This is a genomic window from Amycolatopsis sp. NPDC114484 (assembly GCF_055633755.1).
In genome coordinates this window covers 278,650-334,959 of record NZ_JBVKDQ010000006.1, presented here as the reverse complement: position 1 = coordinate 334,959, position 56,310 = coordinate 278,650, and the positions used below count along the sequence as shown (strand labels likewise).

Below are 56,310 nucleotides of genomic sequence, written 5' to 3'. Positions count from 1 at the left end.
CCCTCGCGATCATCGACCGGCTCACCCCGCCCGGGAAACCGGGCAACGACCTCGCGGGCGGCAGGCACATCGCGGGCACCGGCGAGATCAGCGAGACCGGACAGGTCGGGCCGATCGGCGGGATCTCGTTCAAGGTCGTCGGCGCGAAGGAAGCGGGCGCGACCGACTTCCTCGTCCCCGAGCACAACTGCGCCGAGGCCAAATCGGCCGCGCCGGAAGGGCTCAACCTCATCAAGGTGGCCACGCTGGACGACGCGCTCAAGCAGCTGGACAACCTGAAGGCCGGTCGTCCGACGGCGCACTGCTGACCGGAGCACAGACACAGTGAAGGCCCCCTCGAACTTCGAGGGGGCCTTCACCGTTCAGGGCAAGATCAGGGCTGCAGGGTCGTCTTCAGCGCGTCCACCAGATTCGGCGCGAGATCCGGGCTCTCCACCAGTTCGTCGACCGCGTTCTCGTCCTCGTCGCCCGGCTGGACGCCGCGCAGCCGCATCACGCAAGCCGCGTCGCCTTCGCGCAGGACGGCGGCCACGAGACGCGCCTCGGTGCGGCGCGGGTGGTCCGCGGCGGCGCGGCGGAGGCTTTCGGCGTCCGCCTCGGCGATTCCTTCGAGTTCCGCCTCCACGTCCGGGGGCAGCACGATGATCTCCTGCGCCAGCGCGCATCCGACCACGATGTCCGGCCACGCGATCCGGCCGAGCGATTCGGCGAGATCGCCGTCCGGCAGCGCCTCCTGGGCCACCGGGGTCAGCGGGTTCGCGCGGTCGAGCTGACCGGCCAGTTCGGGCTGTTCGTCCAGCAGCGCGGCGGTCGGCACCAGCGCGAACAACTGCGGCGGCTGGTTCCAGCCCGCGGCGGCGACGAACTCTTCGACTTCCCGGGCCAGCCCGGCGACAGGGTGGGCGGCAGACGGCTCACTCGGTGGCATGGCGACCATCGTGTCAGGCGTCCCCGCGACGCGCCGCGCGTGCCCGGTTTGGGCGGTCCCGGGAACTCGCGGCACCATCCGTAGAGTTAGAGGTCACGGGGACACAGCTGTCCCCGGCGAACGTGTTCACGAAGACAGGAGCATTGCCGTGGCGACTCGGCCCCCGGTGAGCCTGAAGCTGTCCCGGCGCAGCCGGATCCTTCTCATCATCGCCGCGGTGATCGTGCTGGCCCTGCTGGCCGGCGTCCGGTTGCTCGACACCTACGTGGACTGGCTGTGGTTCGGCGAACTGCAGGCGCGTTCGGTGTTCACCACGCAGCTGGTCACCCGCGTCGTGCTCTTCCTCGCGGTAGGGCTGCTGGTCGGCGGGACGCTGGCGGTCAGCCTGGTGATCGCCTACCGGACGCGCCCGGTGTTCGTGCCGGTGTCCGGCCGCGACGATCCGCTCTCGCGCTACCGCTCGGTGATCGTCAGCCGGATCCGGCTGTTCGGCATCGGCATCCCGGTGCTCACCGGCGTCATCTCCGGCGCGTCGGCGACCGGGGACTGGCAGACGATCCAGCTCTTCCTCAACGGCACCTCGTTCGGCCAGAAGGATCCCGAGTTCGGCATCGACCTCGGTTTCTACGCCTTCTCCCTGCCGTTCGTGAACTGGCTGCTCGGCTGGCTGTTCGTCACCATCGTCATCTCGTTCTTCGGCGCGCTGATCGCGCACTACATCTTCGGCGGCATCCGGCTCGCCGGCCGCGGCGGCCAGCTGGCGGGCCCGACGCGCGCGCAGCTCGCCATCACGGTCGGGCTTTTCGTGCTGCTGAAGGCGGTCGAGTACTTCTTCGACCGGTACAACCTGCTGCTGTCCGACCGGAATATGCCGCTGTTCAACGGAGCCACTTACACCGACCTCAACGCGGTGCTCCCGGCGAAGCTGATCCTGCTGTGCATTTCGGTGATCTGCGCGATCGCGTTCTTCGCGGGCGCGTTCCTGCGGAATCTGCAGCTGCCGGCGATTTCGCTGGTCCTGCTGATCCTCTCCAGCGTGCTGGTCGGCGTCGCCTGGCCGGCGATTCTCGACCAGTTCTCGGTCAAGCCGAACGCCAACGAGAAGGAAGCGCCGTCGATCCAGCGCAACATGGACGCGACACGCGCCGCGTACGGCCTCACCAACGTGAAGTACGAGCAGTACCCGGGCAAGACCGAAACCACCGCGGACGCGGTGAAGGGCGACACCGGAACGGTGTCCAACATCCGGCTGCTCGACCCGAACATCCTCAGCGACACCTTCACCCAGCGCGTCGGCCGCGAGAACTTCTACGGCTTCCCGTCCAAGCTGGACATCGACCGCTACAGCATCGGCGGCACCACGCAGGACTACATCGTGGCCGCCAAGGAAATGAAGACCGACGGGCTGAGCGGCAACCAGACCAACTGGATCAACAAGCACATGGTCTACACGCACGGCAACGGATTCGTCGCCGCGCCCGCGAACACGATCGACCGTGCGGTGAAGGATTCGAACTCCGACGGCGGTTACCCGATCGCCACCACGAGCGACACCACGAACCCCGTCGGCGCGGGCTCGGTGAACGGCCAGCCGGGGATCAGGGTCGACCAGCCGCGGATCTACTACGGCGAGCTCACCAACCAGTCCGACTACGCGATCGTCGGCGGCACCCCGGGCAAGGCACCCGGCGAGTACGACACCGACGCCCAGCGCGGCTACCTCTACCAGGGCAAGGGCGGCGTCTCGCTCGACAACTGGTTCAACCGGCTGATGTTCGCCGCCGAATACCGCGAACCGAAGATCCTCTTCTCCGACGCCATCGGCGACGGCTCGAAGATCATGTACAACCGTGAACCGCGCGACCGCGTCGCCAAGGTCGCCCCGTGGCTCACCCTCGACGGCGACCCGTACCCCGCGGTGGTCAACGGCCGCATCCAGTGGATCGTCGACGGCTACACCACGCTCGACAACTACCCGTACGCCCAGCAGACACAGCTCGGCGAAGCGACCAACGACTCGCTCAACGGCGTCACCAAACAGGCGAACAACTCGATCAACTACATCCGCAACTCGGTGAAGGCGACCGTCGACGCGTTCGACGGCACCGTCAACCTGTACTCGATCGACGACAACGAACCCGTCCTCAAGGCTTGGGAGAACGTCTTCCCGGGCGTCGTGAAGCCCAGTTCGGAGATTTCGCCGGAACTGCGTTCGCACTTCCGCTACCCCGAGGACCTGTTCAAGATCCAGCGGGAACTGCTCGCCCGCTACCACGTGGACAGTCCGCAGGAGTTCTACGCGCAGCAGGCGTTCTGGAGCGTCCCGCAGGACCCGACCGAGGACGGCAGCTCCACCACAGCCGGCTCGAATGTCGCCAACCAGCCCGGCTATTACGTCCTCGCCAACGCGGCGGGCGAAGGCAGGCCGACCTTCCAGCTGACCAGTGCGCTCACCGGTCTGCAACGGCAATACCTCTCCGCCTGGATGTCCATCTCGTCCGATCCTCAGGACTACGGCACCATCCGCGTCCTGCGACTACCCCCGGCCAGCGGAGCCAACCAGGTCGACGGACCCGTCCAGGTGCAAAACCGGTTCCAGAGCGACCTCCGGGTCGCCCAAGACCGGACATTGCTGAACAACCCCAACATCATTCCCATTTACGGCAACCTGATCACACTGCCGGTGGCGGATGGATTCCTGTACGTCGAACCGGTCTACATCCGCCAGCGCAACCAGCTCAGCTATCCGCAGCTGGCGCGCGTGCTCGTTTCCTACGGGTCCAAGATCGGCTTCGCGTCCACCCTCAACGAGGCACTGGACCAAGTGTTCGGCAAGGGAGCCGGCACGGCGGCCACCACGCCGAAGGAAGCCGGCCCCGGCGCCACGACGACCCCGCCGACGTCCAGCACCGCCACGCCGCCGCCCAGCACCGGCGGCAGCAACCCGGCCATGGACAAGGCCGTCGCCGACATCCAAGCCGCGCTGGCCAAACTCAAGGCGGCACAGCAATCCGGCAACTTCACCGACCAAGGCGCGGCACTCGCGGCGCTCGACGCGGCCACCAAGGAGTACAACTCCGCCAAACCGACCACCCCACCCGCCTCCAGCGGGCCGCCGTCCCAGCCCGGCGGGTGACCTCGGTTACGTAATAGGCACCTGCTTTGCACCCCCGGGAAACCAGGGCGTAAGGTAGGTCCTACGACGCGGGGTGGAGCAGCTCGGTAGCTCGCTGGGCTCATAACCCAGAGGTCGCAGGTTCAAATCCTGTCCCCGCTACAGAGGTAGGAGGCCCGTCCTCGCGTAAAGCGCGAGGCGGGCCTCTTTCGTTGTTTCCCTGGGGGTCGAACCCCCAGACCCCCGCCAGGGGGCGAGCCCCCTGGACCCCCGGGTGGGGTGCGTTGGGGGCGGGGGGCTCGTCTTTTGGTTTGCTCCGGTTCGGGCTAGGGCGCGCTCGATGTGTGCGGGGTTGTTGTCGGCATCCTCTGCGGAAGTATCGGGGATGTGCGCGGTTGGGGGCTTGGGGTTGGTTGTTGGTTTTTTGCGGTGTGAAGTCGCCTAGAGAGCAAGAATTTGTGGGGCGCCGAGTGGCGTTGGGGTTGCTGCTTGGGGGGTTTGACAGGTTTAGACCTCTTCTTTTGTCTCTTGTAGAGGGTCGGGAATCGTTGTGGGTGTTGGAATATTCCTGCGTTGAGGTGGTGTGGGTGCGGAAGTCGTGGTGTTTGTTTCTTGGGGCGGCGGGTTTCGTGGGGATCTTTGTGGGCCGGTCTGGCGGGTGGGGGGTGGCGTCCGGGGGGTAGTGGGAGTGTTTTTGCTGGTCAGGGGGTGTTTGTGGGGGTGGTGTGTTGGGGGGTTTTCGGGGGTGTATTGTTGTTTTCACAACGACGCGGGGTGGAGCAGCTCGGTAGCTCGCTGGGCTCATAACCCAGAGGTCGCAGGTTCAAATCCTGTCCCCGCTACTTGGAACGAAAGCCGGGGCTCGTGCGGATGCACGGGCCCCGGCTTTTTTGTGCGCCATTTGGCCGTCGCTCGGGTGGTGGTTGCGGCGCGGTGATCGTTTCGGCGGTGGTTGCTGAGAGTGGCAGAGTCTATTGTGGACATACCTGCGGACTGGGCTGTTAGAGGGGTTGCCGCTGGCCACAATGGACTGAGTGGTGACCACTGTGGACACAGCGACCGATAAGTGGGACCGTAGAGGGGTGTCCGAATTGAATGCAACCGCCGCCGCTCTGCTCGGTCTGCTCCATGACGGCCCCGCCACGGGCGGCCAGCTCGTCTCGGGCGCCGACGAGCGCTTCGGCGCCTTCTTCAGTGTCACCCGCAGCCAGGTCTACCGCGAGCTCCCGGCGCTCTCGAAAGAGGGTCTCGTCCGGCTCGGCAAGCAGGGACCCCGTTCGAGCCAGCAGTACGTGCTCACCGCGGCAGGCAAGAAGGCCTTCAAGACGTGGCTCACGTCCGAGGCCGGACCCGACCACCTGCGCAGCCCGCTCATCCTGCGGCTCGTGCACGCCGGCTCCTTGACGGCCAAACAGCGCGGCGCCCTGCTCGACAGCGCCCGCACCACCTACCAGGCGCAGCTCGAAGAGGCCAAGAACGCCACCAAGACCGCCGACGGCCCCTACGCCAAGGCGGTCGCCGAGTTCGCCCAGGCGCAGGCCAAGGCCGCGCTGAAGCTGCTCGACTCGATCCCGGCGGCCTGAGCTTCGCCACGGCCCCACGACCGGTTCGCGACCGGTCGTGGGTTTTGCCGTAACGTTGTCCGACGTGAGTGATGAGTTCGATGCGGCGCTGAAGGACCTGACCGGCAAGCTGACGCAGATCGAGTCGGTGATGGACCTCGACGCGCTGCGGGCACAGGTCGCCGAGCTCGAGGAACAGGCGTCCAGCCCCACCCTCTGGGACAACGTCGAGGAAGCCCAGAAGGTCACCAGCCAGCTGTCCCACCGGCAGGCCGAGCTGCGCCGCGTCTCCGAACTGCGCCAGCGCCTCGACGACCTCGGCGTCCTCTACGAGCTCGCCGCCGACGAGGGCGACAGCGGCAGCATGACCGAGGCCGAGGGCGACCTCGCCGACCTCGGCAAAGACATCGACGCGCTCGAGGTCCGCACCCTGCTGTCCGGCGAATACGACGACCGCAACGCCGTCGTCAACATCCGCTCCGAGGCGGGCGGCGTCGACGCGGCCGACTTCGCCGAAATGCTGCTGCGCATGTACCTGCGCTGGGCCGAGCGGCACGGCTACCCGACGGACGTCTTCGACATCTCCTACGCCGAAGAAGCGGGCATCAAGTCCGCCACCTTCAAGGTGACCGCCCCGTACGTCTACGGCACGCTCTCGGTCGAACAGGGCACCCACCGCCTCGTGCGGATCTCGCCGTTCGACAACCAGAGCCGCCGGCAGACGTCCTTCGCGCACGTCGAGGTCCTGCCCGAGGTCGAGGAAGTCGACCACGTCGACATCCCGGAAAAGGACATCCGCGTCGACGTGTACCGCTCGTCCGGCCCCGGCGGGCAGAGCGTCAACACCACCGACTCCGCGGTCCGCCTCACCCACCTCCCGACCGGCATCGTCGTCTCCTGCCAGAACGAGAAATCGCAGCTGCAGAACAAGGCGGCCGCGATGAAGGTCCTCCAGGCGCGCCTGCTGCAGCGCAAAAAGGAGGAGGAACGGGCGGAAATGGACGCGCTCAAGGACGGCGGCTCCAGCTGGGGCAACCAGATGCGCTCCTACGTGCTGCACCCGTACCAGATGGTCAAGGACCTGCGCACCGAATTCGAGGTGGGCAACCCCACCGCGGTCCTCGACGGCGACATCGACGGCTTCCTGGAAGCCGGGATCCGCTGGCGCAAGCAGACGAACGCGGTCTGATCCGCGACGCGGTGCGCACCCGCGCCGGGACGAGGCGCGGGCCGCCCAAGGCACCGGCAACCCGGGCTTAACGGGGTCCATGGGTAGGATGCCGAACCGTGATCCGGCTCGAAGAGGTTTCCAAGGTCTACAAGACCTCGACCCGTCCCGCCCTCGAACGGGTGTCGGTCGAGATCGACAAGGGTGAGTTCGTCTTCCTCATCGGTCCGTCCGGTTCCGGGAAGTCGACGTTCCTGCGGCTGCTGCTGCGGGAAGAGGTGCCCTCCAAGGGGCGGGTCATGGTGTCGAACTTCGACGTCGCCAAGCTCGCCCGGCGCCGGGTCCCCCGCCTGCGCCAGACCATCGGCTGCGTGTTCCAGGACTTCCGGCTGCTGGCCAACAAAACCGTCGCGGAAAACGTCGCGTTCGCCCTCGAGGTCATCGGGAAACCGCGGCCCACGATCCGCAAGGTCGTGCCCGAGGTGCTCGAACTCGTCGGCCTCGACGGCAAAGCCGACCGGCTGCCCAACGAGCTCTCCGGCGGCGAGCAGCAGCGCGTCGCGATCGCCCGCGCCTTCGTGAACCGCCCGCTCGTGCTTCTCGCCGACGAGCCCACCGGGAACCTCGACCCGGACACCAGTCAGGACATCATGCTGCTGCTGGAGCGGATCAACCGCACCGGCACCACCGTGCTGATGGCCACGCACGACCATTCCATCGTGGACTCGATGCGGCGGCGGGTCGTCGAGCTGCAGCTCGGTCGCGTGATCCGCGACGACGCCCGCGGCGTCTACGGCATCGGCCGCTGACGCACCCCGCCCTTTTCCGCCCCGACCCAAGGAATTACTAGAGCGATGCGAGCCAGTTTCGTCTTCAGCGAGGTCGTCACCGGGTTGCGCCGGAACGTCACGATGACCATCGCGATGATCCTCACCACCGCGGTCTCGCTCGCCATGCTCGGCGGCGGCCTGCTGGCCGTGCGCACGATCGACAAGATGAAGGCGAACTTCCTCGCCGAAGTCGAGGTTTCGGTCGCGCTGGTCGACGACGTGAGCGCGAACGACAAGAACTGCACGCAGGCGCTCTGCAACGGGCTCCGCCAGTCGCTGCAGAACAACCCCGGTGTCGAGTCGGTCGTCTACGAGAACCGCGACCAGGCCTACGACCGGTTCAAGAAGATCTTCTCGAGCCAGCCCGAACTGCTCGAGCTGACCGGCCCCGAGGCGCTGCCCGCGTCGCTGCAGGTGAAGCTGAAGGACCCGGACCGGTCCGACGCGATCATCAAGCAGTACACCGGCCAGCCCGGCGTCAAGAAGGTCGACGACCAGAAGAAGTTCCTCGACCGCGTGTTCAACGTCTTCAACGGCGTCCGGAACATCGCGTTCGTGATGGCGCTCATCATGGCCGTCGCCGCCCTGCTGCTGATCGCGAACACCATTCAGGTCTCGGCGTTCACGAGGCGGACGGAAGTCGGCATCATGCGCCTGGTGGGCGCGACGCGGTGGTATACCCAGCTGCCGTTCCTCCTGGAGGCGGTGGTCGCCGGCACGGTCGGCGCCGTGCTCGGGGTGGTGTTCCTGCTTCTGACGAAGCTGTCGTTCCTCGACACGGTCTTCACCGGTGAAGTGTTCCCGCAGATCACCACGCTCGAGGTGCTGTTCCCGGTCGCGCCGATCCTGCTGGCGGTGTCGATCGTGATCTCGGCGATCACCGGATACGTCACGCTGCGGCTGTACGTGCGGCACTAGCGGCGGAGAAATCCGCTGCTCGCCGTCGGACACATCACGTAAAGTGGTCGGTATGCCCAAGGAACGTGGACAGAAGGTCATCGCGTCGAACCGCAAGGCTCGGCACGACTACTCCATCCTGGACACCTATGAGGCCGGGATGGTGCTGGTGGGCACAGAGGTGAAAAGCCTGCGGGCCGGCAAAGCGTCGCTTGTGGACGCGTTCGCGACGGTGGACGACGGCGAGGTGTGGCTGCGCAACGTCCACATCCCCGAGTACACCCAGGGCACCTGGACCAACCACATGCCGCGGCGCACGCGGAAGCTGCTGCTGCACCGGCGCGAGATCGAACGGCTCATCGGCAAGACCAAGGAAAGCGGTCTGTCGCTGGTGCCGCTGTCGATGTACTTCAAGGACGGCAAGGTCAAGGTCGAGATCGCGCTGGCCAAGGGCAAGAAGGCCTACGACAAGCGGCAGTCGCTCGCCAAGCGCGACGCGCAGAAGGACATCAGCCGCGCGATGGGGCGGGCGTTGAAGGGCCGGTTCACGGAGTGAGCGCGGGCCCGGCGACCGACGCCGACGTCCCGGGCTGGATCGCCGGGCTCGGCCTCGACGGGATCGTCGACCTGCACGTCCACTTCCTGCCGAAGCCCGTGCTGGACAAGGTGTGGGCCTATTTCGACCGCGCCGAGAAGCATTACGGCACGCCGTGGCCGATCCACTACCGCACGCCCGAGGCGGAGCGGATCGAGACGCTGCGCGCGCTCGGCGTGAAAGCCTTCGCGCCGCTGGTGTACCCGCACAAGCCGGGCATGGCGGAGTGGCTCACGTCGTGGGTGCTGGAGTTCGCCGAGCAGGTGCCGGAAGCGGCGCCGACCGGCACGTTCTACCCGGAGCCGGGCGCGGCATCCTATGTGGACAGTGCGTTGCGCGCGGGAGCCCGGTGCTTCAAGGCGCACGTGCAGGTCGGGGCGTACGACCCGCGGGACGAGCTGCTTGACGCGGTGTGGGGCTCGCTGTCCGAGGCGGGCGTGCCGGTGGTGATCCATTGTGGACACGGGCCGTTGCGCGGCGATTTCACCGGGCTCGAGGTGTTCGAGGAAGTCCTGCGACGGCATCCGCGGCTCACCGCCGTCCTCGCGCACGCGGCGATGCCCCAGTTCACCACCGCGTTCGAGCTGATGGCCCGCTACCCGCGGGTGCACCTCGACACCACCATGGTCGGCGTGCCGTTCGCGGAGGCGATGTCGCCGTTGCCGCCGGACTGGACGGTCCGGTTGGCGGAGGTGGCCGACCGCGTGGTGCTCGGCACCGATTTCCCGAACATCCCGTACTCCTACGCCACACAGCTGCGGGCGATCGCCGGCTGGGCAGCCGACGATCGCCTTGGCGAGCCGTTCCTGCGAGCGGTGCTGCACGACACCCCCGCGAAGCTGCTCAGCGTTTGACCGCCACGAGGGCCCGGCCGCGCGGCAGCGAAACCTGACGTCCGGCGAGCGCGAACCCGGCCGCGACCAGCGCCACCCACGGCAGCGGACCGTTCCGCAGGCTGCCGTCGCCCAGCGGGGCGAACCCCTGCGCGGCCAGGCCGAGGAGACCGCCGGAAGCGAGCAGGCCCGCCAGGACCAGCTGAGGTGTCCGCGCGGTGACGACCAGGCCGTCCGGCTGCATCTCGAAGCGTTCGAACAGGCGCAGCAGGCCCAGCAGCACCGCGCCGCACACCGCGAACCAGGCGGGCGCCATCAGGAACCACATCGACGAACCCGGGGTCGGCGTCGAGTAGCCGAGGCCGAACACGGTCACGCCGGAAACCACGACCAGCGCCGGCATGTGCCAGAGGTAGACCGACATGAACCGCGGGCTGAGCCAGCTGAGCGCGGCGGTGACGCGGGGGAGCGAGACGAGCTTCTCGCGGAAAGCCAGCAGGAACCCGATCTGGCCGAGCGCCAGGAACAGCAGCAGCACGGTGGGCGGGCTCATGTTGGACACCGGCGCGCCCGGCATGCCGATCATGCTCGCCGGGTACGGACCGAACGCGACCAGCAGCGCCGTCACCCCGAAACCGGCCGCGGACACGGCGAGCGCGGCGCGGCGGGTGAGCGAGCCGAGACGGCCTTCGACGTAGTGGAAACCGAGCTGGTGCACGGCGACCCAGACGATGACGGCGTTGGCGTACCCGATCAGGCCGAGGTCGGAAAATCGTGCCACGTCAACGAGAACGCCCAGTCCGGCCAGTACCGCGGGCACCGCGAGACCCCAGCGGCGGTGTGCGGCGACCATCAGCGGCGTGAGCAGCACGGTGAGCAGATACACCGAAAGGAACCACAGCAGCTGCGCGGCGATCGCGCTGGCCACCTGCACTGGCTGCGGCGGAACTCCCATGCCCTGCAACAGATCCGGCACGACTAGCCACACCGCCATGAGCGGCAGCACCGGAACGAGCAGTCGGCGCACGCGTCCCGCGAACCAACCGCGGGTGGATTCCGCCCGGCGCAAGGAGATCAGGTTCGCCGCGCCGCCGGCGAAAAAGACCAGGGGCATGACCTGCGACGCCCAGGTGATGATCCACCAGCCCGGCGTCGCGAGGGCGTTGCCGGTCGAAAGAGTGTTGCCGGAGAAGGAAAGCACCGGCATCGTCCAGTGCTGCGCGACCACCGCGAGGATCGCTCCGGCGCGCACCACGTCGAGGAACTTGTCCCGGGTCGCCCTTGGGCCGCGGGTCGGCAGCTGGCTCGTCGTCATGCTGAAGAGCCTGTCGGTTCCCGGTCGCGGAAACAGCGGTGCAGACCACCGAAAAGGGGTTCAGGCCAGCAGGGGGTGCGGGGTGGGGTTTGCCCTACCTCCCTACGGGAGGGTGTCCGGCTCCGGTTCGGATTCGTGCGCTTGTACCCGGTACGCCCAGCCGTTTTCGGTGAGGCCGAGCTCGTACCGCGTCTCGATTTTCGGCCCGCCGTGCAGGTGGATGTGGCGCACGACGGTGCCCGGAACCGGTTCCTCGTCGGCGAGTTCCTGCACCCGGCCGTCGAGCGGGCCGCCGAAGAAGCGGACGCTGCGGTCGGACATCGGGTTCTCCTCGCTCGTTTCGGGCGGCATCAGTCCATGGTAGGCGAGGGACGCCCGCCCGGGCTGCCGTCAGTTCGAGTGAGGGGTTTCAGCGGCCGAGGTAGGTCAGCACCGCGCGAACCCGGCGGTGTTCTTCGGAACTGGCCTCGAGACCGAGCTTCGAGAAGATGTTGCCGATGTGCTTTTCGACCGCTCCGTGCGACACGACCAGCGAGTTCGCGATGGCGTTGTTGGACAGGCCCTGCGCCATCAGTCCGAGTACCTCGGATTCACGCGCAGTGAGCGAATCGAGCGGGTTGCGGCGGCCGCGGGCCATCAGCTGGGCGATGACGTCGGGGTCGATGGCGGTGCCGCCGTCCGCGACGCGACGGACCGCGTCCAGGAACTCGTCCACGTCGGCGACGCGCTCTTTCAGCAGGTAGCCGACGCCGCCAGCACCTCCGGACAGCAGTTCGACCGCGTAGCTTTCCTCGACGTACTGGGACAGCACGAGCACCGGCAGGCCAGCGATCTTCTTGCGGGCGGCCAGTGCCGCGCGCAAGCCCTCGTCGGTGAACGTCGGCGGCATCCGGACATCGACAATCGCCAGGTCGGGACGGTGTTCGGTGATCGCGCCGAGCAGGTCGTCGCCGTTGTCGACCGCGGCGACCGTCTCGATGCCCTCGTCGGCGAGCAAACGAGTGACCCCCGCCCGAAGCAACACGGCGTCTTCGGCGATCACTACTCGCATCAAAGCCCCCAGGTCCGTGAGTGAAAAGCTCCCGGGGGCTATTCACTCACGGACGGGTCACCATTGACACGGCAGGTCCGCTCGGATGACCGTCGGCCCGCCGACCGGGCTCACGACGGTGATCACGCCGTCGATGGTGGCCGCTCGGTCGGCCAGCCCGGCGAGCCCGCCGCCAGGACGGACCTCGGCGCCGCCGTGGCCGTCGTCGGTGATCTCGGTGATGACGTGCGTATCCGAGCGCCACACCTTCACCATCGCCTCGGTCGCGCCGGAGTGCTTGGCGATGTTGGTGAGGGTCTCGCCGACGATGAAGTACGCCGTGGTCTCGACCGCGGCCGGCGGCCGGGGCTCGACGTCGACGTGCACGTCCACCGGGATCGGCGACTTCGCGGCCTGCGCGGACAGGGCCGCGTCGAGTCCGCGGTCGCCGAGCACGGCGGGGTAGATGCCGCGGGCCAGGTCGCGCAGCTCGGAGACGGCGAGCTTGGCGTCCGAATGCGCCTCGTCGATCAGGTCGCGCACCGCGTTCGGGTCGTTGTCGAACTTCGACTTCGCCCGGCCGAGGCTCATCGCGACGGCCACGAGCCGCTGCTGGGCGCCGTCGTGCAGGTCGCGCTCGATCCGGCGGCGCTCGGCCTCCGCGGCGTCCACGCCACGAGCCCGCGACGCCTGCAGGTGCTCAGCCTTCTTTTCGAGCTTCTTCGTGCGGTTCGGGCCCAGCATCGACAGCGCCAGGTTCCCGTGCAGCCAGCCCAGCCACGGCGTCACCCAGATCGCCATCGGCAGCAGCACGATCGACGCGAGCGCGATCGGCAGTTCGACGATCGACAGCGGGAACGCGACCATCAGGTAAGCCAGGTCGCGCCAGGTCGTCGGGTCGGACAGGCGGGTCAGCCAGCGGCGGGTCATCGGCTGCCCGTCCAGCGGCAGCCGTTCGACCGGGCCGAGCGGGGTGCCGAGCATCCGGCGGGCCCAGCGCCGTTCCAGGTCGCCTGACCAGCGAATGAACCCGGTGACGGCCAGCAGGATCGGGAAGCCGATCCAGATGATGAGCGTCGCCGTGCCGACGGTCCCGCCGACCACGATGAGGACGAACTGCAGCAGCCGCAGCACGAACGACGGGATCATGTACGCGATCGTGCGAGCGGGATGCGGACGGGGGTGCTCCGGAGGCGGGTCTTGCGAAGTCATCCGGCCACCGTGATCCCGTCGATCTCGTTCCACGAGCGCTCCATGCGACGCCGCTGGGCGACCGTGGGCCGCAGCAGCCCGGTCGCGAACGCCGCGTGCAGCGCAGCCAGCCCCTTCGTCAGGGCCACGGCGATCGCGGCGAACAGCACCCCCAGCGCCGCCCAGGGCAGCGCGGTCACCGTCGAGTCGACGACGAACCACGGCACATCGTAGCTCGGGAAGGCGTAGACGCCGTCCGGAAGGAAGCGGTAGTAGATCGGGAGCGCGACCAGGCCCAAGCTGACTGCCCACACCGTCACGACCAGCACGAACTCCATCAGGCCGAGCGGGAAGAGCAGGAACAGGTAGGACAGGTCCCGCCAGGTCGCCGGGTCCTTCAGCCGGGTCAGCCAGCGCTGCTTCAGCCCCGACGGCGGCAACGGCAGATAGGGGTCGTCGACATACACGTCCAGCAGGGCGAACACCCGCCCCCGCTCGACCCGGCCCGCGGTCCGCGCGAACAGGACGAGCAGCGCGAGCAGCGGAACGCCCAGCCACACGATGAGCGTCCCGAACCCGGCCGCCGCGAGGGTCACGATCAGCGTGAACGAGAGGATGCCGATGGGCAGGTTGAGCAGCAGATACGCCAGCGCCCCGCCCAACGGCGGAGTGCGGCGCGCAAAACTGCGACCGGCGGGCACGGTGACCATGGCGGGGCTCCCTCACTGCGGAAACTGACCTGCTCAGCATGGCCGTGCGGGCACCGGGCAACCAGGGGGCGAGCGGGCATCTTCGAGGTGGGGACAGCCCTACCCCGCCCGCTGGCACATGCCGGAATTATCGGGTTGCCGGGGGAGTTATGATGGGGAGGTTACAAGCACCTACAAGGGGGTGAACGGTTTCGACTCTGGACGTTGAATCAAGGGAAGCGTGCCGGTGCAGGCGAGAGACCACCGTAAGCGTCATCGCAACCTAATAAGCGCCAAGGCCAATAGCCAGCGCGACTTCGCTCTCGCTGCCTGATCGCAGCAGAGCAAGTCTGTCGGCCCGGGGTCGCCTCCGACCCGGTCGCCGGCATCAGCTAGGAGGCTCACCGCCGGTCCCGGCCACGGGGCCCGGTAGGGAAGCAAACAGTGGCTGGGCTCGTCACTTCAGCTTGTTCGCGTGACTGAAGGGGCCAAGCAGAGACACAGCGGACTGCGCACGGAGAAGCCTTGAGGAGGCGCTAGAGGACCCGGGTTCAATTCCCGGCACCTCCACTCGATCGCGGAAGAGCCCTGCCCATGCTGACGCTTGGGCCAGGGCTCTTCTTCGTATCCTCCTTTGGGGGTCGGACCCCCAAACCCCCGCCAGGGGGCTGCGCCCCCTGGACCCCCATCGTGGTGGTTGCGTGGGGTGGGTGGGGTGGGTTGTGTGGGGTGGGTCGGGTGGGTTGCGTGGGTGGGGTGGGGGCGTTTGCTGTGTGTGTGTCGCGGGCCTGGTGCGGGGCTTGGCTGGAGGGGTGGGGTGCGGTGAGGGGCGGAGTGTGTTCAAAATATGGGTATGTTCAGTTCAAGTGAACATGCGGACTTACTGAACGCTTTGGGCTGGCCTGCTGAGGTGCGATCCAGGCTTGAGGAATTCGGCTTGCGGGTCGAGGTGCTTGATCGTGCTGATCCGCTTGGGCGTCAGGTGGACGCCGTTGTGCGGCTCACCACGGGGTCCGGTGCCGTCCGGACGTACGGTGTTGAGATCAAGCGGCGGATGACCGCAGAGCTTGCCACGGCGGTTCATTTCCCGTTGGGGCTTCCACCGTTGCTTTTCACCGCGCACCTCGGTGATCCGGTCGCCGAACGGCTGCGTGCCAGGGGGATCGATTACGTGGACACTGCGGGCAATGCCCATCTTGCCTGGGGTGACGTTCTGATCGACGTTCGAGGCCGTCGTAAGCCCGCCGTGCCTGCCGGGAGAGTCTCGATGCGAGGCGCGGGAGCCTTTGGTCGTGCTGGCCTTCAAGTTCTGTTCGTTCTGCTCAGCTGGCCTGAGGCGGCCGACTTCCCCTATCGCCGCCTGGCTGAACTGAGCGGCGTGTCACTCGGCACGGCCAAGAAGGTCGTCGATGAGCTCGCTGGTGCCGGTTATTTGTACAAGGCAGGGGACGAACGAAGGCTTGCCCGCGGCGCCGAACTGCTTGACCGGTGGTCGGAGGCTTACTCGATCACTTTGGATACTGCGCTGGCCCTCGGCGAGTTCGAGGCGGCCGACCTTTCGTGGTGGCGGGATTCGCAGGAAGACCTCTTTTCCCTGGGGGTTCAAGTAGGTGGGGAAGCAGGGGCCAGCCTTCTCGATTCGCACCTGCGGCCCACCTCGCTCACGCTTTACGCCGATCACTTGCCGAGCCGGCTCATCGGCCAGCATCGTATGGCCCGCGCGGAAAAAGACGGCAACGTGCACATCCGGACCCGGTTCTGGAAAGAGCCGTTGCCCCAGCCGCGGCCGGAGTCCTGGATCGTGCCGTCCCCCCTGATTTACGCCGACATGCTGGCCTCTGGAGATCCGCGCCAGCGCGAGCACGCAGACCGTATTCGGAGCAGTGATGATCGGCTTAAGCGCATCGACCGAACCTGATCTCCATCTCGCTGCGAAAGTGCTGGTTCGAGTCGACGCCATCGCCCGTGCGGCGGAAGTCGACTACTTCGGGGTCGGGGCAACAGCACGCACGATCTTGTCGGTCGGGCTGGTCGGCAGCCCGCCTGAACGAGCTACCCGAGACATTGATATCGCCGCCGCGATGGGCACCTGGGACGATTTCGAACGGTTTGCGGCGCAGTTGAAGCGACGTGGCCAGAGCGTCCATTCGTTCCTCGTGGAAGGCGTCGAGGTCGATGTGGTGCCTTATGGCGGCATCGAGGAAGAAGGCCGGACCATTCTCTGGCCCGACGGCCATCGGATGAACGTCCGAGGGCTGAGCGAAGCCGTGGCGTCGGCCGAGCAGGTGCTGCTGCCCGGTGGCCTCGTCGTCAAGGTGCCCGCAGCGCCCGCGCAGGCTCTGCTCAAGCTCCTGACGCGGTGGGAGCGGCGCGCCGTCACCACCCGCGACGCCCTCGATCTCGGGACGATGATCGGCTGGTACTCAGCGGGGCCATACTGGGATCGGCTTTATGCGGAGGAAATCGAAGTGCTCGAACGGCACGACTACGACCCCGCGCTCGCGGGAGCCTGGCTCCTGGGCTCGCACTTGCCCGGTCTGCTCGATGCTGAAGGCGTCACGGTACTGCTCGGCATCGTCGAGGACGACGATGTACTGGCCCGGCTGGCCAACGACGCTCGTCTCGTTCGAGGGCCGGAACTTGTTTCCGCGCTGGCTGACGGAATTAGGGAGACGTGCCTCTAGCTGGAACGTCTCCGGCGCATACCGCCTGAGGCCAGAGCCCAGAGAAACCGGGTCGCTGGGCATCTGGCCAAAGGCATGTTCTTCTCAGACCTCCAAGTTGGCGGGTTTGTGCGTCTAGGGCTTCGTGGCGGTCAGGGTTAGGCTTGTTGGGTTTTTTGCGCAGCGGGTGGCTCGGGGGCGGTCGGCGGGGGCGATCGTGGCGGAGGGTTTTACTGGGGTCCAGGTGATGTTTGTGAAGCCTGCGGTTTCCAGGACGTTCACGATGGTCGCGGTGGGCCAGTGGTGTACTTCGATCTCGGTGGGCGGGGTGGTGAGGACGGCTACCTTGAACTTGTCGCCTTCCTTTGGGTTGGCGGGGCGGTGGGTGCGGAACCCTGCTGCGGTTTCGGATTCTTCGCTTGAGTCTGCGTTGGCGCTCAGGACGACCAGGCGGCCGCCGGGTTTTAGGTTGGCTTGCATGGTGTTTGCCATGGTTTGCATGGTTTCGCGGGTGTCGGCGTAGTGCAGGACGTGGATGGCCGTTACTACGTCGAACTCGCCTTGGGGTGGCATTGTCGCCAGGTCTTGGACTTGGTAGGTAATGCCTTGCGGGTCCCGCGCTTCCGCTTGCTGGGCCAGGGCGATCATGCCGGGGGAGAGATCGGTGCCTACTACTTGCGCGGCGCCTAGTTGTTTGATTCGGCGGGTGAAGCTGCCTTCGCCGCAGCCTACGTCCAGTACTCGCAAGCCTCGAAGGTCTCCTAGGAGTTCTTTGAACGAGGGCCATTCCAGGTTTTCCCGGACGAAGCTGATTACTGCTTCCACCTCGGCGAAAGTAGTGGCTACTTGGTCGTACTGATCGGGCATCAAGTGTCTCCGTGTTCAGGCGGGGCGGATTGTGGCGTAGCCCTGGCCAGGGTCTGGTTTCAGGGCGGAGGTGTCGGAGAAGATTACGTTCGCCAGGGGGAGGGGCTGGTGGTAGAAATTGAGGGAGGCGTCTACGTCGAAGATTCTGCACGACGAGACGAAGAATGGCAGCTCGGCGATCAGGTAGTTTTTTGCTTCGGCGATTTGGCCGGGAGTGGGGTCGCCGGTTAGGCCTTTGGCGGCCAGGACTTCCTTGGTCATTTCGGTGCTGGCGGCGGACAGGGTGGGGTCGGTGGCCGTCAGGTGGGCGCAGTGCGCCAAAGCCTCGGTGTAGGTGAGGTTTGGCGAGAGTTCGGACATGCGGTGCAGGCCGTCGGCTGGTCTTGGGCCGCCTAGGTCGGTCCAGGCTCGGAGGACTCGGTTTCGCAGGACGTTGGTTTCCGCTCTGGCCTTCTTCGCCGCTTTGGATTCGTCGTAGCCCAGTGCGGTGAAGGTGTGTTTCAGGGCGCTGTCGGGGACGATGACGTCGATTTGCTTGAATTCCGTTTGCAGCCATTCCAAAGTGGCGCGCAGGCGGTCCACGTTGAAGTAGCTGTTTCCCGGGCTGACGCCGAAAACCGCGTGGCGGCGGGATTCCCAGACTTCGTGGCAGGGCGTGGTCAGAGGTTCCACGGTGAAGCCGTTGCTGATCATGTCCAGCGTCCGGTGCCGGGGGTGGCCGCGGTGTCCAAGTAGGTGCGGCGGAGTTCTTCCCGGACTATTTTTCCGGTTGCGGTTCTTGGCATGTCCGTTGTTGTGATGACGACCGGGTCGGCCAAGGACGGGAGTCCGGTGCGGGCATGGGACCAGTCGCTTTCGTCGAGGCGGCCGTCTCGGGTCGCGACGACGGGGAGGGGCAGGTCGTTCCCGCGCGGGAGGATGGCTACGTCGGAGCCTTCCGGCAGGCGGTCCACCAAAGTGTCTTCGAATTCCAGGTAGCCGATGCCGGACGAGACGTTGACCTCTCGGTCCACGATCTTCAACGCTCCGGTCGAGGTGAGGATGCCGATGTCGCCGGTGTTCCACCAGTCGCCCACCAGCTTTTCCTTCCAGCGCTCGGGTTCGCCGTAGTAGCCGGCGCAGCGGGCCTTTGTTTTGGCGAGAACCAGGCCGGGGCGACCGCGCTCGACCGGTTCGAAAGTCGACGGGTCGACGATCTTGAGGGTGACGAAACCGGGCATGGGGCGGCCTACGACGCGCGGTCCGGGTTTGTGGTCGCGCGGGCGGTTCGCGGAGCGGCGCGAGAGCACGGTCATGCCCATGCCGCCGGTTTCCGACTGGCCGTAACCGTCGCGCCAGAGCGGGAACGGATGCCGGGACGCGTTCAGGAAACGGCGGATGACCGGCCAGCGGATCGCGTCGAAGTTCCCGGCGAACAGGCGGATCTTCGAGAACGGGTTGTCCGCGCCGGTGCGGATCAGCGGTGCCATGGCCGAGTAGTCGATGGGCAGCGCTTCCATGAAAGTCGGCTGGTACCGGCGGAAAACCCGGTCGACTACCTCCGGGGAGCTGTCGTCCATGACCAGTACGGTCGCAGGCGAGAGGGTCAGCACCGAATAGATCCACGTGAAGGCCCGGGCGTGCACGTACGGCGTGAACATGGCCACCACGTCATTGCGGCGGAACGTCAAGGGAGGGAAGTGGCGGCATTCCAGTCTGGCCATTTGTTTTTGGATGGTGGCGGGAGGGAAGATGATCAGCTTGGGGATGCCGGTGGTGCCTGAGGTGTGGGTGAGCATCAGAAGTTCGTCATCGCGGCGGGGGACGGCGTGCTCGTGCGGCTCCGCCTTGAGGTCGGCGTAGGTCTGTGCGTGCGGGGAGTCGCCGTTGACGCTGAAGATCTTTCCGGCGAGATCGGGGAACACCGCCGGCGAGATTTCCGCGCGTTCGATGCGTACCGCGTCGGTGACGACTGCCGCCGGTTCTACGCGCCGGATCAGGGCTTGGACGGCTTCCTTTCCCAGCATGCCGGACAGCATCACGGCGACCGCGCCGATCCGGGCGATCGCGGCGGCAAGCAGAATGCAGTCGAAATGATTGGCTTTGTAGACGACCACCCGCTCGCCGGGTTTCACGCCTGCTTTACTCAGCACGCCCGCGGAATCCTTGACCAGTGCCGCCAGTGCGGGGAGGTCCAGCGTCGAGCGGTTTTCCCGGTCGATGTCCAGCGGCCGGGACAGGTGGAACGTCATGGGCTTGCCGGAACTGCTTCGGTGATCGAACAGTTCGCCCAGGTTGAAGGCCCAGTTCGGTTTCATCGGTCAGTGCTCCTATGCGGTGGAATGCGGCAGCACGAGGCCGCTCGCCGCCCTTGTCCGAATGCGGGCAGGGGGAATCGCAGCGAGTCGAATGGCGCTCGAATCGCTGGCGGGAATGTTCGGGTGGCAGAGCAAGGCTGATCCGGGCCTCGCCCCCGCGATGCCCGGATCAGGGAAGATAGCCTACCGGTAGCCGGTAAGCGAACAAGCAGAAACGTAGTGAAGCGAATCCACTCAAGCCCCCTGATGTTTTGAGTTTCGCTTTAAGCCTATTAGAGCTATACCTGAGCGGATAGTGTCTGTCAATCGTCCGTTGGGGCTGGTCAACGCGGGTATTGCGACAAGTGGGGGACCCGGCGCGGTGCCGTTGTGTCGGGTTTGTCGTGGCTGGAAAATAAGTGGTTGCGCAGTTGAACGCTTCGGTTGAGGTATGCTGGTTCGTGCGGACGTTCTGGGGTTCGTGTTTTATTTCTGGGGAATTGCCGGGGGGTGGGCTTCAAACAAGGAAGGCGCGAGCAGTCCGGTCGCGCGGGCTTGTTCAACTGCTTCAGCCCGGCGGTGTGCGCCGAGTTTCCGGACGTGGATCTTGATCGTGTTCCGCGAGACGGTCAGCGCGTCGGCGACCTCCGGGATCTCCGGGATCTCCGGGATCTCCGGGATCGACAGGTACCGCAGCACGCGGATTTCGGCTTCGCTCAACGGATCCAGCAGTGGTGTCGACACCGAGGCAGCCCATCCGGCCAGGAGACTGCGGATGTCGGCGATGAGTCCGGCGTGCTGGGTACGGCGTGGCGGTCCAGCAGGTACGCGGCGGAGGCATTCCGCGTCGCGGGCGACCGTGCGGCTGGGGCGATCAAGGTGGTCCTAGAACCCTAATCTCATTCCGGGCGGTTGCCGCCGATGTGCGTGGTGAGCGTTGCGGCTGTCGCGGCGACGGCCTCGGCTAGGTCGGGGAAGGTCTCTTCGCAGGGACGGTCATCCGGACAAAGGTGGCGCAGCGTCACGCTGATCGCGGCCATCGGGCGGGAGCCGTGGTCGAACACTGGTGCGGCGACAGACGCGAAGCCAGCCGTCACGTGACCGTCTTCCACTGACCAGCCCAGGCGGCGTTCGGTCGCTAAGGTGCGGCGAAGCGCGGCTAGCGAATTCGGCCCGCGCGGAGTGCGCAGGACGAACGACGCGGCGGCCGGGAACAGCGCGCGGACGTGTGCGGCGGGCAGGTGCTGCAGCATCGCGCGGCCGGAGGCGGTCAGGTGTGCGGGCAGGCGTACGCCGACGTCGGTGACCAGCGTTTCCGGGCGGGCTGGGCGTTCCTTGATCAGGTACAGCGATTCGTTGCCGTGCAGCACGCCAAGGTGCGCGGTGTGGCCGATGCGGTCGACCAGCTTGCGCAGCAGCGGTCCGGCCAGCCGTTCCAGCGGGTCGTGGCGCAGGTAGGCCGAGCCGAGTTCGAAGGCGGCGATGCCGAGGCCGTAGCGGCGTTCGGCGGGCAGGTGGGTGACGAAACCGGCCGCGGTCAGCTCGTTGAGCAGGTGATACGTCGTCGACCGGGGCAGGTCGAGGTCGCGGGCGACGGCGGCGGCGGAGACCGGGCCGGCGTGGCCGGCGAGCAGGCGCAGCACGGAGAGGCCGTTGCGCAGGGCGGGAACGTCGGAACTGCTCACTGGGGGCTCCTTTGCCTCCTCCGGAAATGGTGCGAGGGGACCCCTCACACCGCCCAGACGGAGTATGAGGGGTCCATTCGCTCCGGCGGCCGAGGCTCTCGCCACGTGTTGTCTTGGATGTCAGACACTACCGCCAACTCCGCACTGTCGCCGGGGCTCGCCGGGAGGTGCAATGGCGGCATGCCGGAACCAGTCCTCTTGAGCTCGAAGCCGATGACCGCGGCGCAGGTCGTCGACGTCGTCCGCGGGCACGCGCACGTCGGGCTCGCCGAGGCGGTCGAGAAGAACCTCGCCGCCACTCGCCAGCACATCGAAGACCTCGCCGACGCCACGTCGCCGACCTACGGGGTCTCGACCGGGTTCGGCGCGCTCGCCACGCGCCACATTCCCGTCGAGAGCCGCACCGCGCTGCAGCGCAGCCTGATCCGCTCGCACGCCGCGGGCGCCGGGCCCGCGGTGGAGCCGGAAGTGGTGCGCGCCTTGATGCTGCTGCGCCTGCGCACGCTGGCCAGCGGCTACACCGGCGTGCGCCCGCAGACGGCGCAAACGCTTGCGGCACTGCTCAACGCGGACATCACGCCGGTCGTGCACGAGTACGGTTCGCTCGGCTGCTCCGGCGACCTCGCGCCGCTGGCCGCGGTCGCGCTGGCGTTGATGGGCGAGGGCGAGGTGTTCCACGCGGGCGAGCGGAAGCCCGCCGCGGACGCGTTGCGGGCGGCCGGGATCACGCCGGTCGTGCTGGCCGAGAAGGAGGGCCTCGCGCTCACCAACGGCACCGACGGCATGCTCGGCATGCTGCTGCTCGCCGCGGCCGATCTGCACCGGCTGCTGGACGTCGCGGACCTCACCGCGGCGATGAGCGTCGAGGCGCTGCTGGGCACCGACCGCGCGTTCGCCGCCGATCTGCAGGCGTTGCGCCCGCATCCCGGACAGGCGACCAGCGCGGCGCGGATGTTCGCGGCGCTGCAGGGGTCGAAGATCGTGGAAAGCCACCGCGGTCCGGACTGCAACCGCGTGCAGGACGCGTACTCGCTGCGGTGCGCGCCGCAGGTGCACGGTGCCGCGCGGGACACGCTGACGCACGCGGAACTGGTCGCGGAGCGGGAACTCTGGTCCGCTGTGGACAATCCGGTGGTGCTCGCCGACGGCCGGGTGGAGTCGAACGGCAACTTCCACGGCGCGCCGGTCGCGTATGTGCTCGACTTCCTCGCGGTGCCGGTGGCGGACGTGGCGAGCATCGCCGAACGCCGCACCGACCGGATGCTCGACCAGGCGCGCTCGCACGGGCTGCCGCCGTTCCTCGCGTACGACCCCGGCGTCGACTCCGGGCACATGATCGCGCAGTACACGCAGGCCGCGGTGGTCAGCGAACTCAAGCGGCTCGCCGTGCCCGCCTCGGTGGACTCGATCCCGAGCAGCGCGATGCAGGAGGACCACGTGTCCATGGGCTGGTCCGCCGCACGCAAGCTGCGCAAGGCGGTCGACGGCCTGACCACCGTGCTCGCCGTCGAACTGCTCACCGCGGCCCGCGCGCTCGACTTCCGCGCGCCGCTGCGGCCTTCGCCGGTCACCGGACGCGTCCGGGACCTGCTGCGCACCAAGGTCGAAGGGCCTGGCCCCGACCGTCACCTGGCGCCCGAGATCGCGGCCGCCGAAGAACTCGTGGCCTCGGGCGCTGTCCTGGCCGCGGCCGAACTGGAGGCCTGAGCATGACAAGCACCGCCCGTACCGTCCGCGCCGCCCGGGGCACCTCGCTGACCGCGAAGAACTGGCAGACCGAGGCCGCGCTGCGGATGTTCCACAACAACCTCGACCCGGAGGTCGCCGAGCGGCCCGACGACCTGGTGGTCTACGGCGGCACCGGCCGCGCCGCGCGCAACTGGGCGAGCTTCGACGCGATCACCCGCGAGCTGACCGCGCTGGAGCAGGACGAGACGCTGCTGGTCCAGTCCGGCAAGCCGGTCGGCGTGTTCCGCACGCACGAGTGGGCGCCGCGGGTGCTGATCGCGAACTCGAACCTGGTGGGCGACTGGGCGACCTGGCCGGAGTTCCGCCGGCTCGAGCAGCAGGGCCTCACCATGTACGGCCAGATGACGGCCGGTTCGTGGATTTACATTGGTACGCAAGGCATTCTGCAGGGCACCTACGAGACGTTCGCCGCGGTGGCGAAGAAGCGCTTCGGCGGAACCCTGCGCGGCACGCTCACCGTCACCGCCGGGCTCGGCGGCATGGGCGGCGCGCAGCCGCTGGCGGTCACGATGAACGACGGCGTGGCCTTGTGCATCGAGGTCGACGCCCAGCGTGCGCACCGTCGGGTCGAGCACCGGTACCTCGACGAGGTGGCCGACGACCTGGACGACGCGATCCGGCGGGTCACCGCGGCGAAGAAGGAGCGGCGTCCGCTGTCGGTCGGCGTGGTCGGCAATGCCGCCGAACTGCTGCCGGAGCTGCTGCGCCGCGAGGTCGAGGTGGACATCGTCACCGACCAGACGTCGGCGCACGACCCGCTGTCGTACCTGCCCAAGGGCATCGGCGTGGACGACTGGCAGGACTACGCGGCGAAGAAGCCGGACGAGTTCACCGACCGGGCGCGCGAGTCGATGGCGGAGCACGTCGACGCGATGCTCGGGTTCCTCGACCGCGGTGCCGAGGTCTTCGACTACGGCAACTCCTTGCGCGGCGAAGCGAAACTCGGTGGCTGCGAGCGCGCGTTCGACTTCCCCGGTTTCGTGCCCGCCTACATCCGGCCGCTGTTCTGCGAGGGCAACGGGCCGTTCCGCTGGGCCGCGCTGTCCGGCGACCCGGAGGACATCGCCGCGACCGACCGCGCGATGCTCGAGCTGTTCCCGGAGAACGAATCGCTGGCACGCTGGATCAAGATGGCCGGCGAGCGCGTCGCGTTCCAGGGCCTGCCCGCCCGGATCTGCTGGCTCGGCTACGGCGAACGGCACCTGGCCGGCCTGCGTTTCAACGAGATGGTGGCCAGCGGCGAGCTGAAGGCCCCGGTCGTGATCGGCCGCGACCACCTCGACTCGGGCAGCGTCGCCTCGCCGTACCGCGAGACCGAGGGCATGGCCGACGGCTCCGACGCGATCGCCGACTGGCCGCTGCTCAACGCGCTCGTCAACACCTCGTCCGGGGCGAGCTGGGTTTCCATCCACCACGGCGGCGGGGTCGGCATGGGCCGGTCCATCCACGCCGGGCAGGTGTCCGTCGCGGACGGCACGCCGCTGGCGGCGCAGAAGCTGGAGCGGGTGCTCACGAACGACCCGGGCATGGGCGTCATCCGGCACGTCGACGCCGGTTACGACCGTGCGGCCGACGTCGCCGACGAGCGCGGCGTGCGGGTGCCGATGCGGGAGCAGGCGTGACCGCGTCCGGGCTGCTCGGCGAGATCGCCGACGTCGGGCGCGACGCCCGGCGCGGCGGTTACTCGCGGCACGCGTTCGATTCGCCGGAGCACGACCTGCGCACGTGGTTCGTCGAACGGGCGCGGCAGCTGGGCCTCGACGTCGAGACCGATCGCAACGGCAACCTGTGGGCGTGGTGGGGCGCTCCCGGTGCGGACGCGGTCGTCACCGGCAGCCATCTGGACTCGGTGCCCGGCGGCGGCGCGTTCGACGGGCCGCTCGGCGTGGTGAGTGCGCTGGCGGCGGTGGAAGCGTTGCAGGCCAAGGGGTTCCGTCCGGTCAAGCCGTTCGCGGTGGTCGTGTTCGCCGAGGAGGAGGGCGGGCGCTTCGGCGTGCCGTGTCTCGGTTCGCGGCTGCTCACCGGGACGATCGACGCGGACCGGGCCCGGGCGTTGCGGGACCCGTCCGGCGTCACGTTCGCCGAGGCCGCCGCGAAGGCCGGGCTGGACGTCGACCGCGTCGGCGCGGATCCGGACCGGCTCGGGCTGATCGGGCAGTTCCTGGAACTGCACGTCGAACAGGGCAGGGGGCTGATCGACCTCGGGTCGCCGGTGGCGGTCGGCAACACGGTGATCGCGCACGGCCGGTGGCGGTTCTCCTTCGCCGGACAGGGCAATCACGCCGGTGCGACGCTGCTCGCGGACCGGGTCGATCCAATGCTGCCCGCTGCCGAGACCGTGGTGGCGGTGCGGCGGTTGGCGCGGAAGCTGTCGGACGCGCGGGCCACGGTGGGGCGGCTCGTGCCCACGCCGGGCGGGACGAACGTGATCGCGTCCACTGTGGACCTGTGGCTGGACGCACGGGTGCCGGGAACGGCTACGCCGGGGCTGGTCGAGGAGATCACCCAGGCGGCGAAGGCGGCCGCGGAAGCGGAAGGGTGCGAGCTGGCGGTCACGCGCGAGTCGTACTCCGACGACGTGGTGTTCGACGAGTCGCTGCGGCGGTCATTGGGGGAGTGGCTCGGCGCTCCGCCCGAGCTGCCCACCGGTGCCGGGCACGACGCGGCGATCCTGGCGGGATTCGTGCCGTCCGGAATGCTCTACGTCCGCAATCCGACGGGGATCAGCCACGCGCCGGAGGAATTCGCCGAGGCGGACGACGTCGAGGCGGGCGCTCGGGCGCTCGCCGAGGTGCTGGAGCGGCTCGCGAGATGACCACATACTGGTGCGAACGGGCCTGGCTGCCCGACGGCGTCGCGGAAGCGGTCCGGATCGAGATCGCCGACGGCCGGATCGTTTCGGTGGCCGCCAACACCGACAAGACCGGAACCGTCCTTAATGGACTGACTCTGCCCGGGTTCGCCAACGGCCACTCGCACGCGTTCCACCGCGCGCTGCGCGGCCGGACGCACCACGAGCGGGGCACGTTCTGGACGTGGCGGGAGCGGATGTACTCGCTCGCCGCCCGGCTCGATCCGGACTCGTACTACCGGCTCGCCCGCGGCGTCTACGCGGAAATGGTGCTGGCCGGGTACACGAGCGTCGCCGAGTTCCACTACCTGCACCACGGGCCGGGCGGCAAACCGTATGCCTCGCCCAACGCAATGGGCGACGCGTTGCGGCAGGCCGCGCGGGACGCCGGGATCCGGATGACCCTGCTCGACACCTGCTACCTCGCGGGCGGAATCGGCGTGCCGCCGGACGAGGTGCAGAAACGGTTTTCGGACGGTTCGGCGGAGAAGTGGGCGGAACGCGTCGCACTGCTCAAAGAAGACGACCTGTTCCGGGTCGGCGGAGCGATCCACTCGGTGCGCGCGGTGCCGGAGTACGAGCTGCCGAAGGTGGACGACGCGGTACCGCAGGACCGGCCGTTGCACATTCACCTGTCCGAGCAGCGTGCGGAGAATGAGCAGTGCGAGGCCGCGTACCGCTGGACGCCGACCGGGTTGCTCTGGGATTACGGCGTGCTCGGCGAGCGGCTCACCGCGGTCCACGCGACGCACCTGACCGAGCAGGACATCAAGTGGCTGGGCGATTCCAGGAGCGGCGCGTGCTTCTGCCCGACCACCGAACGGGACCTCGGCGACGGCATCGGGCCGGCCCGGAGCCTGCTCGACGCGGGGGTGCGGCTCAGCATCGGGAGTGACAGCAACGCGGTGGTGGACGCGTTCGAGGAGACTCGGGCGCTGGAGCTGGACGACCGGCTCGCCAGCGAGGAACGCGGCCGGTTCACCGCGGAGGAACTGCTCGCGGCCGGGACTGAGCACATTTCCGCGGGCTGGCCGGAGACCGGCACTCTCGCGGCTGGTGCCGGGGCAGACCTGGTCACGGTCGCGACCGACACGGTGCGCACGGCTGGGATCGAACCGTCCGGCGTGCTGTTCGCCGCAGCGGCCGCGGATGTCCGTACCGTGGTGGTGGCCGGGCGGGAAGTGGTGCGCGACGGGGCGCACGTGCTGATCGAACGACCGGAAACCTTACTGGCCAAGGAGATCGAGGCGCTGTGGCAGTTCTGATCACCGGAATCGGCGAGCTCACCACGAACGACCCGGAGCTGGGCAAGCTGCGCGACGCCGCGCTGGTGCTCGACGGCGAGACCGTCGCGTGGGCCGGTCCGGCCGCGCAGGCCCCGGACGCTGACGAGCGAGTCGACGTCGAAGGCCGCGCTGTGTTGCCCGGGTGGGTGGACAGCCACACCCACCTCGTGTTCGCGGGTGACCGCACCGCCGAGTTCGAGGCGCGGATGGCCGGACAGGCTTACGCAGCAGGCGGAATCGCGGTCACCGTCGATGCGACGAGGGCGGCCTCGGACGAACAGCTGGCGGCGAACCTTCGTCGACATGTCGATGAAGCGGCTGCCCAGGGCACTACCTGCCTGGAGACGAAGACCGGCTACGGCCTCACGGTCGCTGACGAGGCCCGGTCGGCGCGGATCGCGGGCGCGGTCGCTGATGAGGTGACCTTCCTTGGCGCGCACCTCGTGCCGCCGGGTGCCGATGCAGAGTCCTATGTGGACTTAGTGTGCGGCGAGATGCTGGACGCGGTCGCACCGCACGTGCGGTGGGCCGATGTGTTCTGCGAAACCGGAGCGTTCGACGAGGCACAGTCGGCGCGCGTGCTCAAGGCAGCGGCGGAACGCGGCCTAGGCTTGCGAGTGCACGGCAACCAGCTCGGCGAGGGTCCCGGCGTGCGACTGGCGGTGGAACTGGACGCGGCGAGCGTCGACCACTGCACGTACCTGAGCGATGCCGACGTCGAGGCGCTCGCGGCCTCCAACACGGTCGCGACGATCCTGCCCGCGTGTGATTTGTCCACGAGGCAGGCGCTGGCTCCCGCGCGACGGCTGCTCGACGCTGGCGCGACGGTTGCGTTGGCCAGCAACGCTAATCCGGGCAGCTCGTACACCACGTCGGTAGCGTTCTGCGTGACGACGGCCGTGCTTCAGCTGCGGATGACAGTCGACGAAGCCGTGTGGTCGGCGACCGCCGGCGGTGCGCGGGCGCTTCGCCGCGAGGACGTCGGCTATCTGCGGCCGGGTGCGCGGGCGGATGTGCACGTACTCGACGCTCCGTCCACCACGCATCTCGCTTATCGGCCCGGGGTCCCGTTGACCCACGCGGTGTGGCGGAAAGGGGCAAAGCTGCGTTAATCCGGTGGCGACGGAGTCCGCCGCTGCGCTAACGTGAAAGGGAACAGGACGCGCGAAAGACCATTGTCCGGTATGGGTTAGGCTGGACGATCCATTCGCTCTGTTTCCAAGCGCCCGGAGTAGGCGGGCCAGCCCAGTGCGTCCCTCTCGAACCAGAATTTGGTACGGAAGGGACTTCGCTGATGGCGAATAACGCTGCCACCGACAACGGTGGCAACACCGGCAACGCTGACAACACGGTGCTCGTGATCGGAGCCGGGCTCGGCGGGCTGTGCCTCGCGCAGGGGCTGCGCAAAGCCGGGATCCCGTGCGCGGTCTACGAACGCGACCCGGCGCTGGACGCGCGTCGTCAGGGCTACCGGCTGCACATCGATTCCCGCGGCGACCAGACGTTGCGGGAGGTGCTCCCGCCGCACCTGCACGAGCTGTTCCTGGCCACCTCGGGCCAGCCGCGCAACGCCACCACGATCTACGACAGTCAGCTGACCCCGCTCACCGAGTTCGTGCTGGACCACGGCGAGGTCCAGCGCAACGTCAACCGCTTCACGCTCCGGCAGATTCTGTTCGAGGGACTCGACAACGTCCACTTCGGCAAAGAGTTCGTCCGGTACGAAAAGCACGAGAACGGCGTGACCGCGCACTTCGCCGACGGGACCCAGGCGCGCGGCGCGGTTCTCGTCGGCGCGGACGGCGTGAATTCGCCGGTGCGCCGCCAATATCTTCCGCACGCGCAGGTCGTCGACACCGGATTGCGCCAACTGTACGCGAAGATCCCGCTCACCGCGGCCAACCGGGAACTGTTCGATCCGGAGATGTTCGCTGTGTTCAGCATTGTTTCCGGGCCGCGGAAGCAGATGATCGGGTTCGCGCCGGTCGACTATCCGGAGCCGATCGCCGACGCCTGCGCGCGGCTCACGCCGCGGGTCCGGCTCAGTCCCGACGAGCCGTACATGACCTGTGCTTTCGGTGCCCGCCAGGAAATCTTCGGGCTGTCCGACGACGAACTCCGCGCGTTGTCCGCGGAGGAGATGCGCGAGCTCGTGCTCGACCGGGTGGCGGACTGGAATCCGCGCGTGCGTCGGATGGTCGAAAACTGGCTTCCGGACTCGCCCTTCCTCGTTTCGATCCGGACCAGCGTGCCGATCGGGCCGTGGGAGCCGTCGCGGGTGACCCTCGTCGGCGATGCGATCCACGCGATGAGCCCGGCCGCCGGAGCCGGAGCGAACACCGCGATGCGCGACGGCGCCGCGCTCGCCGCCGCGTTGCGCAGTGGCGATCCGGAAGCGATCGGGGAATACGAGGCGGAAATGCGCCGGTACGGGTTCGACGCGGTGCGCGAGTCCGCGGCGAATGGAGTGCGGCATCTGGGGCAGAACCCATTGCCGGAAATGTCTTCCGCGTCCGTTTCCTGAATGTCTCGAAAAGGGCGCGGGGGCAGGATTTCCGCCCCCGCGCTCAGCTCTGCGCGCGGTCCCGGAGCGCTTGGGCGACGATGAATCCGAACCAGCAGGTGAACAGCGGAAAACCAGCGGTGGCGGCAAGATCTCGTTCATTCAGAGTTCAACTACTGGCCACTCGCTGAGGGATCTGGAGACCCCGCTCGCGTCGGTACCGTCACTCCCCGCAGGACACTCCGGACTGGAGAGCGGGCATGGACTTTTCTCTCATCGTCCTGGTGGTGATCGTCGCGGCGCTGGCCTTCGACTTCACCAACGGGTTCCACGACACGGCCAACGCCATGGCCACTTCCATCGCGACCGGCGCGTTGAAGCCCCGGGTCGCGGTCGCGATCTCGGCGGTATTGAATCTCGTCGGCGCGTTCCTTTCGATCGAAGTCGCGAAGACCATTTCCGGCGGGATCGTCGACGACACCAAAGTCACGCCGGTGGTGATTTTCGCCGGATTGGTCGGGGCCATCGTCTGGAATCTCGTGACGTGGCTGGTCGGGCTGCCCTCGAGTTCGTCGCACGCGTTGTTCGGCGGGCTGATCGGGGCGACCTGGATCGCGTCCGGCGCGGACGCCGTGCACTTCGCGAAGGTCGTCGAAAAGGTGCTGATCCCGGCGATCGCGTCGCCGGTGGTGGCGGGCGTCGTCGCGATTGTCGGCACCTTCCTCGTCTACCGGATCACCGCCAAGTCCCGTCAGGACGTGGTGGGCAAGGGTTTCAAGACCGGCCAGGTGCTTTCGGCCAGCCTGGTTTCGCTCGCGCACGGCACCAACGACGCGCAGAAGACGATGGGCGTCATCACGCTCGCGCTGATCGCGGGCGGTTCGCTCGCGCCGGGGTCGAACCCGCCGGTGTGGGTCATCCTCGCCTCCGGCGCGGCGATCGCGCTCGGCACCTATTTCGGCGGCTGGCGGATCATCCAGACGATGGGCAAGAAGCTCACCGAAATCCAGACGCCGCAAGGGTTCGCCGCCGAGACGAGTTCCGCGGCGGTCATCCTGGCTTCGTCGCACCTCGGCTTCGCGCTGTCGACCACGCACGTCACCTCGGGCGGCATCATCGGCTCCGGGCTCGGCCGGAAACTCGCCGAGGTCCGCTGGGGCGTCGCGGGCAAGATGGTGATCGCCTGGGCGCTCACGCTGCCCGCCGCCGCGATCGTCGGGGCCATCGCCGCCGCGGTCTCCACGCGCGGCAGTTGGGGCACCGTCCTCGTCGGCGGGGTCGGGGTGCTGGTCGCGCTGGGCATCTGGCTCGCGTCGCGGCGCAACCCGGTCACGCCAGCCACGGTGAACAACGAGCCGGGGGCCGCTGAGGCCGCGCCGGTCGCGGTTTGAGGGAGCGCGGCATGGCGATCAGCAACGGGCCGGGGGCTGCTGAGGCTGCCCCCGGTTGCGGTTTGAGGGAGCGGGACTTGGCGATGAACAACGAGCCGGGGGCTGCCGAGGCTGCCCCTGTTGTGGCTTGAGGGTGCGGGACTTGGCGATCAGCCGCGGGCCGCTGAGGCCGCGCCGGTCGCGGTTTGAGGGAGCGCGGCATGGCGATCAGCAACGAGCCGGGGGCTGCTGAGGCTGCCCCCGGTTGTGGCTTGAGGAAGCACAGCATGGCGATGAACAACGAGCCGGAGGCCGCTAAGGCCGCCCCGGTCGCGGCTTGAGGGGAGCACGACATGGCGATCAACTGGGGTGCCCTCGGCATCGTTTTCGTAGTAGCGCTGGCCGCGGTGGTCGTGCTGACCGGGCTGTTCGCGTACGGAGTGCGCGGGCTGTCCGAGCGCGTGACGGCCCGTGCGCACGGCGGCAGCGGCACGGTTCAGCTGACCGGTGCAGTCGTGTGCTTCGCGATCTGCGCCGCGGTGATCGGATACGGGATCTATCTGATCGTGGCCTAGGTGAGCGCCGCCTCCGCGCGGGCCCGCAGTTCTTCCGGAAGCTCGTCGAGCAGCGGCCGCACCGTTGCCCGGCGGGTTTCGTTCAGGTGGGCCAGCACGTCCAGCGTCGGTGCCCACAGCGACTCGTCCGCCGCGGCGGTCCGGACCAGTGCGGGCAGCCGGTCGTTGCCGAGCAGGCTGAGCACGTGGTCGATCCGGCTCCGGTCGTCCAGTACGTACGCGGTGCGCAGAAGACCGGCGTCGTCCAGCAGGCCGATACAGCGGCGCACCGTCTCGTCCGGCAGGTGGCCGACGAACCGGCCTAGCGTGATCCAGTCCTCGCGGCGGGTCAGTTCTTCGGCGACCGCCACGACCGTCGTCACCGGGATGCGCGTGATGATCGACGTCGCGCGCCGCGGGTCCAGCTCCGCCGCGACCGAGGCGAGGAACTTCGGTGACAGCCGCTTCGCGACGTCGACGCCGCGTGACACGTCGACCAGTCCGGCGATCCGTGCGCACAGCAGCGGGCCGAACACCTTCTCCGCGATCTTCGCGGTCACCGCCGCCGGCAGCAGTTTGCTCGCCAGCGCCATCCGCTCCAGCACGACCAAGTTCGCGTCGAACAGGGTGGTCGTCACCTGCTCGCGCAACAGCCGCACCTCACCCTGGTCGACGTCGGCGAGGTAGTCGAGCCGAGCCGGGTCGACGTCGAGCACCCTGGCGAGCTTGAGGATCTCCGGGTTCACAGGCCGACCGCTTTCCGCACCGCGCCGCGCAGCAGGGCGGGCACGTACTTCAGGCTTTCCTCACCCGCGCGGGCGAGCGCCTGCGCTTGCCGGTGCCGGGCGTCGCACAACGCCGTTGCCAGATCCTGTTTGTGCTGCTCAGGCAGGGTTTCGATGCCGTCCGGCAGTGGAGCGCCGAGCTGCTCGGCCAGGGTGCGTTCAGCCATGGTGACCCATCATGCCGCACAGGCTCGACCTTGACTTTCGGCAGTGGTGACGAATCGGGCGGCCCTTGTAGCGTCAGCGGAATGAAGGAGGCAACGCGAGTCCGCTGGCGCGTGGCGTTCGACGTGCTGCTCTGGGCCGCGTTGTGCGGATTCGTCGTGCTCGACAGCCCGCGCGAACCGAACGTCTGGGAAATCGTCTACGGCCTGGTGTCGGTCACCCTGGCGATGGCCACCGCCCGTGTCTACCCGGCGTTCGCGCTGGCCGTGGCGATGGCGACGGCGCTCGTCATCGCGTTCGGCTGGGGCGGGCGGGTGGCGGTGTGGGAGTTCTTCCTGATCGTCGTGATCTCGTACCTCGCCGGTCTGCGCCTTGCTCGGGCGCGCGTGGCGATGATCTGCTTTTTCGCCATCGCGGTGGCCGGGATCCCGCTGGCCTTCCTGCCGACGTCGGGATTCGACGCGTGGGGCGCGGTGCTCGGCACGCTCGCGTTCGCCGGGGTCGCGCCGTGCCTGCTCGGGCGGCACGTGCGGCTGCGGCGCGAACTCGCGCAGGACGGGTGGCGTCGCGCGGAGGAGATGGAGAGCAGGCACCGGCTGGTGGCGCAGGAGGCGCGGTTGCGGGAGCGCGCCCGGATCGCCAGTGACATGCACGATTCGCTCGGCCACGAACTGAGCCTGATCGCGGTGCGAGCGGCGGCACTTGAGGTCGACCGCGAACTAGGCGACGAGCAACGCCAAGCCGCCGGACAGCTCCGGGCCGGTGCGGCGACGGCGACGGAACGGCTGCGCGAGATCATCGGCGTGCTGCGCGAAGATGCCGCGCCGGTCGAGCCGGTGCAGGGCGATCTGGGGGAACTGATCGATCGCGCGCGGGCGTCGGGGATCGAGATCGGCGCGCGGATCGACAGCCTGGACAGCGCACCGCCGATGGTCGCGCGGGCGGTCTACCGCGTGGTGCAGGAAGGGCTCACGAACGCGGCGAAGTACGCGCCCGGCGCGGCCGTCACGGTGGTCGTGACCAGCACCGACGAGGCGACCGGCGTCCAGGTCCGGAACGCGCCGCCGCCCGCCGGACCGCTGCCCGGCCGGTCTGGACAGCGGGGTCTGATCGGCCTGCAGGAGCGAGTGCGGCTGGTCGGCGGGAGCCTGACCGCGGGCCTGGCGGACGGCGGGTTCGAGGTGTCAGCCAGCCTGCCGCACGACGCGGCGCCCGCGCCCGAGCAGGACGACGGGGTGGTCGGGCAGGCCGCGCGCGAGCTGGAACGCGCCCGGCGCGCCGTCCGGTCGAGCCTGGTGCAGGCGATCGTGGTGCCGCTGGGGTTGTTCGGGGTGATCATCGGCGGTGCCGGGGTGGCGTTCCTGGCGCAGTGGTCGTCGTCGGAGCTGGCGCCGGACTCGTACGCGCGGATCGAGATCGGCATGCCGCACTCGGCGGTCGAACCGATGCTGCCCTCGCGACAGCGCACGACGCTGCCCGCGATCAACGTGCCGCCGCAGCCCGCCAGGAGCGCCTGCGAGTACTACGGAGCCGGCCGGAGCTGGTTCAACTTCAACCATGCCGTCTATCGACTGTGCTTTGTGGACAATCGAGTGGCGAGCAAAGACCTTTACAGTGAGGACGAACCGTGATCCGCGTACTGCTGGCCGACGACGAAGCGATGATCCGCGCCGGCGTGGCCGCGATTCTGGCCTCGGACAAGGAAATCGAGGTGGTGGCCGAGGCCGCGGACGGCCGTGCGGCGGTCGAACAGGCGCGCGCGAACCGGCCGGACGTCGCGCTGCTCGACATCCGCATGCCCGGTCTCGACGGGCTCGCCGCGGCCGAGGAGATCCGCAAACTGCTGCCGGACACCGGCGTCCTCATGCTGACGACGTTCGGGGAGGACGAGTACATCGAACGCGCACTCGGCCTCGGCGCGAGCGGATTCCTGCTCAAGGCGGGCGATCCGCGCGAACTGCTGGCCGGAGTGCACGCGGTGGCCGACGGCGCGGCCTTCCTGTCGCCGAAGGTCGCGCACCGGGTGATCACGCGACTCTCCGGCAGCCGGTTCAGCCGGGCCGCGACCGCGCGTGAGCGGGTGAACGTGTTGACGAACCGGGAACGGGAAGTCTTGGTACTGCTGGCCGAAGGACTGTCCAATGCGGACATCGCGGCGCGGATGTTCGTGGTGGAGGGCACGGTGAAGGCGCACGTGAGCACGATCCTGACCCGGTTGGACGTGCGCAACCGGGTGCAGGCGGCGATCACGGCTTTTGAGGCTGGACTGGTTTGAGCCTCGGCGGTTGCCAGCGGCTGATGCTGGCTCCGATCCGAGTGGTGACCGCTGCGGGCAGCAACCGCGTAAACGCTGCTCGAAGCGCAACAGCCGCCGGATTACGGAGGAGTGGCCCGCTGGCACCAGCTTGAATCGACGCCTTCGCGACCTTTTGCGTGCGCGGGCGCCGTTCAGCGTCGTAACGGCGGAGCGCTTCGTCCACTGTGGACGTTCCGAGGTGTGAAGCCAGCACCACCGCGTCCTCCAGCGCCTGGCAACCGCCTTGTCCGAGGAACGGCGGCATGGCGTGCGCAGCGTCCCCGAGGAGCGCGATGCGGCCACGGATGTAGCTGGGCAGTGGTGTCGCCAGGTGATGCGTGTCGTGCAACAGAATTTCCGGAGTGGCGTCGATCAGTTGCGGGATCGGGTCGTGCCAGCGGCCGTACTTCGCGCTCAGGTAACCGCGGACGTCGTCGTGCCGAACCCCGGCCGGGCGGGCTTCCGAGACCCACCAGTACACCTCGTCGTCCAACAGCGGCAAGACACCGATCTCGATTCCTGCCGCCCACGTTGTACTCAAAGTGGGCGGCATCGGCAGCTTGGCGATGCCGCGGAAGGCCGCTCCGCCGCTGTACTCCACGCGCGCGGCCGGGAAAAGCGCCTGCCGGATCGGGCTGTTGATCCCGTCGGCGGCCACGACCAGGTCGGCCTCGATCGAACCGGAATCGTGGTGCACCACGCCGTTCTGCTCGACGCTCGTCACCTCGACCCCGGTCTTCAAGCATTCGTCCGGCAGCGCCGACCGCAGCGTCTCGATCAGGCTTGCCCGGTGGATCGCGCCCAGCGGCAACCCGTGGCTGCGCACGAAGCGGTCGGCGTCCCACCTGGCCAGCCGATGTCCGCGCCAGTCGACCAGTCCGCCGCCGCGCTGTGCGGAGATCCGAGGTTCGACGCCCAGTTCGGCCAGCGCTCGCTGAGCGTTGGGCCACAACGAGATCCCCGCGCCGATGGCGGTGAGTTCCGGTGCCCGTTCGAGCACCGTGACCTCCCACCCGACGCGGCGCAACCCGATCGCCGCCGCCAGTCCGCCGATGCCGCCCCCGACCACGACCGCGCGTTGCGAAGCCATGCCGACCTCCTCTACGTCTGTAGAGGACTCTACACCTGTAGTGTCCCCGGAGTGGAACGGATAGCTGTGATCGGCGACGCAGCCGTCGAGGTGATCGCGGCCGAGGGCATGCGCGGGCTGACGCACCGCGCCGTCGACCGGGCGGCCGGGCTGCCCGCGGGCTCGACGTCGTATTACGCGCGCACCCGCGCCGCGCTGCTGGAACTGGCCGCGGACCGGATGGTCGCGCTGGACCAGGCTGAAGTCGTGCCGCCGGAGGGGAAACTCGCGGAGTTCCTTGGCGCGATGGTGTACCGATCGATCACCGTCGGCCGCACGAGAATGCTCGCGCGCTACGAGTTCGCGCTGGAATCGGTCCGACGGCCGGAGTTGCGGGCCCGATACGACGCCGGCGGGCTGGAATTGCGCCGCCGGTGTGCGGAAGTGCTGGCCGCGGCGGGTTCTCCGACGCCGGAGGACCACACCCGGGTGCTCATCGGATGGCTCGACGGATCGATCTTCGACGCGCTGGCGGGCACGGGCTCCCTCAACCCGCCGGCCGAAGCCGACCTGGTCGAGGGAGCCCGTGCCGTGCTCGCCGGACTGGGATTGGCGCGCGTCTGACTGGCCCGTAGCTGTCCGTGAGGGGAACACCCAGGGACTCTGATTCCCTCAGGGTTCCCCTCACGGACCTTCCCGGAAAGCTGATCAGGCGTCGCGGCGGTTCAGCAGCGCCGTTCCGGCACCGAGTCCAGCGACCGCCCAGACGAGGCAGACCAGCACTCCGACCCAAGGCCCGTACGGCGGCATGCTGCCGAGCAACGGGTTCGCGTCGCCGGGCGGCACCATCGCGTTGATCCCCGCGAAGGCCGGGAAATAGTCCATCGCGCCGGGCAGCACGTACGACGACATCAGCATCGGCAACGGCAGCAGCAGCACGATCACCACCACCAACGTTCCCGCCGCGCTGCGCAGCACGAACGAAATCCCCAGGCACAGCACGCCGAGCAGCGCGAAATACGCCCCCATGCCCAGCGCGGTGACCGCCCCTTGTGACAGCGACGTGGAACCCCCAGCCCCACGCAGCAGCACCGAGGCGACCCCCATGCCGAGAGCCGCGACCACTACGCCGTAAACAAAAAGCACCGGCACCAGCACCGCCGCCTTGGCCGCGGTGACCCGGGCCCGCACCGGAACCCATTGCAGCGTCGAGCGAATCGAGCCGCTGGTGTACTCGCTCGTCACGAACAACGTCGCGACCGCGAGCACGCAGAACTCGACCAGGTAGATCGCGCCGGCGTTGACGATGCCGTGCGCGGTCTGCTGCCGCTCATCGTCGGCGTGCTGAGAGATCCCCGAGACGACGGCGTAGAAAGCCATCAACAGCGCCCCGCCGGTCAACGACAGCCACGTCGCCCGCACCGACCAGAACTTCGTCCACTCCGCCGAAATCGCCAGCTTCGTCATGCCGTAACCCCGTATTCCACCGATCCGGCAGTCAGTTCCATATACGCCTGCTCGAGCGAAGCGGTCCGCTCTTGAAGCCCGTGCAGCCGAACACCCAGTTCGTAAGCCAGATCCCCGATTTCGGCCACGCTCGCCTCGTCGATGAGCAGTTCGCTGTCCTCCCCGGGCAGCACCGACCGGCCGTGCCCCCGAAGCCGGTCCGCGAGTTTCGCGCGCTCGGCCGGATCCGGCACGCGCACCGCGACCGACCGGCTCGAGTTGCCCGCGATGAAGTCGCCGATCGCCGCGTCGGCGAGGATCGAGCCCTTGCCGATGACCAGCAGCCGGTCCGCGGTCAGCTGCATCTCGCTCATCAGATGGCTGGACACGAAGACCGTGCGGCCTTCGGCGGCGAGCGAACGCATCAGCTGCCGCACCCAGCGGACGCCGTCCGGGTCGAGGCCGTTGACCGGCTCGTCGAACATCAGCACGCCCGGGTCGCCGAGCAGCGCGCCGGCGATGCCGAGCCGCTGGCTCATGCCGAGCGAAAACGTCCCGGCGCGCTTGCCCGCGACATCGCTCAGCCCGACCGTCGCGAGCACTTCCTCGACGCGGCTAGCGGCGATTCCGTTGCTGCGCGCCATCGCGAGAAGGTGTTTGCCCGCGCTGCGTCCGGGATGCATGGCCTTCGCGTCCAGCAGCGCGCCGACCTCGCGAAGCGGGAACCGTAGTGCTGCATACGGTTTTCCGCGGATCAGGGCGTCGCCGGAGTCCGGCCGGTCGAGGCCGACGGTCATCCGCATGGTGGTGGACTTGCCCGCGCCGTTCGGGCCGAGGAACCCGGTCACCGTGCCTGTCTCGATGACCGAGGTGAGGCCGTTGACCACCGTTTTCTGTCCGTAGCGCTTCGTCAATCCGCGAAACGTGATCATAGGGCGAAGTCTGCGCCCGCATGGGGCGCGCGGGCATCGGCCGACCGTCGTGGACCGACCCCGACTTTAGGCAGGGGTCAGCGGGTCCGGCGGGTGGTGTGCCGGGTCGGCTTGGCGGTCGCGGGGTCTTCCGGCCACGGGTGCTTCGGGTAGCGGCCGCGGAGATCGGCGCGGACGGCAGCGTATCCGGTGCGCCAGAAGGATTCGAGGTCCGCGGTGACCGCGGCGGGGCGACCGGCGGGAGACAGCAGGTGCAGCACCACCGGTATGCGGCCGTCGGCGAGTGATGGTGTCTCGCTCCAGCCGAACGTCTCCTGCAGCTTGACCGCGAGCACTGGCTGGTCGCCGTGGTAGTCCACGCGGTAGTGCGAACCGGACGGGACTTCGAGCCGGTCCGGGGCGAGTTCGTCGAGCCGCGCGGCTTCGGGCCAGGGGAGCAGGCCGCGCAGGGCGGTTCCGGCGTCGACGTTCGCCAGATCGGTTCGGCGGCGGACCCGGGAGAGATCCAGCCAAGTGTCTACATCGGACAGCAGGGTCTCGTCGTCCACTGCTGGCCACGGCTCGCCCAGTGCGCGGTGCAGGAAGGCCAGGCGTTCGCGGAGGCGGGTGCCGTCTTGGCTCCAGCGCAGCAAACCGAGACCTTCGGCGTGGAGCCCGGCGACCACCGCGTCGTGGACTAGCCGCGGATCTGGGTTGCGCAAAGGCTTTTCGGACAGCACGATCGCGCCTAGGCGGCGGACCTGGCGAGCGACGACATCGCCGTCCCAATGCACTTCGTCCACTTCGGACACCAGGGTCGGCGCGGCTTGAGTAGCCAGCGCTTCGTCGGCGGTCGCGGCGAGCCGGATGGTGCCGTGTACGCGGCCCGGGTCACGGGTGGCTTCGGCGACGGCCAGCCATTCGGCGTCACCCAGCCCGCTGCCGCTGGGCAGTTCGGCCGCGGTGCCGCTGGCCATCAGATATACCGGTGCCGAACCAGCGCGCCGCCGCGCGAGGCGTTCCGGATGCGCGAGCGCGACAACCAACGCCGCGTCCGGGGAGGCTTTGGCTGGCGAATTAACCAAGCCTGCCAACCGTTTCGCGTCCCGCTGCCAGCGGCGGGCCGCGTCGTCGTGCGCGGAACGGAGGCGTCGCAGCTCGGCTTCGACATCGGTCAGCGTCGCTCCGGCGTCGAGCAGCGCAACCACTTCCGCGGCAGCACGAGCCCCGACAGCCTCCGCACCGTCCAGCAACGCGCGCGCCAGCCGGGGATGCAAGCCGAGGTCTGCCATCTTCTGCCCGCGCGGCGTGACAGCACCGTCGGGGGTGGTCGCGCCAAGCGTGATGAGCAGGCTTCGCGCGGCGGCGAGCGCGCCTTCGCCGGGCGGGTCCCACCAGGCGAGGCCGGTTCCGTCCGGAGTGGACCAACAGGCGAGTTCCAACGCGAACCGCGCCAGTTCGGCGGTGCGGATTTCCGGCTCTGGGTACGCGGGCAGCGTCGCCTGCTCGTGCTCCGGCCAGCAGCGGTACGCCCGACCAGGCGCTTCACGGCCCGCACGGCCAGCGCGTTGTTCCGCTACCGCAGCGGAAACCCGCACCGTCGCGAGCCCGGCGAGGCCGCGCCGGTGATCGACCCGAGGAACGCGCGCCAGGCCTGAGTCCACGACCGCGCGCACACCGGGCACGGTCAGGCTCGACTCGGCGACGGCGGTCGCGAGAACCACCCGGCGCCGGTCGCGTGGTCGCAACGCTTCGTCTTGTCGGGCAGCGGAAAGCCGTCCGTGCAGCGGCAGCACATCAGCGTCCAGCGAACTCAGCAACGACGACGTACGCGCGATTTCCCCGGCACCCGGAAGGAACGCGAGCACATCACCGTCCCCTTCGGACAGTGCTTTCCGGACCGCCGACGCCACCGCGGCTTCCGGGCGTTCTCCGCGCGCTGGAGCGCGGTAGCTCAGCTCAACCGGATACGTACGGGCGTGTGCGGTGATCACCGGCGCGTCGCCGAGCAATTCGGCCAGCCGTCCGGACGCGACCGTCGCGGAGGTCGCGAGCAGCCGCAGGTCGTCGCGCAACCCGGCGCGGACGTCGAGGAGCAGGGCGAGCAGCAGATCGGCGTCGAGATGGCGTTCGTGGCATTCGTCCAGAAGAACCGTCGACACCCCGGCCAGCTCCGGGTCGTGCTGCACCCGCCGCACCAGCAGCCCGGACGTGACCACCTCGATCCGCGTGCGCGAGGACACCTTCCGATCGCCGCGCACGGCATACCCGACCGTCTCGCCGACCGGTTCGCCCAGCAACGCGGCCATCCGCCCGGCGGCGGCCCGAGCGGCGAGCCGGCGCGGTTCGGCGACCACGACGCGTCCTTCGCCGCGGTTCAGCGCCAGCGGCACGAGCGTGGTCTTGCCGGTGCCCGGCGGGGCCACGAGCACCGCGGCGCCGTGGTCGTCGAGCGCGCTCAGCACGGACGGCAGCACCGCGCGGACGGGCAGGTCCGGCAGCGAGGCTAGGTCGGTCACTGCTCGGTGATCTCCGGTGGATTCGGCAACGGATAGTTCGACGGCCCGATGTTCGTCTCCAGCGACTTCCGCCAGGCCCCGGTCGACACCATCTTCCGGATCGCGTCGTCCACGGCGTGCTGGCCCTCGGTGTCGCCCTTGCGCAGGCCGACGCCGTACCGCTCAGTGGAAAACGGACGGCCGACGACCTTCAGCAGCTCCGGGTTCTGCGCGGCGTACCCGGCGAGGATCACCGCGTCCGTGGTGACCGCGTCGACCTGGTTGGCCAGCAGGGCGGTGACGCAGTCCGGATAGCGCGGGTACTCGACCAATTGCACCCGCTGCGCGAACTTGTCCTTCACCATCTGCGCGGGCGTCGAGCCGGTGACCGAGCAGAGCCGCTTGCCGTTGAGGCTTTCCGGGCCGGTGATGTCCGGCGAGGTGAGCCGCACCAGCAGGTCCTGGCCGGTGCTGAAGTACGGCCCGGCGAAGCTCACCCGCTGCTTCCGCTTGTCGGTGATCGAATAGGTGGCCACGACCAGGTCGGCCGCGCCCGAGGTCAGGTCGGTCTCGCGGCGCGCCGGGGTGGTCTCGTGCCACGTGATGCGGTCCGGCTCGACACCCAATTCGCGCGCGACGAAAGTAGCGACATCGACGTCGAAACCGGCGAGCCTGCCGTCGACAGTTCGTTGCGAAAGGCCCGGCGCGTCGAACCGGATCCCAATGGTCAGGTGGTTGCCGTCACGCGCCCGGGTGGGAAGGGGATCGTCCTTCGACACCGTCGACGATCCGCAGGAGACGCAGCTGACCAGCAGAAACACGGCGGCGAGCGCTGCGCGTAACCGCATCGGTGCCTCCGCTTCGCCGGTTGGCTGCTCACATAGTTCTCAGGTCAGACGGCTAGCCTAAGCGCGTGCGCCGACTGCCCCAACCTGTACTCGACACCATCGGCACGCTCGCCCGTCTCGGGCTGGCTGCCGTGTGGCTGGTGTCCGGCGGCCTGAAGATCGCCGACCCGGGGCAGACGTACATCGCCGTGCAGGCCTACGACGTGCTCCCGCACGCGCTCGTGCGCCCGGTCGCCACCGGGCTGCCGCTGCTGGAGCTGGTGCTCGGACTGCTGTTGCTCGCCGGGCTGGCCACGCGCTGGGTCGCGGGCGCCTCGCTGCTGCTGCTGGCCGTGCTCGTCGCGGGCATCGCGCAGTCGTGGGCGCGCGGGCTGAGCATCGACTGCGGCTGCTTCGGCGGCGGCGGGCGCGTGGACGCCGGGCAGACCGAGTACCCGCAGGAAATCCTGCGCGACACCGGCTTCGCCCTGCTCGCGGTGTGGTTGCTCGCGCGGCCGCGCACGTGGCTCTCGGTCGACGGCTGGCTCGGCTGGGGCAAGGGCAGGAACGCCGGGAACTCGGAAGAGGTCTCGGACGACTACCCCAAGAGCATCGCGGAAGGGAATTAGGAACAGTGGGTGGAGCTGCGCGCAACGCGCGGAAAAGCCGTCAGCAGGCGGCGGCCGCGAGGTCGGTCGCCCAGGCGCGGGGCTCGAAGAGCGACCGGAACAAGATCATCGCGGTGTCGGCGGCCCTCGTGGTGGTCGCCGCGCTCGTGATCGGCGGTGTGCTCTGGATCAATTCGACCAAGAACGCCACACAGGACAGCGCGATCCAGCCGAGCACGACCTCGGCGCTCGGGCCGGGCGTGGTCGAGAAGCGCGACGGAGCCGTGGTCTCGGTCGGCAAACCGGGCGCGCCGAAGACGATCGACCTGTACGCCGACTTCCTGTGCCCGTACTGCGCCAAGCTGCAGCAGGACTTCGGGCCGCGGATGGAGAAGGCGATCAGCGACGGCCAGCTCACCGTGCGCTACCACATGGTGATCCTGCTCAACAAGAACTCGGACCCGCCGGGCTACTCGCTCGACTCGGCCAACGCCGCGCTCGCCGCCGCCGACCAGCAGAAGTTCACCGCGTTCCACGACGCGCTGTTCAAGAACCAGCCGCAGGAAGGCGGCCGCGGGTACGACAAGGGCCAGCTGATCAAGCTCGGCCAGGACCTCGGGATCCGCGACCCGAAGTTCGCGCAGGCAGTCAACGCCGGCGCCTACGACCAGGAGCTGCAGATGGCGTTCCAGCAGATCCAGGGCGACCAGAAGCTCCAGCAGGACTTCGGCAACGGCCAGGTCGGCTTCGGCACGCCCACCGTCGCGGTCGACGGCAAGGCGGTCCCGGCTTCCGGGGACTGGCTGACCAAGATCCTCAACGGCTGACCTGATCCGGTCAATTCGCCTGTCCGGGCACAACCCGTCCGCTAACCTGGGCCGCAGGGCTCAGGGGAGGGGCGGGTTGTGTCCGGTTTTCATGTTGACGACGGCGCGTATGAGAACTACGCGAAGCAGGTCGACCCACTCGGCGACGAGGTGCGCGCGGCGGCGAAGGCACATCTAGGTCCGCACGTGACGCTGTCCGGAGACGGGTTTTCCGCGATCGGGGACGAATCCGGCTTCGCCGGCGCGTACGGAGCGCGGATGCGGGCGTTGCAGGAACGGATGCACGCGCTCGGCGGCGGCTGGCAGGACGTCGGCGAGGCCGCGCGGCGTACGCAGGGCAATTACGCCGCGGTGGAGCAGGAACACGGCGACGCGTTGCGCAGGCTTTCGTGAACGCTCCGGTCGATCATCTGGTCCGCAATGGACTGGACACCACTAATCAGTTCGCCGCGAAGCTGAAGCACGATCCGTCGGCGATCAACGGCGCGCGCGACGGGCATGTCGCGCTGCAGACGTCCGTCGGCCAGGCGAATCAGCACGCGGGCGCTCAGCGGGTGAATCTGGCGCAGGCCAGTTCCGGGGCGACCTCCGAGCGCGCGGTCGCGACGTCGAAGGATCTGGAGAAGGAGGTCCAGGATCTTCTCGACGAGAGCGCGGAAATCGAGCGGGCGGTCGCGGAGGCGGCGGAGACGCTGCATGTCGGCGAGATCCGGAATGATCAAGTCCGGGACCAGATTCTGCGGGAGATCGCGTCTTCGATGAAGGCGCTGGCGGCGGTCAACGGGATCCAGCCGCAGGAGAGCCGGGCGGCCGCGGCACGGCAGATTCTGTTGCAGCTGCAGACGAAAATCGGGCAGCTGACCGGTCAGGCGGCGACGTTCACCGAAGAGACGCTCGGGAAGCTGACCGGGCTGGGGCAGCGGCTCGGCGGGTCGGACTCGACTTCCGCGAGCAGCGCGACGACTTCGGTGCCGCAGGCGTTCAACAACAACGGTGCGCACGTCAGCCACGGCGGTGGAGGCGGTGGCGACAGTGGTGGCGGTGGAGGCGGCGGCGGGTTTGCCGGGAAGCCGCGGTTGCCGGTAGCCGTTCCGCCTCAGCCGGGCAGTGGCGTCGGGATTAACTTGCCGGGCGGGAAGACCGTGATGGCGCCTAACGAGACTGCGGCCAAAGCGGTTCGGGCGGCGTTGTCTCAGCTGGGCGTGCCCTATGTGTGGGGCGGGACCGCGCGGGGGCAGGGGCTCGACTGCAGCGGGTTGACCATGACGTCCTATCAGGACGCTGGGTTGCAGTTGCCGCGGACGGCCAAGCAGCAGACTGTCGGGGCTGAGGTGCCGTCGATTGATCAGTTGCTGCCCGGGGATTTGGTGGTGTGGTCCGGGCACGTCGCGATGGTGATCGGCGACGGGCAGATGGTCGAGGCCGGGGATCCGGTGCAGATCAGCAAGATCCGCACGACCAACGCCGGGCAGCAGTTCATTGGGTTTTACCGGCCTACGGGGTGAGTGGTGGCTGAATTCGACCTGGATCGCGCGGTGGCGCGGGTGATGGAGGAGGCCTCCCGGACCGGCGAGGCGGCTGCTGCTCGGTTCGAGCGGGCCGGGCCGGTGGTGGGGAAGGCCGCCGCTGGTGGGGTTTCGGTTGAGGTCGCTCCGGGTGGGTTGCTGACCGGGCTGACGCTGACTCGGGCTGCGTTGCGTAGTGGGTCGGAGGCTGTTGCTTCGCAGATTCTGGAGCTGTCGCGGCGGGCCGAGCGGCGGGCCGCGGATCGGATGCATCAGATCTTGGCACCGGTGTTGGGGGCGGAGGCCGTGGTCGCGTTGGGGTATGCGGCGTTGGCTGAGGATGATCCGGATTTTTATGACGAAGAGCCGGTGGTGTTGTGAAGACTCGGGAGCTTATCGAGCTGGCTCGTTCTCGGGAAGCTGCGTTGGGGCAGGTCGCCTCGTTGATGTCGGAGGCGCGCGGGTCGGCTCATGCGCTGGATGGGTCGGTTGAGGTGACTGTGGATGCGTTGGGGGCGTTGAAGCGGTTGTGGCTTGCTCCTTCGTTGATGGAGGGGGATCCTTCGCGGGTTTCGGCGTTGGTGCTTGAGGTTGTGCGGGTGGCTATGGGTGAGGCTGAGCAGGATTGTTTTAACCGGGTGGGGTTGTTGCTGGGGGAGGAGGCTGGGTTGCTTGTGGAGGCGCTGTCTGGGCGGGCGGCTCCGGCTCGGTCCGCGGATGATGACCCGGGGATGACGGTGGAGGAGTTTCAGCGGTTGCGGGGGGAGAGGGTGGGGGAGAGGCTGTTTCCATCCCCTGCTTCGGTTGAGTCCATTGCGGAGGATGAGGAGTGGGAGGGGTTTGATCCGGCTTCGTTGCGGTCGGATCGGTGAGTTTCTCGGCTCGTCGCCTGGGGGCGACATTGCGCCTCGCTTGGTTGCGTGGGGGCACCCCGAAGCTGATTGTGACTACGGCGCGGAGGTGCTTGTCAAGGCGGGAAAGATGCCTTGACAAGCACCTCCGCGCCGTGTTTTTGGCTTCGTATCGGGGTGCGGGGGTGGTGTGGGTGCTTGGTTGGGTTGGGGTGCGGTGGCTGCGGTTGGGGAGCTGATGGGGGTTTGTTCGAGCTGCAGTGGGTGGGGCTATCAGAGGGGTGAAACGCTTGTGCATTGCTGAGAAAGCGTGGACTGCTGCGGTTATCCCGTCGCAGTCGCCTGTTATAGCCGCCTCGCCGCAGCCGCCTGCCGCGGCGGCCCGTCATAGCCGCCTGCCGCAGCCGCCCCGTCACAACCGCCTGCCGCAGTCACCCCGCCACAGCAGCCCTACTGCAGTCATCACGTCGCCACTGCCTGCCGCAGCGGCCTTGCCGCAGTCATGCCGTCGTAACTGCCTGCCGTAGCCGCCTTGCCGCGGTCATGCCGTCGTAACTGCCTGCCGTAGCTGCCTTGCCGCGGTCATGCCGTCGTAACTGCCTGCCGTAGCTGCCTTGCCGCGGTCATGCCGTCGTAACTGCCTGCCGTAGCCGCCTTGCCGCGGTCATGCCGTCGCAACTGCCTGCCATAGCCGCCCTGCCACGGCCATCCCGTCACAGTTGCTTGCCGCATTGGGCTGTGGCGCGCCGGTTGTGGCGGGGGCGACTGGGTGCGCGGGTCGTGAGGGGAACCCTGAGGGAATCAGAGTCCCTCAGGGTTCCCCTCACAGTCGGCGTGGGGGCGTGGCGAGGCGCGCGAGAACCGGGCGCGCCCACCGGTGGGTTAGCCGCGTTCGATTAGGTGGCCTACTACTTCTGGGCCGGGGTGGGCGTGGCCTGAGCCGTCGCGGCGGAGGTCTGTTTCGGGGAGTTCCACGGGGTCTCCGGTGCGGCTCGCGCCTGCTGGGCGGGGGCCGATCCAGGCGACCTGGATTTCGGTTTCTCCCTTGAGGAACCGGTGGGTTCGCACGCCGCCGGTGGCTCGGCCTTTTGCTGGGTATTCGCTGAAGGGCGTGACCTTCACGCTCTGGCCCGTCGCGGTGACGACCATCGGTTCGCCGTGTTCTTCATCGTCCGTGCGGATCGCGCCGAAGAAGACGGCGGTGGCGTTCGCGGACAGTTTCACTCCTGCCATGCCGCCGCTCTTGGTGCCTTGTGGGCGGATCAGGCTCGCGGCGAAACGCAGCAGCGACGAGTCCGACGAGACGAAGGCCAGGGTTTCGTTTCCGTCCGTCAGCCAGGTCGCGCCGACGACCTCGTCGCCGGGTTTCAGGGTGATGATCTCGAATTCGTCCGAGCGGACTGGCCAGTCCGGAGCGCAGACCTTCACCACGCCGGCGCGGGTGCCGATGGCCAGGCCGGGCGAGTCTCCTGCCTGCTCGCCCAGCGGGGCGATGCCTACTACGCGTTCACCCTTTTCCAGCGGTACCAGCTCTTTTGCTGCCATGCCGCCGCGCAGGGACACTGTGCCTGCTTGTTCCGGAAGCACTGGCAGGGGCAGGACATCCGTCTTGAACGCGCGGCCTCGGCTCGTCACCAGCAGCACTTGGCCGCGTGCGGTGGTGTGCACGACGGCCGACACGGCATCGTGTTTTACGCGGCCGTTGCGGCGGCGTACTTCCGACGCCTCTTCCGATTCCGCCGCGGTACGGGCGACCAGGCCGGTGGCCGAAAGGATCACCTGGCACGGGTCGTCGGCTACTTCCAGCGGGCCGGACGGCTTCGACGCGGCCAGGACTTCCTTCAGGTCGCCGTCGATGAGGCGGGTGCGGCGTTCGGTGGGGAAGTCCTTGGCGATCTTCGCCAGTTCCGCCGACACGAGCTTCTTCAGGACCGAATCGTCCTCGAGGATCGTGGTCAGCTCGGCGATCTCCGCGCGCAGCTTGTCCTGCTCGTTCTCCAGTTCCAGGCGGTCGTACTTCGTCAGGCGGCGCAGGGGAGTGTCGAGGATGTAGGTCGCCTGGATCTCGGACAGCTTGAACTTCGTCATCAGGCCGTCCTTCGCGGCGGCCGCGTTCTCGCTTTCGCGGATCAGCCGGATGACCTTGTCGATGTTCAGCAGCGCGACCAGCAGACCGTCGACCAGGTGCAGGCGCTCTTCGCGCTTGCGGCGGCGGTAGCGCGTGCGCCGCGTGACGACCTCGTAGCGGTGCCGCAGGAAGACCTCCAGCAGCGCCTTCAGACCGAGCGTCTGCGGCTGTCCGTCGACGAGCACCAGGTTGTTGATGCCGAACGACTGCTCCAGCGGCGTGAGCCGGTACAGATCCGCCAGCAGTGCCTGCGGGTTGACGCCCACCTTGCACTCGATGACGAGCCTCGTGCCGTTCTCGCGGTCGGTGAGGTCCTTGACGTCCGCGATTCCGGTGAGCCGCTTGGACTTGTTGACCTCGTCGGTGATCTTCTCGATCACCTTCTCCGGGCCGACGCCGTACGGCAGCTCGGTGACCGTGATGGCCTGCCGTCCGCGGCTGCCCTCCAGCGGGCCGGTTTCGACGTTCGCGCGCATGCGGACCACGCCGCGGCCGGTTTCGTAGGCCTTGCGGACCTCGTCCAGGCCCAGCAGGCTGCCGCCGGTGGGCAGGTCGGGGCCGGGGACGTACTCCATCAGCTTGTCGAGCGTGGCGTTCGGATGGTTGATCAGCCACCGCGCGGCGCCGATCACCTCGCCGAGGTTGTGCGGGATCATGTTGGTCGCCATGCCGACCGCGATCCCGGACGTGCCGTTGACCAGCAGGTTCGGGTACGCGGCGGGGAGCACCGAGGGCTCTTCGAGCGAACCGTCGTAGTTCGGCCGGAAGTCGACGGTGTCCTCGCCGAGTTCGCCGACGAGCAGCATCGCTTCGTTGGACATCCGGGCTTCGGTATAACGCGACGCGGCCGGGCCGTCGTCCGGGCTGCCGAAGTTTCCGTGCCCGTCGACCAGCGGCGCGTTCATCGAGAAGTCCTGCGCGAGCCGGACCATCGCGTCGTAGATCGCCACGTCGCCGTGCGGGTGGTACTTGCCCATCACGTCGCCGACCACGCGCGAGGACTTCACATACGCGTGGGTCGGGCGGTAGCCGTTCTCGTTCATCGAGAACAGGATCCGGCGGTGCACCGGCTTCAGGCCGTCGCGCGCGTCCGGGAGGGCGCGCGAGTGGATCACCGAATACGCGTATTCCAGGTACGAGTCTTCGATCTCCGTCTTCAGCGGGTTGTCGAAGACCTGCGCGCCCGGAGAGTCGAACGCGCTCGGGTCGACCCGGGTCACCGGGGTCTTGCTACGGCGAGCCATGGCTCACAACTCCTTGGGAACGAACGGAAAACTCAGACGTCGATGGCGTCGCGGTCGACGCGGTCGGACGATTCGACCAGCCAGTTGCGCCGCGGCTCGACCTTTTCGCCCATCAGCAGTTCCAGCGCCAGCTCCGCGGCCTCGACATCCTCGAGCGTGATCCGCCGGACCGAGCGCGTCGCCGGGTTCATCGTGGTTTCCCACAGTTCGTCGGCGTCCATCTCGCCGAGGCCCTTGAACCGCGGCACCGGCGTGACGATCTGCTTGCCCGCCGCTTCGAGTTCGACGACCTTCTGCTCCATCTCGCGCTGGGTGAAGGTGAAGACGGTCTCCGAACCGCGGCCCTTCGTGGTGATCTTGTGCAGCGGCGGCATGGCCGCGTACAGCCTGCCGTCCTCGATCACCGGGCGCATGTACTTCGCGAACAGCGTGATCAGCAGCGTGCGGATGTGCGAACCGTCGACATCCGCGTCCGCCATCAGGATCACCCGGCCGTAGCGCATCGTCGACAGGTCGAAGGTGCGGCCGGTGCCCGCGCCGAGCACCTGCACGATCGACGCGATCTCGGCGTTCTTCAGCGTGTCGCCGAGCGACGCCTTCTGCACGTTGAGGATCTTGCCGCGCAACGGCAGCAGCGCCTGGTACTCCGACACCCGCGCCATCCGCGCCGAACCGAGCGCGCTGTCGCCCTCCACCAGGAACAGTTCGCTGCGCGAGACGCCGGTGGTGCGGCAGTCGACCAGCTTCGGCGGCATCGCGGCGCCCTCGAGCGCGGTCTTGCGCCGGGCGGCGTCCTTCTGCTGTTTCTGGGTGAGCCGCACGCGCGCCGCGTCGACCACCTTCTGCAGCACGATCTTGGCCTCGGACTTGGTTTTCCGGTCCTCGGTCCAGGCACGCAGCTGCTTGTCGACGATGCCCTGGAGGACACGCGTGATGCCCGCCGTGGACAGTTCGTCCTTGGTCTGCGAGGTGAACTGCGGCTCCGGCAGCCGGACGTGGATCACCGCGGTCATGCCTTCCAGCACGTCCTCGGTGGTCGGCGGGTCCTCCTTCGCCTTGAGCAGCCCGCGCGTCTTGCCGATCACGTCCTGCAGCGCTCGGGTGACCGCGCGGTCGAACCCGCGCCGGTGCGTGCCGCCGTGCACGTTGCGGATCGTGTTGGTGAAGCATTCCACGGTGCGCTCGTAGCCGGTGCCCCAGCGCAGCGCGACCTCGACCTCGGCGTGTCGCTCCACATTGGACTGCATGACGCCGTTGGCGTCCGCCGCGTTCTCCTTGTACGTGCCCTCGCCGGTGATCATCAGCGTGCCGCAGACGGGTTTTTCGCTGTCCGGGGCGAGGAAGTCGACCATGTCCGACAGCCCGTTCGGGAAGTGGAAGGTCTCCTCGTTGATGGTGTCCTCGAACGTGGTGCGCAGCACGTACGTGACGCCTGGCACGAGGAACGCGGTGTTGCGCAGCTTCGCCCGCACGCCTTCGACGTCCAGCGCCGCGCCGGTCTCGAAGTACCGCGCGTCGTACCAGTAGCGGATGGACGTGCCGCTGCGCTCGCCGCGCTTCATCTTGCCGACGAGGTTGAGCCCGGAGCGGCGAGTGAACTTCGCCTTCGCGCCGGGGCCGTCGAACACGCCGGGCACGCCGTGCGCGAACGACATCTGGTGGACCTTGCCGTCCTGCTTCACCGTGACGTCGAAGCGGTGGGACAGCGCGTTCACCGCCGAGGCGCCGACGCCGTGCAGACCGCCCGACGTCTTGTACCCGGAACCGCCGAACTTGCCGCCGGCGTGCAGCCGGGTCAGCACCAGTTCGACGCCGGAAAGGCCGGATTTGGCGTGCACGCCGGTGGGAATGCCGCGGCCGTCGTCGTCCACCTGGACGCTGCCGTCGCCGTGCAGCGTGACGACGATGCGCGAGGCGTGGCCCGCCACGCCCTCGTCGGTGGAGTTGTCGACGACCTCGGAGAACAGGTGGTTGATGCCACGGCTGTCGGTGGAGCCGATGTACATCCCGGGGCGCTTGCGGACCGCCTCGAGTCCCTCGAGGTGGGTCAGGTCGTCGGCCCCGTACAGAGTCTCAGCAGTCACGAGGTCGTTCTCCCGGATCGAGGCGAGCTGTTCGGTGGGCAAACAGGCGGCCGGAGCAGGGGCCCCGGGCCGTCACCGTACTGCAGGATATCCGCACCCCCCGACAGGATCTGGCCGCTGCGTCCCCGATGGGGTCCGGCAGCGTGTCCCAGGTCACCGGTATAGTCCCATCGGAATACATCTTCCACGCGAGTAGTTGTGCCGACAAGCAAGGTAAGAAGCAACCGGCTAGGGAGCGGTCATGCAGTTCGGAATCTTCTCGGTGGGCGACGTCACGACCGATCCCACCACGGGCGTCACGCCCACGGAGCACGAGCGCATCAAGGCGATGGTCAAGATCGCGCTCAAGGCCGAGGAGGTCGGCCTCGACGTCTTCGCCGTCGGCGAGCACCACAACCCGCCGTTCGCCGCGCCGGCGAACCCGACGGTGCTGCTGTCGAACATCGCGGCACAGACGGAGAAGATCGTCCTCTCGACGTCGACCACCCTCATCACCACCAACGACCCGGTGCGGCTGGCCGAGGACTACGCCATGCTGCAGCACCTGGCCGACGGGCGGCTCGACCTGATGATGGGCCGCGGCAACACCGGCCCGGTCTACCCGTGGTTCGGCAAGGACATCCGCCAGGGCATCCCGCTGGCCGTCGAGAACTACGCGCTGCTGCACCAGCTCTGGCGCGAGGAGGTCGTCGACTGGCAGGGCAAGTTCCGCACCCCGCTGCAGGGCTTCACCTCGACGCCGCGCCCGCTCGACGGCGTGCCGCCGTTCGTCTGGCACGGTTCGATCCGCAGCCCGGAGATCGCCGAACAGGCCGCCTACTACGGCGACGGGTTCTTCGCGAACCACATCTTCTGGCCGACCTCGCACTTCCAGCAGCTGATCGCGTTCTACCGGCAGCGCTACGAGCACTACGGGCACGGCAAGGCCGACCAGGCCATCGTCGGGCTCGGCGGGCAGGCGTTCATCCGGCCGAAGTCGCAGGACGCGTGGAACGAGTTCCGGCCGTACTTCGACAACGCGCCGGTGTACGGGCACGGCCCGTCGCTGGAGGACTTCACCGAGCAGACGCCGCTGACCGTCGGCAGCCCGCAGGAGGTCATCGACAAGACGCTGACCTTCCGCGAGCACTTCGGCGACTACCAGCGCCAGCTTTTCCTGATGGACCACGCCGGCCTGCCGCTGAAGACCGTGCTGGAGCAGCTCGACCTGCTCGGCGAGGAGGTCGTGCCGGTGCTGCGCAAGGAACTGGAAGCGAAGCGGCCGGCGCACGTGCCGGACGCGCCCACGCACGAATCGCTCAAGGCGGCTCGCGAAGCGTCGGCCGTCACCGCTTGACCTGGGTTTCGCCGGACTTAGTGGAGAGGTCATGACTGCACGCACTATCGCCGTGGTCACCGCGGGATTGAGCCAGCCGTCGTCGACGCGGCTGCTGGCCGACCGGCTGGCCGAGGCCACCCGCGCCGCCTTGGTCGACGACGACGTGACGGTGAAGGTATTCGAACTCCGCGACATCGCGGTGGACGTCACCAACAACATGCTCACCGGGTTCCCCAGCCCGCAGCTGCGGGAAGTGATCGACACCGTGACACGCGCGGACGGCCTGATCGCCGTGACGCCGGTGTTCACCGCTTCCTACAGCGGGCTGTTCAAATCGTTCTTCGACGTATTGGACAAGGAAGCGCTCGACGGCAAACCGGTGCTGCTGGCCGCGACGGGCGGTACGGAACGGCATTCGCTCGCGATCGACTTCGCACTGCGGCCGCTCTTCGCCTACCTTCGCGCGACCGTGGTTGCGACGGGCGTGTATGCGGCGTCGTCGGACTGGGGCAGCGTCGAGGCGACGGGTGCGTTGCAGCAGCGCGTGGAGCGGGCTGGCCGCGAACTGGCGCAGCTGGTCGCGGCGGCACCCGAGGCGAAGCCGGACGACGAGTACGCCTCGGTGTCGTTCGAGCAGTTGCTGGCTGGGCACTAAGGGCGGCTCCGAGCGGTCAAGATTGCCTGCGGCGCCGGGGTTTCCGGATCGAGGAGCAGTTCGGCCTCGACGGTGAACCCGGCCGCGCGCAGCCAGTTCGTCACGCGTTCTCGTGGGCGGCGGTGCACCTCGACTTTCATCGGGTGGCCGCCGTAGCCCTCGGTTTTGAGCCGGGTTTCGTCGCCGACGTGGAAGAGCAGTTGCAGCAGTCCGCCGGGACGCAGCGCTTGGCGGAAGTTCGCGAAGACGTCCGGGACCAGGTCGTCCGGCAGGTGGATGACCGACTGCCACGCCACGATCCCGGCCAGCGACGCAGCGGGCAGCGGGTCGGTCATCGAGCCGACCTCGAACCGCAGCGCCGGGTAGTCGCGCCGGGCAACCTCGATCATGCCGGGGGACAGGTCGACGCCGTACGCGGCTACGCCGAGTTCGTTGAGGTGGGCAGTCACTTGGCCGGGGCCGCAGCCGACGTCGGCGACCGGGCCGTCGCTGACCTGTTCGGCGAATAATCCCAGTGCGGCAAGCAGATACGGCTGTTTGCCGAGCGCGTCGCGGACGAACTTGGCGTAGTCCTCCGCGACGGTGTCGTACGAAGTCCGGGTGTCGGTGAGCCATTCCATGTCAGCCCGCCGGGGTCTGGGCGATGAGGACGGTGGCGCGCGTGGTCCAGCCCAGCGCTGAGTACAGCTGCTGACCGTCCGCGGTGGCGACGAGAATCCCGGTGGTCGCGCCGTGCGCCACGGCGTTTTCCACCAGCGCACTCATCACCACGCTGCCGAGACCGCGGCGGCGATGCTCGGGGACGGTTTCGATCCGGTCCGCGATCGCGTCGGTGCCGACCACGGCCATGGTTCCCCGCGCCGCGACGCCCGAATCGGGATGTCGCAGCACGGTTTCGCACACCGTTCCGTTCATAGTCGTCGCGCCCGTGTAGGGCGGCGGGGCCGGACGCGGTGGATGTCGGCGCAGGGGAATCGTCATGAGCGCTTCGCGTTCGTCCCGCAGTTTCAGGCCAGCCTCGCGGATGATCGCCTCGACCGCCTCCGGCCGGTTGGTCGGCACGGTCAGCCAGGTCGGGCGCGATGCCGCGGCGACCTCGTCGGCGAGCCCGCGCAGGACGGCGGGCTCGGCGGACAACGCGATGACCTCGCGATGCCGACCTGGTTGTTCGAGCAGGACCTGCAGCCCGCCGCGGGTTTCTTCGGCGGGACGGAATCCTCGGGACGTGCCCCATCCCGCCTGCCAGCGGCGGATGAGGTCAGGCAGTGATTCGACCACGCTGAGCAGCTAAGCACCCGGCACCGACAAAAACGGGCCGGTCCGCCGCGAGGGTCCAGTATGGACAGTCCGGCTGGCAGCACCGCGCGCCCGGCGGCACACTGACCCGATGGGATTGGGCAAGCCAGTGCGCCGGGTGCTCCTCGCGGTCGTCGGCGGGGTGCTGGTGATCGTCGGGGTCGTGCTGCTCGTGCTGCCCGGACCGGGACTGCTGCTGGTGCTCGCCGGGTTGCTGGTGCTGGCCTCGGAGTTCCCGGCGCTGCAGCGATTTGTCGACCCGGTGCGGAAGCGCGCGATGCAAGCCGCCGAGGAAAGCGTGTCTTCGCCGTGGCGGATCGCCGGCTCCGTGGTGGCTGGGCTGGCGCTGCTGGCCGCGGGCATCGTGTGGGGGACGGTGCGGTCGCTTCCGCTGAGCGGATGGAGCACCGGGACGAGTTTGATCCTGTCCAGTCTGATCTTGTTCGCGTTGCTGATCTGGAGTTACCGGCGGGTGCGCGCGAAGCGGGAAGGCTCAGGAGAGCGCGGCGGCAAGTCCTAGATAGCCGCCACCGCCGATCACGACGCCAGCCACCGCGCCGACGGTCACTTGCGCGACCGTGTGGTCCTTCAGCTCCACGCGCGACCAGCACACCCACGCGACGGCCAGGAAAAGCAAGGCGAGCCAAGGGCTATAGACCTTCATCAGCATCACCGTCGCTCCGGCGGCGACCATGGCGTGCATCGAGATCTTGAACTTCAGCCCGAAGGTCACCGCCAGCGCGACAACCAGGCAGGCCAGTTCGGCAGCGGCCAGCGCGATCATCTCGTGCGGCGCGCCACCGACGAGCAGCACCGCGAATCCGAGCGCTAGGGAACCGATGCACGCGGCGAACGGCACGAGCCGACCGGCTCGATCGGTGACATGGTGGCTGTCCCACTTCCCGCGTTTCGCGCCGCGCACGATGACCGCCATCGGGATCAGGGAACCGGTGATTCCCACGATCAGGCCCCACAGCACGGCTTCGCCAAGCCGGTGGCCAGTGACTTGCCAGGCCACCACGAGCGGCAATCCGAGCACCCACACCCAGGGGGCGAGCACTTCAGTCGCTACTCGTGCGAGGCGGTGGCGCGTGCTGCTGGGAGCCAATTCGTCCGGCGGGGCGGATGGCACGGCTGGGCTCCTCGGGGGCTCGGTCGTCTCGGCGCTGGGGAATGGTACCGGTGGTCGTAACTCGCGAGAAAGGAGCGGCTGGACCTGCGAAAACGCAGGTCCAGCCGCTCCTTCAGCAGGCGTCAGGAGGCGTAGAGCTTGGCCACCTCCGCGGCGGACAGCGCCCGGTCGTACAGGTGCACCTGGTCGACCGCCCCGTTCAGGAAGTCGACCGGATTGCCGCCGTACTTACCGCGTCCGATCACCGTGTGCCCGGTGGACGCGTCGCCCAGACAGACACTGCGCGACGCCGCCAGCTGGCCGTCCACGTACAGCGCGAGCTGCCCGGTAGCGGCGTCGCGGACGCCGACCAGGTGGTACCAGCGTCCGGCCTCCGGCGTCATCGGCGCGAGGGCCCGCGTACCGACGAAGCTGAACGCCAGCTTGTGGTCCGCGCCGGAGTACTGCAGGAAGAACGCGCTGTGGTCGTTGCCGTCCTGGCTCACCACGGTCTGGAAACCGTCGCCGACCGCGTTGAACTTGACCCACGCGGCGACGCTGTAGCTCAGGTCGGTCTTCGCCAACGCCGCACCAGTGTCGGCGTACTGGCCGGAGCCGTTCACCGCGAGGGCAGAACCGCTGTGCCCGGCGGTCCAGGAAGCGCCGCCGACGAGCGTCGCGTCGTGGTGGCCCACGGTGTCCGCTGCGGTGGTGCCGCTGTTCTCGTCG

At 68.4% G+C, this 56,310-nt stretch carries 54 protein-coding genes, 2 tRNA genes and 1 other RNA gene (2 of these 57 cut by a window edge); 33 read left to right on the top strand and 24 right to left on the bottom strand.

The genetic code is table 11. The features are described from left to right. On the top strand, positions 1-308 hold the final stretch of the coding sequence (locus tag ACZ7SW_RS18390; RefSeq protein ID WP_470231675.1) for a YlbL family protein. The gene continues 712 nt to the left of window position 1, outside the view; the window shows 308 of its 1,020 coding nt (coding positions 713-1,020); the start codon falls outside the window, past its left edge; the stop codon is at positions 306-308. Between the two features lie 65 nt (positions 309-373). On the opposite strand, the gene ACZ7SW_RS18385 is transcribed toward ACZ7SW_RS18390, so the two are convergent. Then, positions 374-928 carry a PPA1309 family protein gene (locus ACZ7SW_RS18385; protein WP_344268864.1) on the bottom strand — a complete coding sequence of 185 codons (555 nt, stop codon included), beginning with the start codon at positions 926-928 and terminating at the stop codon, positions 374-376. Between the two features lie 166 nt (positions 929-1,094). Between ACZ7SW_RS18385 and ACZ7SW_RS18380 the strand changes: the two genes are divergently transcribed. From ACZ7SW_RS18380 to ACZ7SW_RS18340, 9 genes are all read left to right on the top strand, one after another. Then, on the top strand, positions 1,095-4,064 hold the full coding sequence (locus ACZ7SW_RS18380; RefSeq protein WP_470231674.1) for a UPF0182 family protein: 2,970 nt from the start codon (positions 1,095-1,097) through the stop codon (positions 4,062-4,064). Between the two features lie 67 nt (positions 4,065-4,131). Beyond that, positions 4,132-4,205: transfer RNA gene (locus ACZ7SW_RS18375), tRNA-Met, on the top strand. Between the two features lie 606 nt (positions 4,206-4,811). Then, positions 4,812-4,885: transfer RNA gene (locus tag ACZ7SW_RS18370), tRNA-Met, on the top strand. Between the two features lie 240 nt (positions 4,886-5,125). Continuing rightward, a complete protein-coding gene (locus tag ACZ7SW_RS18365; RefSeq protein ID WP_451995189.1) occupies positions 5,126-5,626 on the top strand; it encodes a PadR family transcriptional regulator in 501 nt (166 codons plus the stop codon). Between the two features lie 64 nt (positions 5,627-5,690). Then, positions 5,691-6,794 (top strand): peptide chain release factor 2, encoded by a 1,104-nt coding sequence (gene prfB, locus ACZ7SW_RS18360; RefSeq protein ID WP_470231596.1) that lies wholly within the window; start codon positions 5,691-5,693, stop codon positions 6,792-6,794. 98 nt (positions 6,795-6,892) lie between these two features. After that, positions 6,893-7,582 carry a cell division ATP-binding protein FtsE gene (gene ftsE, locus ACZ7SW_RS18355; protein WP_009073292.1) on the top strand — a complete coding sequence of 230 codons (690 nt, stop codon included), beginning with the start codon at positions 6,893-6,895 and terminating at the stop codon, positions 7,580-7,582. A 45-nt stretch (positions 7,583-7,627) separates the two neighbouring features. Further along, positions 7,628-8,521: a permease-like cell division protein FtsX gene (gene ftsX, locus ACZ7SW_RS18350; protein WP_406641404.1), complete on the top strand. Its 894-nt coding sequence runs from the start codon at positions 7,628-7,630 to the stop codon at positions 8,519-8,521. 52 nt (positions 8,522-8,573) lie between these two features. Further along, entirely contained in the window at positions 8,574-9,056 is a 483-nt protein-coding gene (smpB, locus tag ACZ7SW_RS18345) for an SsrA-binding protein SmpB (RefSeq protein WP_449671826.1), read from the top strand. Beyond that, positions 9,053-9,949, top strand: coding sequence for an amidohydrolase family protein (locus tag ACZ7SW_RS18340; protein ID WP_470231595.1), 897 nt, complete (start codon positions 9,053-9,055; stop codon positions 9,947-9,949). Before smpB ends, ACZ7SW_RS18340 begins: the two co-directional genes overlap by 4 nt. Here ACZ7SW_RS18340 and ACZ7SW_RS18335 read toward each other — a convergent pair. From ACZ7SW_RS18335 to ACZ7SW_RS18315, 5 genes are all read right to left on the bottom strand, one after another. Then, positions 9,939-11,243, bottom strand: a complete 1,305-nt coding sequence (locus ACZ7SW_RS18335; RefSeq protein WP_470231594.1) for an acyltransferase family protein — start codon at positions 11,241-11,243, stop codon at positions 9,939-9,941. The two genes, ACZ7SW_RS18340 and ACZ7SW_RS18335, sit on opposite strands and share 11 nt — an antisense overlap. Positions 11,244-11,345: 102 nt before the next feature. Continuing rightward, positions 11,346-11,564 carry a hypothetical protein gene (locus ACZ7SW_RS18330; RefSeq protein WP_470231673.1) on the bottom strand — a complete coding sequence of 73 codons (219 nt, stop codon included), beginning with the start codon at positions 11,562-11,564 and terminating at the stop codon, positions 11,346-11,348. Between the two features lie 88 nt (positions 11,565-11,652). After that, positions 11,653-12,294, bottom strand: coding sequence for a response regulator transcription factor (locus ACZ7SW_RS18325; protein ID WP_470231593.1), 642 nt, complete (start codon positions 12,292-12,294; stop codon positions 11,653-11,655). A 57-nt stretch (positions 12,295-12,351) separates the two neighbouring features. Next, positions 12,352-13,485 carry a sensor histidine kinase gene (locus ACZ7SW_RS18320; RefSeq protein WP_470231592.1) on the bottom strand — a complete coding sequence of 378 codons (1,134 nt, stop codon included), beginning with the start codon at positions 13,483-13,485 and terminating at the stop codon, positions 12,352-12,354. Continuing rightward, on the bottom strand, positions 13,482-14,174 hold the full coding sequence (locus tag ACZ7SW_RS18315; protein WP_470231591.1) for a sensor domain-containing protein: 693 nt from the start codon (positions 14,172-14,174) through the stop codon (positions 13,482-13,484). Before ACZ7SW_RS18315 ends, ACZ7SW_RS18320 begins: the two co-directional genes overlap by 4 nt. Before the next feature lie 177 nt (positions 14,175-14,351). Between ACZ7SW_RS18315 and ssrA the strand changes: the two genes are divergently transcribed. The 3 genes from ssrA to ACZ7SW_RS18300 all read left to right on the top strand — a co-directional run bounded on the left by ssrA (position 14,352) and on the right by ACZ7SW_RS18300 (position 16,837). Then, positions 14,352-14,726: a transfer-messenger RNA gene (ssrA, locus tag ACZ7SW_RS18310) on the top strand. Positions 14,727-15,006: 280 nt separating this feature from the next. Beyond that, positions 15,007-16,071 carry a type IV toxin-antitoxin system AbiEi family antitoxin gene (locus ACZ7SW_RS18305; RefSeq protein WP_470231590.1) on the top strand — a complete coding sequence of 355 codons (1,065 nt, stop codon included), beginning with the start codon at positions 15,007-15,009 and terminating at the stop codon, positions 16,069-16,071. Further along, on the top strand, positions 16,040-16,837 hold the full coding sequence (locus tag ACZ7SW_RS18300) for a hypothetical protein (RefSeq protein ID WP_470231589.1): 798 nt from the start codon (positions 16,040-16,042) through the stop codon (positions 16,835-16,837). Before ACZ7SW_RS18305 ends, ACZ7SW_RS18300 begins: the two co-directional genes overlap by 32 nt. 114 nt (positions 16,838-16,951) lie before the next feature. Here the strand turns inward: ACZ7SW_RS18300 and ACZ7SW_RS18295 are convergent, their stop codons facing one another. The 5 genes from ACZ7SW_RS18295 to ACZ7SW_RS18275 form a co-directional block, all read right to left on the bottom strand. Further along, positions 16,952-17,683: a class I SAM-dependent methyltransferase gene (locus ACZ7SW_RS18295; protein ID WP_470231588.1), complete on the bottom strand. Its 732-nt coding sequence runs from the start codon at positions 17,681-17,683 to the stop codon at positions 16,952-16,954. A gap of 15 nt (positions 17,684-17,698) precedes the next feature. Continuing rightward, a complete protein-coding gene (locus ACZ7SW_RS18290; RefSeq protein WP_470231587.1) occupies positions 17,699-18,376 on the bottom strand; it encodes a tRNA-dependent cyclodipeptide synthase in 678 nt (225 codons plus the stop codon). Beyond that, on the bottom strand, positions 18,373-19,980 hold the full coding sequence (locus tag ACZ7SW_RS18285; RefSeq protein ID WP_470231586.1) for a class I adenylate-forming enzyme family protein: 1,608 nt from the start codon (positions 19,978-19,980) through the stop codon (positions 18,373-18,375). The genes ACZ7SW_RS18290 and ACZ7SW_RS18285 overlap by 4 nt, the downstream gene beginning before the upstream one ends. A gap of 465 nt (positions 19,981-20,445) precedes the next feature. Further along, positions 20,446-20,703 (bottom strand): helix-turn-helix domain-containing protein, encoded by a 258-nt coding sequence (locus tag ACZ7SW_RS18280; protein ID WP_470231585.1) that lies wholly within the window; start codon positions 20,701-20,703, stop codon positions 20,446-20,448. A gap of 155 nt (positions 20,704-20,858) precedes the next feature. Further along, entirely contained in the window at positions 20,859-21,644 is a 786-nt protein-coding gene (locus ACZ7SW_RS18275; RefSeq protein ID WP_470231584.1) for an IclR family transcriptional regulator, read from the bottom strand. 180 nt (positions 21,645-21,824) lie between these two features. On the opposite strand from ACZ7SW_RS18275, the gene hutH reads away from it, so the two are divergent. From hutH to ACZ7SW_RS18235, 8 genes are all read left to right on the top strand, one after another. Continuing rightward, positions 21,825-23,351, top strand: coding sequence for a histidine ammonia-lyase (hutH, locus tag ACZ7SW_RS18270; protein WP_470231583.1), 1,527 nt, complete (start codon positions 21,825-21,827; stop codon positions 23,349-23,351). Positions 23,352-23,353: 2 nt separating this feature from the next. Beyond that, on the top strand, positions 23,354-25,015 hold the full coding sequence (gene hutU, locus ACZ7SW_RS18265) for a urocanate hydratase (RefSeq protein WP_470231582.1): 1,662 nt from the start codon (positions 23,354-23,356) through the stop codon (positions 25,013-25,015). Beyond that, the gene (locus ACZ7SW_RS18260) at positions 25,012-26,208 is read left to right on the top strand and encodes an allantoate amidohydrolase (protein WP_470231581.1); all 1,197 of its coding nucleotides are present in this window, start codon (positions 25,012-25,014) and stop codon (positions 26,206-26,208) included. The genes hutU and ACZ7SW_RS18260 overlap by 4 nt, the downstream gene beginning before the upstream one ends. Beyond that, positions 26,205-27,509 (top strand): formimidoylglutamate deiminase, encoded by a 1,305-nt coding sequence (locus ACZ7SW_RS18255; RefSeq protein ID WP_470231580.1) that lies wholly within the window; start codon positions 26,205-26,207, stop codon positions 27,507-27,509. Before ACZ7SW_RS18260 ends, ACZ7SW_RS18255 begins: the two co-directional genes overlap by 4 nt. Continuing rightward, a complete protein-coding gene (gene hutI / locus ACZ7SW_RS18250) occupies positions 27,497-28,642 on the top strand; it encodes an imidazolonepropionase (RefSeq protein WP_470231579.1) in 1,146 nt (381 codons plus the stop codon). The genes ACZ7SW_RS18255 and hutI overlap by 13 nt, the downstream gene beginning before the upstream one ends. 182 nt (positions 28,643-28,824) lie before the next feature. After that, entirely contained in the window at positions 28,825-30,054 is a 1,230-nt protein-coding gene (locus tag ACZ7SW_RS18245; protein ID WP_470231578.1) for an FAD-dependent oxidoreductase, read from the top strand. Positions 30,055-30,293: 239 nt separating this feature from the next. Beyond that, positions 30,294-31,424, top strand: coding sequence for an inorganic phosphate transporter (locus ACZ7SW_RS18240; protein WP_470231577.1), 1,131 nt, complete (start codon positions 30,294-30,296; stop codon positions 31,422-31,424). A gap of 332 nt (positions 31,425-31,756) precedes the next feature. Further along, entirely contained in the window at positions 31,757-31,978 is a 222-nt protein-coding gene (locus ACZ7SW_RS18235) for a hypothetical protein (protein ID WP_182895320.1), read from the top strand. Here the strand turns inward: ACZ7SW_RS18235 and ACZ7SW_RS18230 are convergent. Both ACZ7SW_RS18230 and ACZ7SW_RS18225 read right to left on the bottom strand, forming a co-directional pair. Continuing rightward, complete coding sequence (locus tag ACZ7SW_RS18230; RefSeq protein ID WP_470231576.1) at positions 31,975-32,703, bottom strand: hypothetical protein; 729 nt, start codon at positions 32,701-32,703, stop codon at positions 31,975-31,977. The genes ACZ7SW_RS18235 and ACZ7SW_RS18230 overlap by 4 nt on opposite strands. Continuing rightward, positions 32,700-32,909, bottom strand: coding sequence for a hypothetical protein (locus tag ACZ7SW_RS18225; protein ID WP_470231575.1), 210 nt, complete (start codon positions 32,907-32,909; stop codon positions 32,700-32,702). Before ACZ7SW_RS18225 ends, ACZ7SW_RS18230 begins: the two co-directional genes overlap by 4 nt. An 81-nt stretch (positions 32,910-32,990) precedes the next feature. On the opposite strand from ACZ7SW_RS18225, the gene ACZ7SW_RS18220 reads away from it, so the two are divergent. Together ACZ7SW_RS18220 and ACZ7SW_RS18215 are read left to right on the top strand one after the other, a co-directional pair. Next, complete coding sequence (locus tag ACZ7SW_RS18220; protein ID WP_470231574.1) at positions 32,991-34,538, top strand: sensor histidine kinase; 1,548 nt, start codon at positions 32,991-32,993, stop codon at positions 34,536-34,538. After that, complete coding sequence (locus ACZ7SW_RS18215; protein WP_470231573.1) at positions 34,535-35,182, top strand: response regulator; 648 nt, start codon at positions 34,535-34,537, stop codon at positions 35,180-35,182. Before ACZ7SW_RS18220 ends, ACZ7SW_RS18215 begins: the two co-directional genes overlap by 4 nt. On the opposite strand, the gene ACZ7SW_RS18210 is transcribed toward ACZ7SW_RS18215, so the two are convergent. Then, the gene (locus ACZ7SW_RS18210) at positions 35,154-36,293 is read right to left on the bottom strand and encodes an FAD-dependent monooxygenase (protein ID WP_470231572.1); all 1,140 of its coding nucleotides are present in this window, start codon (positions 36,291-36,293) and stop codon (positions 35,154-35,156) included. The two genes, ACZ7SW_RS18215 and ACZ7SW_RS18210, sit on opposite strands and share 29 nt — an antisense overlap. A 108-nt stretch (positions 36,294-36,401) precedes the next feature. Between ACZ7SW_RS18210 and ACZ7SW_RS18205 the strand changes: the two genes are divergently transcribed. Then, a complete protein-coding gene (locus ACZ7SW_RS18205) occupies positions 36,402-36,896 on the top strand; it encodes a TetR/AcrR family transcriptional regulator (protein WP_470231672.1) in 495 nt (164 codons plus the stop codon). A gap of 84 nt (positions 36,897-36,980) precedes the next feature. Here ACZ7SW_RS18205 and ACZ7SW_RS18200 read toward each other — a convergent pair whose 3' ends face one another. The 4 genes from ACZ7SW_RS18200 to ACZ7SW_RS18185 form a co-directional block, all read right to left on the bottom strand. Next, entirely contained in the window at positions 36,981-37,739 is a 759-nt protein-coding gene (locus ACZ7SW_RS18200; protein ID WP_470231571.1) for an ABC transporter permease, read from the bottom strand. Continuing rightward, positions 37,736-38,650 (bottom strand): ATP-binding cassette domain-containing protein, encoded by a 915-nt coding sequence (locus ACZ7SW_RS18195; protein ID WP_470231570.1) that lies wholly within the window; start codon positions 38,648-38,650, stop codon positions 37,736-37,738. Before ACZ7SW_RS18195 ends, ACZ7SW_RS18200 begins: the two co-directional genes overlap by 4 nt. Positions 38,651-38,727: 77 nt before the next feature. Further along, a complete protein-coding gene (gene hrpB / locus ACZ7SW_RS18190; protein WP_470231569.1) occupies positions 38,728-41,148 on the bottom strand; it encodes an ATP-dependent helicase HrpB in 2,421 nt (806 codons plus the stop codon). After that, the gene (locus ACZ7SW_RS18185) at positions 41,145-41,975 is read right to left on the bottom strand and encodes a glutamate ABC transporter substrate-binding protein (RefSeq protein ID WP_470231568.1); all 831 of its coding nucleotides are present in this window, start codon (positions 41,973-41,975) and stop codon (positions 41,145-41,147) included. The genes hrpB and ACZ7SW_RS18185 overlap by 4 nt, the downstream gene beginning before the upstream one ends. Positions 41,976-42,073: 98 nt before the next feature. On the opposite strand from ACZ7SW_RS18185, the gene ACZ7SW_RS18180 reads away from it, so the two are divergent. From ACZ7SW_RS18180 to ACZ7SW_RS18155, 6 genes are all read left to right on the top strand, one after another. Beyond that, complete coding sequence (locus ACZ7SW_RS18180; protein ID WP_470231671.1) at positions 42,074-42,583, top strand: MauE/DoxX family redox-associated membrane protein; 510 nt, start codon at positions 42,074-42,076, stop codon at positions 42,581-42,583. 5 nt (positions 42,584-42,588) lie between these two features. Beyond that, positions 42,589-43,389: a DsbA family protein gene (locus ACZ7SW_RS18175; RefSeq protein ID WP_470231567.1), complete on the top strand. Its 801-nt coding sequence runs from the start codon at positions 42,589-42,591 to the stop codon at positions 43,387-43,389. Positions 43,390-43,467: 78 nt separating this feature from the next. Beyond that, a complete protein-coding gene (locus ACZ7SW_RS18170; RefSeq protein WP_470231566.1) occupies positions 43,468-43,782 on the top strand; it encodes a hypothetical protein in 315 nt (104 codons plus the stop codon). After that, complete coding sequence (locus tag ACZ7SW_RS18165) at positions 43,779-44,894, top strand: C40 family peptidase (protein ID WP_470231565.1); 1,116 nt, start codon at positions 43,779-43,781, stop codon at positions 44,892-44,894. Before ACZ7SW_RS18170 ends, ACZ7SW_RS18165 begins: the two co-directional genes overlap by 4 nt. Further along, positions 44,895-45,275, top strand: coding sequence for a YbaB/EbfC family DNA-binding protein (locus tag ACZ7SW_RS18160; protein ID WP_470231564.1), 381 nt, complete (start codon positions 44,895-44,897; stop codon positions 45,273-45,275). Then, a complete protein-coding gene (locus ACZ7SW_RS18155; RefSeq protein WP_470231563.1) occupies positions 45,272-45,766 on the top strand; it encodes a YbaB/EbfC family nucleoid-associated protein in 495 nt (164 codons plus the stop codon). Before ACZ7SW_RS18160 ends, ACZ7SW_RS18155 begins: the two co-directional genes overlap by 4 nt. 861 nt (positions 45,767-46,627) lie before the next feature. Here the strand turns inward: ACZ7SW_RS18155 and ACZ7SW_RS18150 are convergent. Beyond that, on the bottom strand, positions 46,628-49,117 hold the full coding sequence (locus ACZ7SW_RS18150) for a DNA gyrase/topoisomerase IV subunit A (protein ID WP_470231562.1): 2,490 nt from the start codon (positions 49,115-49,117) through the stop codon (positions 46,628-46,630). Positions 49,118-49,149: 32 nt separating this feature from the next. Continuing rightward, positions 49,150-51,201 carry a DNA gyrase/topoisomerase IV subunit B gene (locus tag ACZ7SW_RS18145; protein ID WP_470231561.1) on the bottom strand — a complete coding sequence of 684 codons (2,052 nt, stop codon included), beginning with the start codon at positions 51,199-51,201 and terminating at the stop codon, positions 49,150-49,152. A 241-nt stretch (positions 51,202-51,442) separates the two neighbouring features. Between ACZ7SW_RS18145 and ACZ7SW_RS18140 the strand changes: the two genes are divergently transcribed. After that, complete coding sequence (locus ACZ7SW_RS18140; protein ID WP_470231560.1) at positions 51,443-52,537, top strand: LLM class flavin-dependent oxidoreductase; 1,095 nt, start codon at positions 51,443-51,445, stop codon at positions 52,535-52,537. 31 nt (positions 52,538-52,568) lie between these two features. Next, a complete protein-coding gene (locus tag ACZ7SW_RS18135; RefSeq protein WP_470231559.1) occupies positions 52,569-53,174 on the top strand; it encodes an FMN reductase in 606 nt (201 codons plus the stop codon). Here ACZ7SW_RS18135 and ACZ7SW_RS18130 read toward each other — a convergent pair. After that, positions 53,171-53,794, bottom strand: coding sequence for a class I SAM-dependent DNA methyltransferase (locus ACZ7SW_RS18130; protein ID WP_470231558.1), 624 nt, complete (start codon positions 53,792-53,794; stop codon positions 53,171-53,173). The genes ACZ7SW_RS18135 and ACZ7SW_RS18130 overlap by 4 nt on opposite strands. Before the next feature lies 1 nt (position 53,795). Beyond that, entirely contained in the window at positions 53,796-54,452 is a 657-nt protein-coding gene (locus ACZ7SW_RS18125; protein ID WP_470231557.1) for a GNAT family N-acetyltransferase, read from the bottom strand. Between the two features lie 109 nt (positions 54,453-54,561). On the opposite strand from ACZ7SW_RS18125, the gene ACZ7SW_RS18120 reads away from it, so the two are divergent. After that, on the top strand, positions 54,562-54,990 hold the full coding sequence (locus tag ACZ7SW_RS18120) for a PGPGW domain-containing protein (protein WP_470231556.1): 429 nt from the start codon (positions 54,562-54,564) through the stop codon (positions 54,988-54,990). Here the strand turns inward: ACZ7SW_RS18120 and ACZ7SW_RS18115 are convergent. Both ACZ7SW_RS18115 and ACZ7SW_RS18110 read right to left on the bottom strand, forming a co-directional pair. After that, positions 54,964-55,602, bottom strand: coding sequence for a hypothetical protein (locus ACZ7SW_RS18115; RefSeq protein ID WP_470231555.1), 639 nt, complete (start codon positions 55,600-55,602; stop codon positions 54,964-54,966). The two genes, ACZ7SW_RS18120 and ACZ7SW_RS18115, sit on opposite strands and share 27 nt — an antisense overlap. A gap of 122 nt (positions 55,603-55,724) precedes the next feature. Next, positions 55,725-56,310 carry the 3' end of a LamG-like jellyroll fold domain-containing protein gene (locus tag ACZ7SW_RS18110; protein ID WP_470231554.1) on the bottom strand. 1,904 nt of this gene lie beyond the right edge of the window, so 586 of the gene's 2,490 nt are visible here — the last part of the coding sequence; its start codon lies beyond the right edge, outside the window — the gene reads right to left on this strand; the stop codon is at positions 55,725-55,727.

Excerpts from the sequence above, each read along its gene's own strand:
- ACZ7SW_RS18295 (WP_470231588.1), bottom strand. The coding sequence starts at position 17,683 with ATGCCCGATCAGTACGACCAAGTAGCCACTACTTTCGCCGAGGTGGAA.
- ACZ7SW_RS18330 (WP_470231673.1), bottom strand. The coding sequence starts at position 11,564 with ATGTCCGACCGCAGCGTCCGCTTCTTCGGCGGCCCGCTCGACGGCCGG.
- ftsX (WP_406641404.1), top strand. The coding sequence starts at position 7,628 with ATGCGAGCCAGTTTCGTCTTCAGCGAGGTCGTCACCGGGTTGCGCCGG.
- ACZ7SW_RS18185 (WP_470231568.1), bottom strand. The coding sequence starts at position 41,975 with ATGCGGTTACGCGCAGCGCTCGCCGCCGTGTTTCTGCTGGTCAGCTGC.
- ACZ7SW_RS18130 (WP_470231558.1), bottom strand. The coding sequence starts at position 53,794 with ATGGAATGGCTCACCGACACCCGGACTTCGTACGACACCGTCGCGGAG.
- ACZ7SW_RS18285 (WP_470231586.1), bottom strand. The coding sequence starts at position 19,980 with ATGAAACCGAACTGGGCCTTCAACCTGGGCGAACTGTTCGATCACCGA.
- ACZ7SW_RS18335 (WP_470231594.1), bottom strand. The coding sequence starts at position 11,243 with ATGACGACGAGCCAGCTGCCGACCCGCGGCCCAAGGGCGACCCGGGAC.
- ACZ7SW_RS18305 (WP_470231590.1), top strand. The coding sequence starts at position 15,007 with ATGTTCAGTTCAAGTGAACATGCGGACTTACTGAACGCTTTGGGCTGG.
- ACZ7SW_RS18325 (WP_470231593.1), bottom strand. The coding sequence starts at position 12,294 with ATGCGAGTAGTGATCGCCGAAGACGCCGTGTTGCTTCGGGCGGGGGTC.
- ACZ7SW_RS18245 (WP_470231578.1), top strand. The coding sequence starts at position 28,825 with ATGGCGAATAACGCTGCCACCGACAACGGTGGCAACACCGGCAACGCT.
- ACZ7SW_RS18195 (WP_470231570.1), bottom strand. The coding sequence starts at position 38,650 with ATGATCACGTTTCGCGGATTGACGAAGCGCTACGGACAGAAAACGGTG.
- ACZ7SW_RS18290 (WP_470231587.1), bottom strand. The coding sequence starts at position 18,376 with ATGATCAGCAACGGCTTCACCGTGGAACCTCTGACCACGCCCTGCCAC.
- smpB (WP_449671826.1), top strand. The coding sequence starts at position 8,574 with ATGCCCAAGGAACGTGGACAGAAGGTCATCGCGTCGAACCGCAAGGCT.
- ACZ7SW_RS18235 (WP_182895320.1), top strand. The coding sequence starts at position 31,757 with ATGGCGATCAACTGGGGTGCCCTCGGCATCGTTTTCGTAGTAGCGCTG.
- ACZ7SW_RS18240 (WP_470231577.1), top strand. The coding sequence starts at position 30,294 with ATGGACTTTTCTCTCATCGTCCTGGTGGTGATCGTCGCGGCGCTGGCC.
- ACZ7SW_RS18200 (WP_470231571.1), bottom strand. The coding sequence starts at position 37,739 with ATGACGAAGCTGGCGATTTCGGCGGAGTGGACGAAGTTCTGGTCGGTG.
- ACZ7SW_RS18225 (WP_470231575.1), bottom strand. The coding sequence starts at position 32,909 with ATGGCTGAACGCACCCTGGCCGAGCAGCTCGGCGCTCCACTGCCGGAC.
- ACZ7SW_RS18135 (WP_470231559.1), top strand. The coding sequence starts at position 52,569 with ATGACTGCACGCACTATCGCCGTGGTCACCGCGGGATTGAGCCAGCCG.
- ACZ7SW_RS18120 (WP_470231556.1), top strand. The coding sequence starts at position 54,562 with ATGGGATTGGGCAAGCCAGTGCGCCGGGTGCTCCTCGCGGTCGTCGGC.
- ACZ7SW_RS18150 (WP_470231562.1), bottom strand. The coding sequence starts at position 49,117 with ATGGCTCGCCGTAGCAAGACCCCGGTGACCCGGGTCGACCCGAGCGCG.
- ACZ7SW_RS18320 (WP_470231592.1), bottom strand. The coding sequence starts at position 13,485 with ATGACTTCGCAAGACCCGCCTCCGGAGCACCCCCGTCCGCATCCCGCT.
- ACZ7SW_RS18140 (WP_470231560.1), top strand. The coding sequence starts at position 51,443 with ATGCAGTTCGGAATCTTCTCGGTGGGCGACGTCACGACCGATCCCACC.
- ACZ7SW_RS18385 (WP_344268864.1), bottom strand. The coding sequence starts at position 928 with ATGCCACCGAGTGAGCCGTCTGCCGCCCACCCTGTCGCCGGGCTGGCC.
- ACZ7SW_RS18210 (WP_470231572.1), bottom strand. The coding sequence starts at position 36,293 with ATGGCTTCGCAACGCGCGGTCGTGGTCGGGGGCGGCATCGGCGGACTG.
- hutH (WP_470231583.1), top strand. The coding sequence starts at position 21,825 with ATGCCGGAACCAGTCCTCTTGAGCTCGAAGCCGATGACCGCGGCGCAG.
- ACZ7SW_RS18205 (WP_470231672.1), top strand. The coding sequence starts at position 36,402 with ATGCGCGGGCTGACGCACCGCGCCGTCGACCGGGCGGCCGGGCTGCCC.
- ACZ7SW_RS18300 (WP_470231589.1), top strand. The coding sequence starts at position 16,040 with ATGATCGGCTTAAGCGCATCGACCGAACCTGATCTCCATCTCGCTGCG.
- ACZ7SW_RS18220 (WP_470231574.1), top strand. The coding sequence starts at position 32,991 with ATGAAGGAGGCAACGCGAGTCCGCTGGCGCGTGGCGTTCGACGTGCTG.
- ACZ7SW_RS18255 (WP_470231580.1), top strand. The coding sequence starts at position 26,205 with ATGACCACATACTGGTGCGAACGGGCCTGGCTGCCCGACGGCGTCGCG.
- ACZ7SW_RS18315 (WP_470231591.1), bottom strand. The coding sequence starts at position 14,174 with ATGGTCACCGTGCCCGCCGGTCGCAGTTTTGCGCGCCGCACTCCGCCG.
- hutU (WP_470231582.1), top strand. The coding sequence starts at position 23,354 with ATGACAAGCACCGCCCGTACCGTCCGCGCCGCCCGGGGCACCTCGCTG.